The sequence below is a fragment of the Actinoplanes sp. KI2 genome, from assembly GCF_025630775.1.
Lineage (GTDB): Bacteria > Actinomycetota > Actinomycetes > Mycobacteriales > Micromonosporaceae > Actinoplanes.
Genome location: NZ_JAOSZE010000031.1, coordinates 1 through 56,328 on the forward strand (window position 1 = coordinate 1; position 56,328 = coordinate 56,328).

The 56,328-nt window shown below is 72.6% G+C and carries 52 protein-coding genes (1 of these 52 only partly in view); 34 read left to right on the forward strand and 18 right to left on the reverse strand.

Annotation, left to right across the window (positions count from 1 at the left end; genetic code table 11):
• The first annotated feature begins 5 nt into the window (after positions 1–5).
• Positions 6–416 (forward strand): arsenate reductase ArsC, encoded by a 411-nt coding sequence (locus tag ODJ79_RS29840; protein ID WP_263027045.1) that lies wholly within the window; start codon positions 6–8, stop codon positions 414–416.
• Here ODJ79_RS29840 and ODJ79_RS29845 read toward each other — a convergent pair.
• Positions 369–932 carry a hypothetical protein gene (locus tag ODJ79_RS29845; protein ID WP_263026940.1) on the reverse strand — a complete coding sequence of 188 codons (564 nt, stop codon included), beginning with the start codon at positions 930–932 and terminating at the stop codon, positions 369–371. The two genes, ODJ79_RS29840 and ODJ79_RS29845, sit on opposite strands and share 48 nt — an antisense overlap.
• Before the next feature lie 73 nt (positions 933–1,005).
• On the opposite strand from ODJ79_RS29845, the gene ODJ79_RS29850 reads away from it, so the two are divergent.
• From ODJ79_RS29850 to ODJ79_RS29885, 8 genes are all read left to right on the forward strand, one after another.
• Complete coding sequence (locus ODJ79_RS29850; RefSeq protein ID WP_263026941.1) at positions 1,006–1,350, forward strand: PadR family transcriptional regulator; 345 nt, start codon at positions 1,006–1,008, stop codon at positions 1,348–1,350.
• Entirely contained in the window at positions 1,332–1,904 is a 573-nt protein-coding gene (locus tag ODJ79_RS29855) for a hypothetical protein (RefSeq protein ID WP_263026942.1), read from the forward strand. Before ODJ79_RS29850 ends, ODJ79_RS29855 begins: the two co-directional genes overlap by 19 nt.
• Before the next feature lie 156 nt (positions 1,905–2,060).
• Positions 2,061–3,308, forward strand: coding sequence for a cytochrome P450 (locus tag ODJ79_RS29860; RefSeq protein WP_263026943.1), 1,248 nt, complete (start codon positions 2,061–2,063; stop codon positions 3,306–3,308).
• Between the two features lie 104 nt (positions 3,309–3,412).
• Positions 3,413–4,213, forward strand: coding sequence for an acetoacetate decarboxylase family protein (locus ODJ79_RS29865; RefSeq protein ID WP_263026944.1), 801 nt, complete (start codon positions 3,413–3,415; stop codon positions 4,211–4,213).
• Positions 4,210–5,667 carry an aldehyde dehydrogenase gene (locus tag ODJ79_RS29870; protein WP_263026945.1) on the forward strand — a complete coding sequence of 486 codons (1,458 nt, stop codon included), beginning with the start codon at positions 4,210–4,212 and terminating at the stop codon, positions 5,665–5,667. Before ODJ79_RS29865 ends, ODJ79_RS29870 begins: the two co-directional genes overlap by 4 nt.
• Positions 5,667–6,596: a catechol 1,2-dioxygenase gene (locus tag ODJ79_RS29875; RefSeq protein WP_263026946.1), complete on the forward strand. Its 930-nt coding sequence runs from the start codon at positions 5,667–5,669 to the stop codon at positions 6,594–6,596. Before ODJ79_RS29870 ends, ODJ79_RS29875 begins: the two co-directional genes overlap by 1 nt.
• Before the next feature lie 10 nt (positions 6,597–6,606).
• Positions 6,607–7,452: a fumarylacetoacetate hydrolase family protein gene (locus ODJ79_RS29880; RefSeq protein ID WP_263026947.1), complete on the forward strand. Its 846-nt coding sequence runs from the start codon at positions 6,607–6,609 to the stop codon at positions 7,450–7,452.
• Between the two features lie 26 nt (positions 7,453–7,478).
• Positions 7,479–8,165, forward strand: a complete 687-nt coding sequence (locus ODJ79_RS29885) for a gamma-glutamyl-gamma-aminobutyrate hydrolase family protein (protein ID WP_263026948.1) — start codon at positions 7,479–7,481, stop codon at positions 8,163–8,165.
• Here the strand turns inward: ODJ79_RS29885 and ODJ79_RS29890 are convergent.
• Positions 8,131–8,643 (reverse strand): MarR family winged helix-turn-helix transcriptional regulator, encoded by a 513-nt coding sequence (locus ODJ79_RS29890; protein ID WP_263026949.1) that lies wholly within the window; start codon positions 8,641–8,643, stop codon positions 8,131–8,133. The two genes, ODJ79_RS29885 and ODJ79_RS29890, sit on opposite strands and share 35 nt — an antisense overlap.
• A gap of 92 nt (positions 8,644–8,735) precedes the next feature.
• On the opposite strand from ODJ79_RS29890, the gene ODJ79_RS29895 reads away from it, so the two are divergent.
• The 4 genes from ODJ79_RS29895 (at position 8,736) to ODJ79_RS29910 (ending at position 12,725) form a co-directional block, all read left to right on the forward strand.
• On the forward strand, positions 8,736–10,088 hold the full coding sequence (locus ODJ79_RS29895) for a glutamine synthetase family protein (RefSeq protein ID WP_263026950.1): 1,353 nt from the start codon (positions 8,736–8,738) through the stop codon (positions 10,086–10,088).
• A complete protein-coding gene (locus ODJ79_RS29900) occupies positions 10,066–10,794 on the forward strand; it encodes a type 1 glutamine amidotransferase (protein ID WP_263026951.1) in 729 nt (242 codons plus the stop codon). Before ODJ79_RS29895 ends, ODJ79_RS29900 begins: the two co-directional genes overlap by 23 nt.
• 117 nt (positions 10,795–10,911) lie before the next feature.
• Entirely contained in the window at positions 10,912–11,901 is a 990-nt protein-coding gene (locus ODJ79_RS29905) for an ATP-binding cassette domain-containing protein (protein ID WP_263026952.1), read from the forward strand.
• Complete coding sequence (locus ODJ79_RS29910; protein WP_263026953.1) at positions 11,898–12,725, forward strand: ABC transporter permease; 828 nt, start codon at positions 11,898–11,900, stop codon at positions 12,723–12,725. Before ODJ79_RS29905 ends, ODJ79_RS29910 begins: the two co-directional genes overlap by 4 nt.
• Here the strand turns inward: ODJ79_RS29910 and ODJ79_RS29915 are convergent.
• On the reverse strand, positions 12,722–15,979 hold the full coding sequence (locus ODJ79_RS29915) for a BTAD domain-containing putative transcriptional regulator (protein WP_263026954.1): 3,258 nt from the start codon (positions 15,977–15,979) through the stop codon (positions 12,722–12,724). The two genes, ODJ79_RS29910 and ODJ79_RS29915, sit on opposite strands and share 4 nt — an antisense overlap.
• A gap of 338 nt (positions 15,980–16,317) precedes the next feature.
• Complete coding sequence (locus tag ODJ79_RS29920; RefSeq protein WP_263026955.1) at positions 16,318–18,069, reverse strand: alpha/beta hydrolase; 1,752 nt, start codon at positions 18,067–18,069, stop codon at positions 16,318–16,320.
• A 455-nt stretch (positions 18,070–18,524) separates the two neighbouring features.
• Between ODJ79_RS29920 and ODJ79_RS29925 the strand changes: the two genes are divergently transcribed.
• Entirely contained in the window at positions 18,525–20,585 is a 2,061-nt protein-coding gene (locus tag ODJ79_RS29925) for an alpha-galactosidase (protein WP_263026956.1), read from the forward strand.
• Between the two features lie 187 nt (positions 20,586–20,772).
• A complete protein-coding gene (locus tag ODJ79_RS29930) occupies positions 20,773–21,726 on the forward strand; it encodes an acetylxylan esterase (protein ID WP_263027046.1) in 954 nt (317 codons plus the stop codon).
• Positions 21,727–21,735: 9 nt separating this feature from the next.
• Here ODJ79_RS29930 and ODJ79_RS29935 read toward each other — a convergent pair whose 3' ends face one another.
• Positions 21,736–22,263, reverse strand: a complete 528-nt coding sequence (locus ODJ79_RS29935) for a hypothetical protein (protein WP_263026957.1) — start codon at positions 22,261–22,263, stop codon at positions 21,736–21,738.
• 106 nt (positions 22,264–22,369) lie between these two features.
• Here ODJ79_RS29935 and ODJ79_RS29940 point away from each other — a divergent pair, with 106 nt between their 5' ends.
• From ODJ79_RS29940 to ODJ79_RS29950, 3 genes are read left to right on the forward strand one after another with little or no spacing between them, the layout of a single operon-like run.
• Complete coding sequence (locus ODJ79_RS29940; RefSeq protein ID WP_263026958.1) at positions 22,370–22,693, forward strand: plasmid stabilization protein; 324 nt, start codon at positions 22,370–22,372, stop codon at positions 22,691–22,693.
• Between the two features lie 57 nt (positions 22,694–22,750).
• On the forward strand, positions 22,751–26,914 hold the full coding sequence (locus ODJ79_RS29945) for a SpoIIE family protein phosphatase (protein WP_263026959.1): 4,164 nt from the start codon (positions 22,751–22,753) through the stop codon (positions 26,912–26,914).
• Entirely contained in the window at positions 26,911–27,201 is a 291-nt protein-coding gene (locus tag ODJ79_RS29950; RefSeq protein WP_263026960.1) for an STAS domain-containing protein, read from the forward strand. Before ODJ79_RS29945 ends, ODJ79_RS29950 begins: the two co-directional genes overlap by 4 nt.
• Before the next feature lie 46 nt (positions 27,202–27,247).
• Here ODJ79_RS29950 and ODJ79_RS29955 read toward each other — a convergent pair whose 3' ends face one another.
• Positions 27,248–27,571 (reverse strand): hypothetical protein, encoded by a 324-nt coding sequence (locus ODJ79_RS29955; RefSeq protein ID WP_263026961.1) that lies wholly within the window; start codon positions 27,569–27,571, stop codon positions 27,248–27,250.
• Positions 27,572–27,695: 124 nt separating this feature from the next.
• Here ODJ79_RS29955 and ODJ79_RS29960 point away from each other — a divergent pair, with 124 nt between their 5' ends.
• The 3 genes from ODJ79_RS29960 (at position 27,696) to ODJ79_RS29970 (ending at position 29,760) form a co-directional block, all read left to right on the forward strand.
• Entirely contained in the window at positions 27,696–28,415 is a 720-nt protein-coding gene (locus ODJ79_RS29960) for an STAS domain-containing protein (RefSeq protein WP_263026962.1), read from the forward strand.
• Positions 28,412–29,329: an ATP-binding protein gene (locus tag ODJ79_RS29965; RefSeq protein ID WP_263026963.1), complete on the forward strand. Its 918-nt coding sequence runs from the start codon at positions 28,412–28,414 to the stop codon at positions 29,327–29,329. The genes ODJ79_RS29960 and ODJ79_RS29965 overlap by 4 nt, the downstream gene beginning before the upstream one ends.
• Positions 29,330–29,427: 98 nt before the next feature.
• Complete coding sequence (locus ODJ79_RS29970) at positions 29,428–29,760, forward strand: YnfA family protein (RefSeq protein WP_263026964.1); 333 nt, start codon at positions 29,428–29,430, stop codon at positions 29,758–29,760.
• Here the strand turns inward: ODJ79_RS29970 and ODJ79_RS29975 are convergent.
• The 3 genes from ODJ79_RS29975 to ODJ79_RS29985 form a co-directional block, all read right to left on the reverse strand.
• Positions 29,738–30,616: a TolB family protein gene (locus ODJ79_RS29975; protein ID WP_263026965.1), complete on the reverse strand. Its 879-nt coding sequence runs from the start codon at positions 30,614–30,616 to the stop codon at positions 29,738–29,740. The two genes, ODJ79_RS29970 and ODJ79_RS29975, sit on opposite strands and share 23 nt — an antisense overlap.
• Positions 30,616–31,641, reverse strand: coding sequence for an NADPH:quinone reductase (locus tag ODJ79_RS29980; RefSeq protein ID WP_263026966.1), 1,026 nt, complete (start codon positions 31,639–31,641; stop codon positions 30,616–30,618). Before ODJ79_RS29980 ends, ODJ79_RS29975 begins: the two co-directional genes overlap by 1 nt.
• Positions 31,642–31,718: 77 nt before the next feature.
• On the reverse strand, positions 31,719–31,958 hold the full coding sequence (locus ODJ79_RS29985; RefSeq protein ID WP_263026967.1) for a hypothetical protein: 240 nt from the start codon (positions 31,956–31,958) through the stop codon (positions 31,719–31,721).
• Positions 31,959–32,144: 186 nt separating this feature from the next.
• Between ODJ79_RS29985 and ODJ79_RS29990 the strand changes: the two genes are divergently transcribed.
• Positions 32,145–33,080, forward strand: a complete 936-nt coding sequence (locus ODJ79_RS29990; protein ID WP_263026968.1) for an ATP-binding cassette domain-containing protein — start codon at positions 32,145–32,147, stop codon at positions 33,078–33,080.
• A complete protein-coding gene (locus ODJ79_RS29995) occupies positions 33,077–33,838 on the forward strand; it encodes an ABC transporter permease (RefSeq protein ID WP_263026969.1) in 762 nt (253 codons plus the stop codon). The genes ODJ79_RS29990 and ODJ79_RS29995 overlap by 4 nt, the downstream gene beginning before the upstream one ends.
• 73 nt (positions 33,839–33,911) lie before the next feature.
• Here ODJ79_RS29995 and ODJ79_RS30000 read toward each other — a convergent pair whose 3' ends face one another.
• Positions 33,912–37,115 (reverse strand): BTAD domain-containing putative transcriptional regulator, encoded by a 3,204-nt coding sequence (locus ODJ79_RS30000; protein ID WP_263026970.1) that lies wholly within the window; start codon positions 37,113–37,115, stop codon positions 33,912–33,914.
• A gap of 62 nt (positions 37,116–37,177) precedes the next feature.
• Between ODJ79_RS30000 and ODJ79_RS30005 the strand changes: the two genes are divergently transcribed.
• Positions 37,178–38,569 (forward strand): amidase, encoded by a 1,392-nt coding sequence (locus ODJ79_RS30005; protein ID WP_263026971.1) that lies wholly within the window; start codon positions 37,178–37,180, stop codon positions 38,567–38,569.
• A gap of 5 nt (positions 38,570–38,574) precedes the next feature.
• Here ODJ79_RS30005 and ODJ79_RS30010 read toward each other — a convergent pair whose 3' ends face one another.
• The 3 genes from ODJ79_RS30010 to ODJ79_RS30020 are packed head-to-tail and all read right to left on the reverse strand — an operon-like array spanning position 38,575 to position 41,068.
• Positions 38,575–39,219 (reverse strand): 3-oxoacid CoA-transferase subunit B, encoded by a 645-nt coding sequence (locus ODJ79_RS30010; protein ID WP_263026972.1) that lies wholly within the window; start codon positions 39,217–39,219, stop codon positions 38,575–38,577.
• Positions 39,216–39,875: a 3-oxoacid CoA-transferase subunit A gene (locus ODJ79_RS30015; protein WP_263026973.1), complete on the reverse strand. Its 660-nt coding sequence runs from the start codon at positions 39,873–39,875 to the stop codon at positions 39,216–39,218. Before ODJ79_RS30015 ends, ODJ79_RS30010 begins: the two co-directional genes overlap by 4 nt.
• A complete protein-coding gene (locus ODJ79_RS30020; protein WP_263026974.1) occupies positions 39,872–41,068 on the reverse strand; it encodes a thiolase family protein in 1,197 nt (398 codons plus the stop codon). The genes ODJ79_RS30015 and ODJ79_RS30020 overlap by 4 nt, the downstream gene beginning before the upstream one ends.
• A gap of 70 nt (positions 41,069–41,138) precedes the next feature.
• Here ODJ79_RS30020 and ODJ79_RS30025 point away from each other — a divergent pair, with 70 nt between their 5' ends.
• From ODJ79_RS30025 to ODJ79_RS30035, 3 genes are read left to right on the forward strand one after another with little or no spacing between them, the layout of a single operon-like run.
• Complete coding sequence (locus ODJ79_RS30025; RefSeq protein ID WP_263026975.1) at positions 41,139–42,026, forward strand: LysR family transcriptional regulator; 888 nt, start codon at positions 41,139–41,141, stop codon at positions 42,024–42,026.
• Between the two features lie 55 nt (positions 42,027–42,081).
• Entirely contained in the window at positions 42,082–42,657 is a 576-nt protein-coding gene (locus tag ODJ79_RS30030; protein ID WP_263026976.1) for a DNA polymerase ligase N-terminal domain-containing protein, read from the forward strand.
• Positions 42,658–42,674: 17 nt separating this feature from the next.
• A complete protein-coding gene (locus ODJ79_RS30035; protein ID WP_263026977.1) occupies positions 42,675–43,583 on the forward strand; it encodes a Ku protein in 909 nt (302 codons plus the stop codon).
• A 39-nt stretch (positions 43,584–43,622) separates the two neighbouring features.
• Here ODJ79_RS30035 and ODJ79_RS30040 read toward each other — a convergent pair whose 3' ends face one another.
• Positions 43,623–43,925, reverse strand: a complete 303-nt coding sequence (locus ODJ79_RS30040; RefSeq protein WP_263026978.1) for a GlsB/YeaQ/YmgE family stress response membrane protein — start codon at positions 43,923–43,925, stop codon at positions 43,623–43,625.
• A 211-nt stretch (positions 43,926–44,136) separates the two neighbouring features.
• Here ODJ79_RS30040 and ODJ79_RS30045 point away from each other — a divergent pair, with 211 nt between their 5' ends.
• The 6 genes from ODJ79_RS30045 (at position 44,137) to ODJ79_RS30070 (ending at position 53,325) form a co-directional block, all read left to right on the forward strand.
• Positions 44,137–44,865, forward strand: coding sequence for a dienelactone hydrolase family protein (locus ODJ79_RS30045; RefSeq protein ID WP_263026979.1), 729 nt, complete (start codon positions 44,137–44,139; stop codon positions 44,863–44,865).
• Between the two features lie 184 nt (positions 44,866–45,049).
• The gene (locus tag ODJ79_RS30050) at positions 45,050–48,172 is read left to right on the forward strand and encodes a BTAD domain-containing putative transcriptional regulator (RefSeq protein WP_263026980.1); all 3,123 of its coding nucleotides are present in this window, start codon (positions 45,050–45,052) and stop codon (positions 48,170–48,172) included.
• Positions 48,173–48,197: 25 nt separating this feature from the next.
• Positions 48,198–49,586 carry an FAD-binding oxidoreductase gene (locus tag ODJ79_RS30055; RefSeq protein ID WP_263026981.1) on the forward strand — a complete coding sequence of 463 codons (1,389 nt, stop codon included), beginning with the start codon at positions 48,198–48,200 and terminating at the stop codon, positions 49,584–49,586.
• A 190-nt stretch (positions 49,587–49,776) separates the two neighbouring features.
• Positions 49,777–51,834: an acyltransferase family protein gene (locus ODJ79_RS30060; RefSeq protein ID WP_263026982.1), complete on the forward strand. Its 2,058-nt coding sequence runs from the start codon at positions 49,777–49,779 to the stop codon at positions 51,832–51,834.
• Positions 51,835–51,862: 28 nt separating this feature from the next.
• Entirely contained in the window at positions 51,863–52,027 is a 165-nt protein-coding gene (locus ODJ79_RS30065) for a hypothetical protein (RefSeq protein ID WP_263026983.1), read from the forward strand.
• 50 nt (positions 52,028–52,077) lie between these two features.
• Complete coding sequence (locus ODJ79_RS30070) at positions 52,078–53,325, forward strand: AI-2E family transporter (RefSeq protein WP_263026984.1); 1,248 nt, start codon at positions 52,078–52,080, stop codon at positions 53,323–53,325.
• 68 nt (positions 53,326–53,393) lie between these two features.
• On the opposite strand, the gene ODJ79_RS30075 is transcribed toward ODJ79_RS30070, so the two are convergent.
• Complete coding sequence (locus tag ODJ79_RS30075; RefSeq protein WP_263026985.1) at positions 53,394–54,101, reverse strand: GAF and ANTAR domain-containing protein; 708 nt, start codon at positions 54,099–54,101, stop codon at positions 53,394–53,396.
• A 167-nt stretch (positions 54,102–54,268) separates the two neighbouring features.
• On the reverse strand, positions 54,269–54,670 hold the full coding sequence (locus tag ODJ79_RS30080; protein ID WP_263026986.1) for an STAS domain-containing protein: 402 nt from the start codon (positions 54,668–54,670) through the stop codon (positions 54,269–54,271).
• Positions 54,671–54,799: 129 nt separating this feature from the next.
• Here ODJ79_RS30080 and ODJ79_RS30085 point away from each other — a divergent pair, with 129 nt between their 5' ends.
• The gene (locus ODJ79_RS30085; protein ID WP_263026987.1) at positions 54,800–55,531 is read left to right on the forward strand and encodes a GAF and ANTAR domain-containing protein; all 732 of its coding nucleotides are present in this window, start codon (positions 54,800–54,802) and stop codon (positions 55,529–55,531) included.
• 19 nt (positions 55,532–55,550) lie between these two features.
• On the opposite strand, the gene ODJ79_RS30090 is transcribed toward ODJ79_RS30085, so the two are convergent.
• Both ODJ79_RS30090 and ODJ79_RS30095 read right to left on the reverse strand, forming a co-directional pair.
• Complete coding sequence (locus tag ODJ79_RS30090) at positions 55,551–56,324, reverse strand: ABC transporter permease (protein WP_263026988.1); 774 nt, start codon at positions 56,322–56,324, stop codon at positions 55,551–55,553.
• Positions 56,321–56,328 carry the 3' end of an ATP-binding cassette domain-containing protein gene (locus ODJ79_RS30095; protein WP_263026989.1) on the reverse strand. The gene runs 1,000 nt beyond the window's last position, so only the last 8 of its 1,008 coding nucleotides appear in the window; its start codon lies off the right edge, out of view — the gene reads right to left on this strand; it ends in the stop codon at positions 56,321–56,323. Before ODJ79_RS30095 ends, ODJ79_RS30090 begins: the two co-directional genes overlap by 4 nt.

Consider the following 56,328-nt stretch of genomic DNA (forward strand, 5'->3'; position numbering starts at 1 on the left):
ATCCGATGAGTGATCGACCCAGCGTCCTGTTCGTCTGCGTGCACAACGCCGGCCGGTCCCAGATGGCCGCCGGCTGGCTGCGCCACCTGGCCGGCGACGCCGTCGAGGTCCGCTCGGCCGGCTCCGCACCCGCCGACCAGATCAACCCGGCGGCCGTCGAGGCGATGCGCGAGGTCGGCATCGACATCACCGGCCAGACCCCCAAGCTGCTCGAATACGAGACCGCACAGGGCTCCGACGTCATCATCACGATGGGCTGCGGCGACGCCTGCCCGGTCTTCCCCGGCAAACGCTACGAGGACTGGAAGCTCGACGACCCGGCCGGCCAGGGCATCGCGGCCGTCCGCCCGATCCGCGACGAGATCAGGTCACGAGTCGAGGCGCTCCTCGGCGATCTCCTGCCGGTCACCGACTGACCCACCGGCCATCGCCCCGTTCCGGCGCAGCGCCCGCCAGGTCAACGGCAGGGCCACGGCGGCGGGCAGCAGCCAGTAGGTCAGGTGCGGAAGCCGGTCCCACAGCGGCAGTTGCGGCCCGTTGTCGACATAGAACCCGGTGAACAGTGCCGCGTAGGAGCCGGCCATCGCGCCGCCGTGCCAGGCCATCCACCCGCCCCGGCCACGGCGGCGGGCCGACCGGCCGAACCAGGCCAGGCCGCACGCCACGCACGCGATCACGAACAGATGCCAGTCCTGCCGCCAGCGCAGGGCGGCCAGCACGCTCGCCGTCCCGAACACCGCGGAGATCGCGTACAGATACACCGTGCCGGCCCGCGGGTGGCGCCCGGGCCGCTTCGCCGCGGTCGCCGCGAGAGCGCCGGACACGACCGCCGCGCCACCGGCGAGCACATGCACCGCCAGGGCGGCGAAGAAGACCGGCCCGGCGTCCGGAATGTGGAGGCCGGCCACCTCGACGGCCAGTACCTGATCCATGCGAACCACGACCATGAGTAGGTTACCTACCTAACGCGCCGAGAGTAGCATACCTACGCATGGAGGGAAGCGGATGAAGGCCGAAGCTCAGGCACTCAAGGGCCATCTCGACGCGCTGCTGCTCGCCACCCTCGAGGATGGGCCGCGGCACGGCTACGCGATCAAGGAAGCGCTCCGCACCGGCAGCGGCGGCCGGTTCGACCTGCCCACCGGCACCGTCTACCCCGCGTTGCACCGGCTGGAATCGGCCGGGCTGATCAGCGGCTCCTGGTCGCAGGCCGACGGCCGGCGACGCCGCAGCTACCGCCTGACCCCGGCCGGGCAGCGCCGGCTGGCCGGTGACCGGGCCGGCTGGCGAGAGTTCTCGGCCACCGTCACGACCCTCCTGGAGGGTGCACCATGGCCGGCCACGACCTGATCGACGACTACCTCGCTCGCCTCGGCCGGCACCTGCCCGCCGACGCCATGGCCGAGCTGGCCGACGGGCTGGCCGAGACGTACGACCGGCAGGTGACCGCCGGCCTCGATGGCGAGAAGGCGGCCGCCGCGGCGATCGCCGAGTTCGGCGAACCCGAGGTGGTGCTGGCCGCGTTCGTGCGGCAGGCACCCGGCCGCCGCGCGGCGTTGGTCCTGCTGGGCTGCGGTCCCGTGGTCGGGGCGTGCTGGGCGACGTTGCTGATCAGCGAACGGGCGTGGACGTGGCCGGTGCCCGCCGGGCTGCGCCTCGCCTTCGGCCTGACCCTGGTCGCGGTGGTCGCCGCCCTCGGGTGTGCGGCGACGGCCCGCACCACCTACCGCCGAACCCGGGTGAGCGCCCCCGGCTGCCTCGTTCTGCTGCTCCTCGACGCCGGCCTGCTGGCCACCGCCGCCACGATGGCGCCGGGTCTGCACTGGCCCTTCGCCCTGGCCGCCGCGGCCAGCCTCACCCGGATGACGCTGACCGTCCGAGCCCTGCCGCGGCTGCTCGCCTGACCACGGCCCGACCGGCTGCGGGGCCGGCCGGGCCGCCCGGTCAGCCGTCACGAATGTTTGGATGCGAACCATGGGCCGCAGGTCCCCCTTGCGCCAGACCTTGGTTCCGCATATCGTTTGGGTCCGAACGACTCTCCGTGGGGGAGGTTCAGCGCGATGGATCTGGACGAGGTCGACCTCGCCGACTACGACCGCTTCCAGCGGAACGAGGCCTGGGAGCAGTTCGACACGCTGCGCCGGGAGGACCCGGTGCACTGGAATCCGGAGGCGGCACCGAACCGCGGATTCTGGGCTGTCACGAAATATCGGGACATCTGGGCGGTGGATCGGGACACCGAGACGTTCACCTCGGAGCAGTTCGTCAACCTCGAGGAGGTGGACGACGACCTGCGGGACATCCGCCGGTCCATCCTGGAGACCGACGGCCGCCGGCACCTCGTGCTCCGCCAGCTGATCACCCGCGAGTTCAGCCCGCGCAACCTGATGCGGAACTACGAGAGCTTCCTGCGCGAGCTCACCCGGCAGACGGTCGACGAGGCGCTGTCCGCGAACGAGTTCGACTTCGTCGAGAAGATCAGCGCCGACTTCCCGATCCAGGTCCTCGCCCGGCTGCTGGACGTGCCCCGCGAGGACACCGGCCGGCTGATCGCCTGGGGCAACGAGATGGTCGGCAACACCGACCCGGAATACATCGCCGTCCCGCTCGACTCGCCGGAGAGCGAGAAGTACAAGCACCTGCCGTTCCGCTCGCCGACCACGCAGGACGTCTTCGACTACGGCCGGGCCCTGCGCGACCGGCGGCGCGGCGGCGACGGCACCGACCTGATCAGCCAGCTCGCCAACAAGCTGCCCGCCGACGGCGTGCCGATGAGCGACAAGGACTTCGACAACTACTTCCTGCTGCTGGTGATCGCCGGCAACGAGACCACCCGGCACGCGATCAGCAACTCGATGCTCGCCCTGATCGAGCGGCCGGACCAGCTGCGGCTGCTGCAGCAGGACCCGTCGCTGATCGCCTCGGGCCTGGAGGAGCTGCTGCGCTGGGCCTCGCCGGTCTACCACTTCCGCCGCACGGCCACCCGGGACACGTCGCTGGGCGGGAAAACGATCAAGGCCGGTGACAAGGTCGTCATGTGGTTCGCCTCGGGCAACCGGGACGAGGACGTCTTCGAGGATCCCTACCGGCTCGACGTACGCCGGCCGAACGTGGACCACCTCACGTTCGGCAAGGGCAGCCCGCACCTGTGCATGGGCAACGCCCTGGCCCGCATGGAGGTCCGGCTGATGTTCGAGGAGCTGCTCCCCCGGCTGGCGAGCATCGAGCTGAACGGCGAGGTCGCCCGGGTGCGCTCCAACTTCGTCAACGGGATCAAGCGGTTCCCGGTCACGGTGCAACCGCGATGACCGCCGAGTTCGAGGCCGACCTGGTCGTGCACGAGGTCGCACCGGTGGCCGACGGCGTGGTCGCGCTGTCGCTGGCCGGCGACGACGCGCTCTGAGGAGGGCACTTGACGGGCTTCTTCTATCCGCGCACCGCGTCCGGCGTCGCCTCGCTGATCCCGAGCCCGCCCTGGCACTACTCGGGCGACCTGCTGACCGTCGAGTACCGGACCGACCCGGCCCGGGTCGCCGAGCTGCTGCCGGCGCCGTTGCAGCCGGCGCCGACCGATCCGGGCGCGGTCGCGCTGATCTGGGCCGACTGGCAGTCCTGCTCGTCGAGCCGGGCGGAGCTGCTCGACCCGGTGCGGTCCCAGTACAAGGAGGCGTTCGTGGTGGTGCGGTGCAGCTTCGCGGGGCAGGTCTACTCGCGCTGCGTCTACATCTGGGTGGACAAGGACTTCGCCATCGCCCGCGGCCTGCACCAGGGGTACCCGAAGAAGCTCGGCTCGATGTGGCAGACCCGGCCGCACCCGTTCGCCCAGGCGGCGCCGCAGATCGGGCCGGGCGGGACGTTCGGGGCCACCCTCGCCGCCGGCGACCGACGGCTGGCCGAGGCGATTCTGACCCTGCGCGAGCCCTCGGCGACCAACGGGTTCGTCAACGGGCATCCGATGGCGCACCACCGTTTCCTGCCGGGTATCGAGCGCGGCGCCCCGGACGCCTACGCCGAGCTGATCCGCTCCGGCGCGGCCTCGTTCGACGGTGGCCAGGCCTGGACGGGCGATGTCGAGCTGCGGTTGTTCGAGTCGCCCACGGAAGAGCTCGCCCGGCTCGAGGTGCACGAGGTCATCGGCGGGTATTACCGGCAGGTCGGGGTCGTCTGGGACGGTGGCAGCACGCTCGCGCGCCTGTCGAAGGAGGACGCATGATCGAGGTCGAGGGTGTCAAGATCGACACTCGGCACTGGATCGGCGGTGAGCGCGTCGCCTCCACCCGGAGTTTTCCGGACATTTCACCAATTGACGAGCGGCATCTCGGTGACCTCGACGCCGCCGGGGCCGCCGAAGTCGATCAGGCGGTGACCGCGGCCCGAGCGGCCTTCCCCGCCTGGGCCGCCCTGGGCCCCACCGGGCGCGGGGCGATCCTACGCCGGGTCGCCGACGGGATCGACGAGCGCCGGGAGGACCTGGCCCGGGTGGAGACCCGGGACAACGGGTCGCTGCTGCGCTCGCACCGCCGGGGCGTGATGCCGCGGGTCGCGATGAACTTCCGGTTCTTCGCCGACTACGCCGAAAAGCTCGCCCACCCCGGCATGGAGGTGCGCGGGCACCGGGAGCGGATCACCTACGACCCGGCCGGCGTCACCGCGATCATCACGCCGTGGAACGCCCCGCTGATGCTGGCCACCTGGCGGATCGGGCCGGCGCTCGCGGCCGGCAACACCGTGGTGCTCAAGCCGCCGGAGTGGGCGCCGCTGACCGCGTCGCTGCTCGCCGACATCGCGCACGAGGCCGGGCTGCCGGCCGGCGTCCTCAACGTCGTGCAGGGCACCGGCGCCGAGGCCGGGGCGCCGCTCACCCGGCACCCGGGGATCAACCGGTTGTCGTTCACCGGCTCGGTGCCGACCGCCGGGGTGATCGCCGCGGCCGCCGCACCGAACGTCGTGCCGCTCTCGTTCGAGCTGGGCGGCAAGTCGCCGCTGCTGATCTTCGCCGACGCCGACCTCGACCTCGCCGTCGACCTCGCCGTCGAGCAGTTCGACAACGCCGGCCAGGTCTGTCTGGGCGCGTTCCGGCTGCTCGTGCAGGAGCCGATCGCCGAGGAGTTCACCGCCCGGGTGGTCGAGCGGGCCCGCGCCCTGGTGCAGGGCGACCCGCGCGACGAGCGGACCGACGTCAGCGCGCTGATCAGCCGGCCGCATTTCGAGCGGGTGCGCGGCTTCGTCGACCGGGCCCTGGCCGACGGCGCGAGGGCGCTGCTCGGCGGCGGGCCGAACACCTCGCTGAACGGCCTCTACTACTCCCCCACGATCCTGGCCGACGCGAGGCCGGGCAGCGAGATCCTCACCGAGGAGGTCTTCGGGCCGGTGCTGACCGTCCAGACCTTCGCCGACGAGGACGAGGGCGTACGGATGGCCAACGAGACCCGCTTCGGGCTGGCCGCGACGCTGGTGACCGGCTCCGCGGAGAAAGCCGAACGGGTCAGTGAAAAGCTCAGCGCCGGCACCGTCTGGGTCAACTGCTTCTTCGTGCGGGACCTGGGCGCGCCATTCGGCGGCAACGGGAAGTCCGGCATCGGGCGCGAGGGCGGCACGTACTCCTTCGACTTCTACTGCGACGTCAAGAACACCGTGTTCAGCCCGGCCGGCTGGAGGGAGTCCTGATGGGCGAGGTCGCCGGGGCCGGCCTGATCGCCCACGTGCCCACCATCGTGCTGCCCGAACAGACCCGGCGCGAGCTCAACCACGGCCACGACTCGACCCTGGTCGCCGGCCTCCATCGGCTGCGCGCGGAGGTCTTCGACGTCCTCGACTACGACACCGTGGTGGTGCTCGACTCGCACTGGGCCACCACCGTCGAGTTCGTGGTCACCGCCCAGCAGCGGCGGGCCGGGCTGTTCACCTCGGAGGAGCTGCCGCGCGGGATGTGCCGCCGGCCGTACGACTTCCCGGGCGACCCTTCGCTGGCGCACCTGATCGCGTCGAAGGGTGCCGACCACAGCACCTGGATCACCGCGATCGACGACGACCACCTGCCGATCTTCTACGCCACCACGAACCTGTGGGAGTTTCTCGGCCAGGGGCTGCCGGACAAGCGGTGGATCTCGATCGGCGTGTGCCAGACCGCGGACACCGAGGACAACCTGCGGCTCGGCCGGGCGCTCGGCGACGCGATCGCCGAGTCGGACCGCAGGGTGCTGCTGATCGCGTCCGGGGCCATGTCGCACACGTTCTGGCCGCTGCGGAAGCTGCGCGACCACGAGGCGGCCGGCCCGGAGCACATCTTCACGCCCGAGGCGTACCGGGCGGACATGGAACGCCTCGAGTGGTTCGCCGCCGGCGACCACGCGCGCGTCCTGTCGGCCATGCCGGACTTCTACCGGCACAAGCCCGAGGCGCGGTTCGGCCACTACCTCATGATGATCGGCGCCCTGGGCGAGGGCGACTGCACCGCCCCGAGCCGGCAGTACGGCGAGTACGAGAACTCGGTCGGCACCGGCCAGGTCCACCTCTGGTTCGACCGTCCCGACGGCGGCTTCCCCCGCCCGCGCCGCACCGACCCGGACCCCGATTACCTGCGCCAGACCGTCTGAAAGGGACAACATGCGCGAGACCCGCCGGATCCTTCTGGACGGCAATGTCGTGGACGTCGAACGCCGCGGCGACGAGTTGATCGCTCACGACGGCCGCACCGTCAAGATCGATGACGCGGTACACCTGAGCCCGGTCGTCCCCTCGAAGATCATCTGTGTGCACCTCAACTACCGGTCGCGGGTCGCGGAGATGATGACCACGCTGCCGCCGGCACCCACCTACTTCCACAAGCCGGTGTCCGCGCTCAACGCGCACGACGCCGCGGTGGTACGCCCGGCCGGCTGCAAGTGGCTCAACTACGAGGGCGAGATCGGCATCGTGATCGGCCGGACCGCCCGCAACATCGCCCCGGCCGAGGCCGGCGACTACATCCGCGGCTACACCGTCGCCAACGACTACGGCCTGCACGACTTCCGGGACACCGACGCCGGTTCGATGCTGCGGGTCAAGGGTTCGGACACGCTCTGCCCGCTCGGCCCCGGCCTGGTCGAGGGCTGGGACTTCCGCGGCAAGAGGATCCGCACGCTGGTCAACGGCGCGGTACGGCAGGACGGCAGCACCGACGAGATGAACTGGGACATGCACTACCTGGTCGCCGACATCGCCCGGACCATCACCCTGCAGCCCGGCGACGTGCTGCTCTCCGGCACGCCGGCCATCTCCCGCACGGTCCACCCGGGCGACGTCGTCGAGGTGGAGGTCGAGGGCCTGGGCACGCTGCGCAACCACATCGTCGAGGGCCCGGCCGCCATCCGTACGGACGTGGGCGCGCAGCCGAGCGAGAGCGAGGAGGTGCTGTCCACCGCGCAGGGCGGCGACTGGGAGTTCCGGGGCGTCCGGGCGCCCCGCCGATGACCGCCCCGGCGTCCGGGCGGCCGCCGATGACCGCCCGGCGGCCGCTCATCGCGATCCCGGCGCGCTTCTCCGCGCACGCCTCGGCCCTGCGGTTCCGGGCCGAGGTCAACGCCCACAAGCTCGTCCGGGCCGTGTACGACGCGGGCGGCGAGCCGGTCACCGTCCATCCCCGGCTCCCGGCCGACGACGACGAGGTGCGCGAGCGGCTCCGGTTCGCCGGCGGCGTCCTGCTGCCCGGCGGCGGCGACCTGGCCGCGCACTGGGCCGGCCAGCAGCCGCACCCCGGCCAGTACGACGTCGACGAGGAGCAGGACGCGTTCGACCTGGCTGTGGCCCGGGTCGCGCTGGCCGGCCGGATCCCGCTGCTGGCGATCTGCCGCGGCCTGCAGGTGGTCAACGTGGCCCGCGGCGGCGACCTGATCCAGGACCTGCCGGCCGCGCACCGCATGGTGCACGTGGTCGGCGAGCTGACCGTCTCCTGCCACCACCATCAGGGCATCGGCCGGCCCGGCAAGGGGCTGCGGGCGACCGCGTACGCCGCGGACGGCACGATCGAGGCCCTCGCCCTGGACGACGCTCTCCCCCCTGACGAACGTGGCGGCTGGTTCCGCGGCGTGCAGTGGCATCCGGAGGACACCGCGGACACCGACCCGGCTCAGGCCGCGCTGTTCGAGGAGCTCATCCGGGCAGCCCGGTCTCCTCGATCGTGGTGACGATTGCGCGCAGGTGCTGCGTCATGGCCCGGGTGTCCGGCCCGGACAGCCCGCCGACGACCTTGGTCTCGATCGCGTTGAACTTGGGGTACAGCTCCTCCATCAACGCCCGGCCCTCGGGCGTCAGGTGCAGCTCGACCAGCCGCCGGTCGTCGGTGCGGCCGCGCCGCTCGAGCCAGCCGCGCGCCTGGAGGGTCTTGGCCACCCCGGTCAGCGTGGCCTTGGAGATCGCGGCGGCCTCGGCGGCGTGCCGGGTCTCCATCCCGTCGAAGATCCAGACCACCCACAGCACCACCCAGCCGGTCCAGGTCAGGTCGTACGGCCGGAGCAGCTCGTTCCAGATGTACGACCGGACCGCGTTGGCGGCGCGGTAGATGCTCGACACGGCGTGCGCCGCCTCGAAGTCGAGGCCGAGCGACTCCACGTGCTCGCGCATTGCGCGTTCGGTCTCGACGAGCCTTGGATGGTGGTCGGTCATGGGAGCGATCGTAGCTATTGACTTGGTCATTTGGGTCCGTACGATCGCCGGTGACGCCCGGCACAATCACCCCTTTTTGAGGAGTTGAGCCCATGCTCCACGTCGACGCGCACGCCATGGAGGCCGCGCAGGCGGAGCTCACCGAGCAGAACATCGACGTCGTACGGCTGGCGTACAGCGACCTGATCGGCGCGGAGCGCGGACGGGACCTGCTGGTACGCCACCTCGCCCGGACCGCCGGCGACGGCGTCGCGTTCTGCCGCTCGATCTACGGCACCTCCCCGATGGGCGACGTCGTGGACATCGACGGCGGCCTGTCCGCGGGCCTGCCGGACGTGCTGGCGGTGCCCGACCTGTCGACGATCCGGCCGGTGCCGTGGGAGCCCGGCGTCGCGCACGTGCTGGCCGACGTGTACAACCCGGACGGCTCACCCGCGCAGGAGAGCCCCCGCACCGTGCTGCGCCGGGTGATCGACCGGTTCGCCACCCTCGACATGCGACCGATGATCGGCCCCGAGCTCGAGTTCTACGTCATGGAGGAGGACCCGGCCGCGCCGAACGGCTGGCGGCGGTACGGCGAGGGCACCGGCAACGTGTACGTCGCCGGCCGCAAGGGCGACCCGGAGAACACCCTGCTCGCCGCGCTTCGCCAGCTGGAGAGGTTCGGCCTGGACGTGGTCGCCGCCAACCACGAGTTCGCGTCCGGCCAGTTCGAGATCAACCTGTGGCACTCGGACGCGCTGGACGCCGCCGACCGGGCGTTCCGGTTCAAGAACGCGATCCAGGAGCTGGCCCGCATCCAGGGCAGGATGGCCACCTTCATGGCCAAGCCGTTCAACGACGAGGGCGGCTCCGGCTTCCACCTCCACTTCTCCTGCTGGGGGCCGGACGGCGCGGCGCTCTTCGACGACCCGCAGGGCGAGGACGGGCTGTCCCAGATCGGCCGGTCGGCGATCGCCGGCGTGCTGGCGCACGCCCCGGCGATCACGGCGCTGCTCAACCCGACGATCAACTCGTACAAGCGGTTCGGGCCGGACACGCTCGCCCCCTGGCTGATCGACTGGGGTCTGGACAACCGCAGCGCGATGGTCCGCATCCCGCCCGAGCGCGGCCGGGCGGCCCGCCTCGAGCTGCGGCTGGGCGACGCGTCGGCGAACCCGTACCTGGCGATCGCGGCCCTGATGGCGGCCGCGTACCTGGGCATCCGCGACAAGCTGGAGCCGCCGGCCAAGCTGGAGGGCTACGGCTACGACGTCAGCAAGGCCGACCGGCTGCCCGGCGACCTGCCGGCCGCGATCGCCGCGCTGGAGGCCGACACCGAGCTGGCCGACCTGCTCGGGCCGCAGTTCATCGCGACCTTCCTGGCGTACAAGCGCAACGAGCTGGAACGCTTCGGCCAGTGGGTGACCGACTGGGAATTCCGTGAGTACTCATACCATCTCTGACACCGCTGAGCCCCGCGTTCTGGTAGTCCACCACGACCACGCCTCGCCGGCCGGGCCGGTCGCCGACCGGTTCGCGTCGCTCGGCTGGACGGTGGCCGACCATCTCGTGGTGCCGGCCGAGAGCTTCCACGCGCCGGGCGTCACCACCGCGTTCCCGGACTTCACCGGCTTCGACGCGGTGGTGGTGCTCGGCTCGCCCTGGTCGGCGTACGACCACGCGCTGATCGGCAGCTGGGTGCGGCCCGAGATCGAGCAGCTGCGCAAGGCCGACGCGGCCGGGGTGCCGGTGCTCGGCATCTGCTTCGGCGGCCAGCTGCTCGCGGCCGCGCACGGCGGCAGCGTGACCCGCTCGGCGACCCCGGAGATCGGCTGGGCCGAGGTCGACAGCGACGACGAGTCGCTGGTGCCGGCCGGTCCGTGGTTCCAGTGGCACTACGACCGCTGGCACCTGCCGCCCGGCGCGACCGAGCTGGCCCGCAACCCGGCCGCGTCGCAGGCGTTCGTGCTGCGCCGCAACCTGGCCCTGCAGTTCCATCCGGAAGTGACCGCCGCGTCCCTGGCAGGCTGGCTGGACAACGGCGGCGCGGCCGAGGCCGCGGGCCGGGGCATCGACGTGCAAGACCTCGTGACGCGCACCACACTGCTCGGCGCGGACGCCGGGCGGCGCGCGTTTTCCCTGGTAGACGGGTTCCTGCGGCACCTCTGATACGCCGCCAGGGCGCTGTCAGCGGCGTATCAGCGCCGTGTGCGCGCCCTGTCAGCGCCGCCCGGCAGTCTCCTTCCTCGAGGGCCGCACCCGGCCCGCGAGGGAGGACGACGGATCATGAGCGATCTCGTGGTGCGGGCGGAAGGGCTCCGCAAGCGATTCAAGACGACACAGGCGCTCGACGGGGTGGACCTGGCGATGCGCCGCGGCACCGTGCTCGGCGTGCTCGGCCCCAACGGCGCCGGCAAGACCACCGCCGTACGGGTGCTCGCCACCCTGCTGCGCCCGGACGCCGGCCACGCCGAGGTGGCCGGCATCGACGTGCTGAAGCAGCCGCAGCGGGTCCGCCGGCGGATCGGCCTCACCGGCCAGTACGCGAGCGTCGACGAGGACCTGACCGGCACGCAGAACCTGGTGCTGATCGGCCAGCTGCTCGACCTCACGAACTCCGATGCGAAGAAGCGCGCCGCCGAGCTGCTCGAGTGGTTCGACCTCGCCGACGCCGCCGGCCGCCCGGCCAAGACCTACTCCGGCGGCATGCGGCGCCGGCTCGACCTGGCCGCAAGCCTGGTCGGCCACCCCGAGGTGATCTTCCTGGACGAGCCGACCACCGGCCTCGACCCGGCCAAGCGCGAGGACATGTGGGGCGTCGTGCGCACCCAGGTCACCCAGGGCGCCAGCGTGCTGCTGACCACCCAGTACCTGGACGAGGCGGACGCGCTCGCCGACGAGATCGTAGTGATCAACAAGGGCCGGGTGATCGCCCACGACACCCCGGACGGGCTCAAGCGCCGCGTCGGCGGCCTGACCCTGCGGGTACGCCCGGCCGACCCGTCCCGGGTGCCGGACACCCTCGCCGTCCTCGACCGGGTCGCCGCCCCGGGCACGACCGCCTCGGCCGACGCCTCCGCCGGCGCCCGCCCCGGCGTCGTCCTGGTGCCGGTCACCGGCGACACCGCCCTCGACGAGGCGCTGCCGGCGCTGCGCCGGGCCGGCATCGAGGTCGTCGACCTCGGCCTGCAACTGCCCAGCCTCGACGAGGTGTTCCACGCCCTGACCGGCGACTCCGCCGAAGAGACCATGGCCAAGGAGGCTGAGCTCGTATGACCACACTTGACGTTCCCGTCCGCAACATCGTCGGCGACATCGACAAACCGCGCGGTGGCGCGCTGGCCGCGCTGGCCCGGCACAGCGTCGCGCTGGCCCGGCGAAGTCTGATCAAGACGATCCGCACGCCGGAGGCGCTGATCGACGTCACGCTCCAGCCGGTGATCTTCCTGCTGCTCTTCACCTACCTGCTCGGCGGCGCCATCTCCGGCGGCGACCGGCACGGCTACCTGCAGTTCCTGCTGCCCGGCATGCTCGCCCAGTCCCTCGCGATGGGCGGCATCGCGCTCGGCCAGAACCTCAACGCCGACATCGAGAAGGGCGTCTTCGACCGGTTCCGGTCGCTGCCGGTGGCCCGCTCGGCGCCGCTGGTCGGTGCGGTCTCCGCGGACATCGTCCGCTACCTCACGGTCTGCCTGGTGATGCTGGGCTTCGGCATGATCATGGGCTTCCGGGTGGAGACCGGCGTCCTGCCGGCGGTCGCCGCGGTGGCGCTGTCCATCGGCTTCGGCCTGTGCTTCTGCTGGATCTCGGTCTGGGTCGGCATGCTGGTGCGCACCTCGGGCGCCGTGCAGGGCGTGATGTTCCTGCTGGTCTTCCCGCTGTCGTTCGGCAGCAACGTGTTCGTGCAGACCGACACGCTGCCCGGCTGGCTGCAGGGCTTCGTGCACGTCAACCCGATCACCCCGCTGGTCGGCACGATCCGCGGCCTGCTGATCGGCGGCCCGGTCGCCGGTCACCTGTTCTGGACCCTGGTCTGGATGGCCGGCCTGCTGGTGGTCTTCGTGCCGCTGGCGCTGCGGGCCTACGCCCGGCGGGCCTAGCGATCCGGCCCAGGTAGCGCCTCCTGGCGCAGCCGGGCCGGGTCCACCCGGGCCGAGGCCGTCTTCGGTTCCAACATCCAACCTGTTTCGTACGCCTCGGCAAAACCGTCCTCGCCCAGCGCCTCCCGGCCGCGCTGGGCGAGTTCGCGTACGTGCGGGTCGGTCCGGTCGTGGGTGCCGCGCAGCCGGGACGCCGCGCCGAGCAGCAGCGCCGCCTCGCGGTGCCGGCCGCGCGCCTCGGCCAGCGCGGCGCCGGTCACGGCTGTCATCGACAGGATCGGCATGTCCCGGCTCTCCACCGCCGCCGCGTACGCCCGCTCCAGCGCCACCGCGGCACCGGCGTCGTCCCCGAGCTTGATGCAGAGCATCGCCCGGACGCCACCGATCAGCGCGGTGCCGTGGTCCCCGGCGAACGGCAGCCCGGCGGCCATCCCCGCCTCCGCCACCTCGACCAGCTCCCGGGCCCGGTCCAGATCGTCCAGCCGTAGCCACAGCCCGGCCTCGAGCGCGTCGACCAGGATGATCATCTCGGACGAGCCGGACCGCATCGCCCGGTCCCGGGTCCCGCCGATCATCTCGATCGCCGCCTCGGTCTCGCCGCGCCGCATGTACAGGTCGATCCAGCGCAGGTCGATGAAGATCTCGTCGCTGAGGCTGAGCGACCCGAACTCGCGGGCCATCGACCGGGCCCGGCTCAGGTCGGTCAGCGCGCCGTCCAGGTCGCCGTCGTACTGCCGCAGCTGGGCCCGCATCGGCAGCGACGTCGCCAGCCCCCAGCGGTCACCGACCCGGCCGAACGCGTCCAGCGCGCCCTCCACATCGACCCGCAACTGCCCGACGTCGCCGTTGTTCTCGGCGAACTGCGCCCGGAACATGCGGGCCAGGCCGCAGACCCACGGGTCCGGCCCGTCGATCAGCCGATCGATGATCGTCAGGGCGTCGTCGAACCTCTCCAGGAAGGCCAGCGTCATCGCGGCCAGCGCGGCGGCAAAGCCGGGCAGCTCCGGGTACCCGGTGAGCCGGTCGGCCAGCGCCCGCAGCTCGGCCTCGCGGGCCCTGTTCACCTCGTCCATCGCCGAGCCCCGGTAGCTGATCTGGTTGAGCAGCATGATCGCCTCGGCGCAGTCCCGGTCGATCGACGGCCCGCCGGGCAGGGCGAGGGCCTGCTCCAGCCAGTAGGCGGCCTCGGCGTGCCGCCCGAACATCTGCCAGTACCAGGCGAGGTTCAGCCCCAGGGCACCGGCGGCGTCGCCGTCGCCGGTCTCGATCAGGTGCCGCAGCGCCGCCAGCGCGTTGTCGTACTCGCTGCTCAGCGCGGCGATCGCGGCCAGCTGGTCCGGCCCGCGCAGCCGCGGGTCGAGCCGGGCGACCAGCTCGGCCAGGTAACCGGCCGCGAGATCCCGGGTGGTGCGCAGCGTGCCCTGTTCGGCGAGGCGCTCGATCCCGTACTCACGCAGGGTTTCCAGCATCCGATAGCGGCCGGCGTCCGCCGCCAGGTGCAACAGCGACTTGTCGACCAGGGCGGCCAGCAGCTCCGGCACCTCGGCCGCGGGCACCCGGGTGTCGGCGCAGATCGCGGTGGCCGAGGCCTCGGTGACGCCGCCGGGCAGGACGGAGACCCGTTCGGCCACCGTACGCTCGGGCTCGGTGAGCAGATCCCAGCTCCACGCGATGACCGCGCGCAGCGTGCGGTGCCGCGGATAGGCCGTCCGGCTGCCCGTGGTGAGCAGCCGGAACCGATCGGAGAGCCCGGCGGCGAGCTCGGCCAGCGACAGCGTGCGCAACCGGGCCGCGGCCAGCTCCAGCGCCAGCGGCATGCCGTCCAGGCCGCGCACGATCCGGACCACGTCGCCCAGCGTCTCCGGGTCGACGTCGAAGCCGGGCCGGACCGCGGCGGCCCGTTCGGTGAACAACCGGACCGATGCCGTACGCCGGGCCTCCGCCACGTCGTCCGCCGGCTCGGGCAAGGTCAGCGGCCCGAGCGGCACCAGCGCCTCGCCGTCGACCGCGAGGGGCTCCCGGCTGGTGGCCAGCACCCGCAGCTGCGAGCAGCGCGGCAGCAGCGCCGCGATCAGGTACGCGACCGCGTCGATCAGGTGCTCGCAGTTGTCCACCACGAGCAGGCTCTCCCGGCTGTTGAGCTCCTCGACGAGCACGTCGACGTCGTCGCCCTCGACCCAGATCTTGCCGGAGGTGTCGAACAGCGCCGCCCCGCGCAACCCGATCGCGGCCAGCACCGCACCGCTGACCTTGGCGGCCTCGGTGACCGCGGCGAGGTCGACCAGCCAGACGCCGTCGCGGAACTCGTGCCGGCGCCGCCGGGCCGCCTCCAGCGCGAGCCGGGTCTTGCCGGCCCCGCCCGGCCCGAGCACGGTGACCAGCCGGCCGGCGGCCAGCAGCGTGTCGATCCGGCCCAGGTCGTCGTCGCGGCCGACGAAGCTGGTGACCGGCGCGGGCAGATTGCTCCGGATCGGCCGGCTGATCGGCGCCGGCGAGTCGGCCGGCCCGGTGCTGGGCTCCGGCGTTCGCAGCATCCGCAGGTGCCGCTCGCGCAGCGCGACACCCGGGTCCACGCCGAGCCGGTCGGCGAGGGCCTCACGCACCCGCTCGAACAGCGCCAGGGCCTCGGCCTGCCGCCCCTGCGCGGCGAGCGCGTCCATCAGCAGGCCGGCCGCGCGCTCGTCCAACGGGTTCTCGGCGAGCAGCGCGGACAGCACGGTGGCGGCCGCGGCGGCCCGGCCCAGCGCGAGCTCGGCCTCGCCCAGGTCGGCCTCGGTGTCGGCGCGCTCCCGCGCGAGCCGGGTGGCGACGGCCGGCGCGACCGCGGCGATCAGGGCCGGCTCGCCGCCGGGGTGCCCGGCCCAGCAGTCCACCGCCTCGCGCAGCACCGCGATCGCGGCGCTCGGGTCGCCGGCCCGCAGCCGGTCGCGACCGTCGGCGGCGAGCCGCTCGAAGCGCAGCGCGTCCACGTCCCCGGCCGCCACGTCGAGCCGGTAGCCGCCGCCGTCGGTCTGGGTCACCGTGCCGGCCGCGCCGAGCATCCTGCGCAGCCGGGACACCAGCGACTGCAGGGCGTTGGCCGGGTCGGCGGGCCGCTCCTCCGGCCAGAGGGCGTCGACCAGGGCGCCCGCCTCGACCGGGCTGCCGCCGGCCAGCGCGAGCCGGGTCAGCAGGCCACGGGCGCGGGCACCGGGCACCGGCACGACCTCGTCGCCGCGAGTCACCTCGAAGGCGCCCAGCACCCGCACGCGCATCCGCGAACCCGTCTCCCCGTGCCCCACCACAGGGCGATCCTCTCGCGCCCGCCCTCACCCGCCCAACCCGGCCCGCCGCGCGGCGCTCTCAGTGTCGTCACAGCCCACTGCCGCTATGCCGTCCTAGGAACCTGGGCTGATGCCCGGAAAGGTGTTTGCGCCCCGACTTCGAGCGCGCTGACCCGACTCGAAACGCTGTCCTAGGAACCTGGGCCGGTGCCCTGCCCGGAGACGCGACGCGGCGCCCGTTGCCGGGCGCCGCGTGCTCATGACTGATCGGGGCTGACCGTTGCCGCCGCTCCCCGTCGAGGACGGCGTGGGTCACTTCCGATCGATTCCTATCGGGTGCCGTTCAGCGTGGAGGGCATCGGCGGGCCCGCCACCGGCGCCCTGTGGTCCTGCGCGGCCGTCGCCTGCCGCTTCGACGCGCTCAGCGCCGAGTCGGTCGGCAGCGGCTCGAGGAACGGCTGGTAGGCGCCCTGGCAGAGCGTCCCCTTGGCCGGCAGCGTGCCCTTGAGCAGGTAGTTGTCGATCGCGTTGGTGGCGCAGTCGGACGTGCCGTACGACGTGTGCCCCCAGTTCGTGTTCGACAGCAGACGGCTGTTCGGCAGCAGCTTCGAGGCCGAGACCGCGTCGTCGTAGTTGGTCGCCGGGTCCCACTGGGTGCCGACGATCAGCACCGGCGCCGCCGTCTTGCGGTTCCACGGCCCGGTGTACGCGTCCTCGTCCCGCACGGTCCAGGTGTTCCGCGCGCACGGCACGGTCGACCAGCCCCAGGCCCGGCCGAAGTACGGCGCCCGCTTGTCGGCCTTCACCATCAGCGCCGGCCACTGGCCCGCGTCCTGCGGGTGCAGCGCGTCGGTGCAGTCGACGCCCAGGAAGGTCTCGAAGCCGTTGTCGTACGGGAAGTCCCGAGCCGGCTTCTTGGCGCGGGCCTGCTTGATCCGCGCGATCAGACCGGTCTTCGCCTTGGCTCGTGCCGCCGCCTGGCTGGCGGGGTTGAGCAGGGTCCAGACGAACTGCGAGTCCTGGGTGACCCAGTCGCCGGCGCCCACGTCGTACAGGTCGCCGAGGATGCCGCCGACGAAGTCCGCGTAGGTGATCGTGTAGCTGCCGGACTCGTCGGTGACCACCAACGGCTTCTGGCGAAGCTTCTGAGCGATCGTGTCGAAGTTGGCCACCGGGTCGCCGGCCGCGAACGCGCAGTACTTCTCGCCCGCGGCATCGCACCGCTTCAGGATCTCCTGCAGCGCCCGGTACGCGCCGTCGGCCGAGCGCAACCGCTGGTCCTGCTCCTGGTTCGCGGTCGCCTTGGTGCCGACCCAGTGCGACGGGTCGAGCACGCCGTCCACCACGATCGCCCGGAACCGGTCCGGGAACATGTTGGCGTAGTACTGACCGATCGCGGTGCCGTAGCTGAAGCCGAGGTAGCTCAGCTTCTTGTCACCGACCGCGCGGCGCAGGACGTCCATGTCCCGAACCACCTCGGCGGTCGACATCGAGCCGGACAGCGGCTTGCCCGTGGACGAGCACGCCTTGCCCAGCTGCTTGGCCGCACCGACGTACTTCTGCTCCTCGGCCTTGCCCCACGGGAACGCGACGTTCATGTTGTTGAGCACCACGGTCTGGTCTTTGACCGTCTTGAAGCACTTCACGTTGGTGCTGCTCGCGACGCCGCGCGGGTCGAATCCGACGATGTCGAACCGGTCGAGCAGCGACGGGCTGAGGAAGTACTGCGCGAACATCGCGATCTGCGTGCCGGAGCCGCCCGGTCCGCCCGGGTTGAGGAACAGGCTGCCGATCTTGTGTTTCTGGTCCTTGGCCTTGACGCGCAGCAGCGCGATCTCGGTCTTGGGCCCCTTCGGGTTGTCGTAGTCGAGCGGGAGCCAAGTCGTCGTGCACTCGGCGGTGTCGTAGCACTTGTACCAGCCGAGCCTCGGCGTGGGTACGCTGTCGACCCGCTTACGCTCCTGAGCGGACGTCTGATCTGTCTTGGCGGCGGTGGCGGCCGCGGCCGGCGCCGCGGCCCCGGCCATGAGCACACTGGCGACCATTCCGGTCACCAGCACGGTTCTGCCGAGACGTGGCATGCACGATTCCCTTCCGTTGTTCGAGCGCGGCTTCGTCGCCGCGATCGGGATAGTAGGGAGTGAATGCCACACATGCGCATGGACCAATGTCGAAACAACCCGGTAATGTTTCCCATTGAGCAAAGGTGCGCACGATTTAGTGCCAGCAAAACCGAGCTAGTGTGCCGCAAAATAAAATTCTTTTCACGGACGTGTCGCCGTCCGCCATTTCGTCGACGATTTAACAACGCCGTCCGCGTGTTTCCAGAACGCAGGCGTTCCCATTCTTTGCCCAGTTATTTGCTGCGCGTCTCAACCGAGGCTGGGAACTCACGGCGGCGGCACCGCGGACCATTCCTCGAACGGGAGCGGACCGACGGCGAGCGGGCCGCCCGGTAGGGGGTAGCCAGCGACGAAACGCCGATCCAGCGCTCGGCAAGCACGACTTAGCCCGCGTGATCCGCTAGGAATTCGGTATGACCGTCACTTTTGCCACCGATCGCCGCCTTTGGCTGATAAACACCCCGACCTTCGGGTACGCCGCCCGGATCGACGCCGACCTGGGCGTCCGGCACGTGCACTGGGGCGCGCCGATCTCCCTGGTGACGGCCCGCGCCCTGGCCGAGGCGGCACCCGGCTCCGCGGGCGGCAGCTTCGAGCAGGGCCCCGGCGTGGCGGAACTGCCCGTCGAGGGCGGCGACCGGTTCGGGCCGGCCGGCCTGATCGTCCGCTTCGCGGACGGCGCCCGGGCGGTCGAGTGGGAGTACCGGGAGCACGAGATCGGCGAGGACGAGCTGGCGATCCGGCTCGCGGACCGGTTCTACCCGCTCGAGATCGTTCTGCACTATCGGGCCCGCGGCGGCGCCCTGGAGCGGTGGACATCGGTCACCAACACCGGCGCCGAGCCGATCACGGTGCTCCGCTGCGACTCCGCGGCCTGGACCGTGCCGCACCGGCCGGACTACCGGCTCAGCCACCTGGTCGGCGCCTGGAACAGCGAGTTCCGGCTCCGCCGGGAGCGGCTGCCGGTGGCCGAGACCGTGCTGACCAGCCGCCGCGGGATCACCAGCCACCACGCGAACCCGTGGCTGGCGGTCGACGACGGCACCGCCGGCGAGGAGCACGGCGAGGTGTGGTCCGCGGCGCTGGCCTGCAGCGGCTCCTGGCGGGTGACCGTGCACCGCGACCCCGGCGGCCACACCGGATGGACCGGCGGGACCGGGCACGAGGGCCTGGTGTCGCGTCTGGAGCCGGGCGGATCGCGAGAAACGCCGATCTTCGCCGGCGTGTACACCCCGGACGGCTTCGGGGCCGCAAGCCGCGCCTGGCACGACTACCTGCGCGCCGCGGTGCTGCCGTACCCCGGCGAGTCGCGGCCGGTCCTCTACAACTCCTGGGAGGCAACCGGCTTCGACGTCGACGAGAGCGGGCAGCTGGCGCTGGCGGCGAAGGCCCAGGAGCTGGGCGCCGAGCTGTTCGTGCTGGACGACGGCTGGTTCGGCGCCCGCACCAGCGACCGGGCCGGCCTCGGCGACTGGCACCCCGACCCGCGCCGGTTCCCGCGGGGACTCGCGCCGCTCGCCGACGAGGTCCGCCGCCTCGGCATGCGGTTCGGCCTCTGGGTCGAGCCGGAGATGGTCAACCCCGACAGCGACCTCTACCGTGAGCACCCCGACTGGGTCCTGCACGAGCCGCACCGCCGCCGCACCGAGATGCGCCATCAGCTCGTGCTCGACCTGGCCCGGCCGGAGGTCCGCGACCGGACACACGCCTGGCTCGACCAGCTGGTCGGCGAGCTGCGCCTCGACTACCTCAAGTGGGACTGCAACCGTCCGCTCACCGAGGCCCCGGACGACGCGTACGAGGGCCAGGCGCGGGCTGTCCACCAGATCATGGATCGGCTCCGCGCCGACCATCCCGGGCTGCGCATCGAGTCGTGCGCGGGCGGCGGCGGCCGGGCCGACCTCGGCATCCTGGCCCGCACCGACCAGGTGTGGACGTCCGACAACACGGATCCGGTCGACCGGATCGCCATCCAGCACGGCTTCGCCCAGCTGTTCCCGGCGCAGGTGATGAGCGCCTGGGTCACCGACAGCCCGAACGTCGCCACCGGCCGGGTCACCCCGCTGCGGTTCCGCTTCCACGTGGCCATGGCCGGGGTGCTGGGCCTCGGCGGCGACCTCACCGCGTGGACCCCCGAGGAGCTGGCCGAGGCGGCCCGCCTGGTCGCCCGTTACAAGATCATCCGACCGGTCGTGCAGCACGGCTCGGCGTACCGGCTGACCGGCGAGGGGGCGCTCACCGGCGTGCACTACGTGCGTGGCGACGACCACGTGGTCCTCGCCTGGTGCCCGGCCCGCCCCTTCGGGCATTCCCCCGGGCCGCTCCCGCTCACCGCGGTGGAGGCCGGCGCGGAGTACCGGAATCTCGACACCGGCGCCACCCATTCCGGGGAGGAGCTGCTCCGGCGCGGCCTGCCGCTCGACCTGCCGGCCGGCGACCACGCCAGCGCACTCGTCCGGCTCCGGCGGAGCTGACCCGGGGTGGCCCGGCGCGACCACGCCGGCGCGCTCGTCCGGCTCCGGCGGAGCTGACCCCGCCCGCGGCCGCCGGCGACCCCGGCGCGTCGCTGCCCTTCCGCACCGGCATCGAGGTCCATGATGGGCAGATCGTCCGACGACCCCCCCCCCCCACCGGCGTGCACAGGAATGCGAGGCCGTGCTGATGGCGCAATTCGACCTCTCCCCCGCCGAGCTCGCCTCCTATCGGCCGGCCGTACCGGAGCCCGCGGACTTCGACGACTTCTGGCGCAAGACCCTCGACGAGGCCGCCGGCCACGACCTGGCGGCCACCTTCGAGCCGTACGACGCGCTGATGCCCGGCGTCGAGATCTTCGACGTGCGCTTCACCGGCTTCGGCGGCCAGCGGGTGGCCGCCTGGTTCCTGGTACCCCGGCACACCACCGGTCCCCGGCCGGCCGTCGTTCAGTTCATCGGGTACGGCGGGGGCCGTGGCCGGCCGCACGAATGGCTGCTCTGGCCCGCCGCCGGCTACGCCGTGCTGGTGATGGACTCGCGCGGCCAGGGCGACGGCGACACCCCCGACCTGCCCGGCGTCGGCCCGCAGCACGTGGGCCTGATGACCCGCGGCGTCCTCGACCCGATGCAGTACTACTACCGGCGGCTGTTCACCGACGCGGTCCGCGCGGTCGACGCCGCCGCCGGCCGCCCCGAGGTGGACGCGTCCCGGATCGTGGTGGCCGGCGGGTCGCAGGGCGGCGGCATCGCCCAGGCCGTGGCCGGCCTGCGCCACGACATCGCCGGCGCGATCGTCGACGTGCCGTTCCTGACCTTCTTCCGGCGGGCCACCGAGATCTCCGACGCTTACCCGTACCGGGAACTCGCCGACCTCTGCGCCACCAACCGGGACAAGGTCGAACAGGTCTTCGAGACGCTCGGCTACTTCGACGGCGTCCACTTCGCCGCCCGCGGCCGGTGCCCGGCCCTCTACACCGTCGGCCTGATGGACGCGGTCTGCCCGCCCTCGACCGTGTACGCCGCGGTCAACCACCGCTCCGCCCCCACCGAGGTGCTGGTCTGGCCGTACAACGGGCACGAGGGCGGCGCCACCTTCCAGCCCCCGGAGAGCCTGCGCTGGCTGCGCCGGCTGTTCGGCTGACCGGTCGGCTCAGTATCCCGGCACGTGCCGCATCAACTGGCGCAGCTGCCGCTGGAAGGCTTCGGCGGTCCCCTCTGACGTCGTGCGTGGCGCGGGGAGATAGTAGCTACGCCCCGAGAACGTGCGCACCTTGACGAGGGTGACGCTGCCGTATCGGTGGAGCCACCACCGGCCGGCGCCCCAGTCGCCCCACGTCTTCGCCTCCAGGATGTCGATCTCCGCCCAGCGCAGCCGGCGGCCACGCCACAGCCTCGACGTCCGCAGCCCCACCGGGTCGATGTGCACCCACCCGTAGGCGACCCGCACGTGGTAGCCGGCGATGACCACCATCAGGGCTGCCCACCCCAGCGCCCAGGCCACGTCGGCTGGCGCGAACGGCGGGCGCAGGTTGATCGCCGCCGGCATCAGGGCGATCGCCACGCAGATGCCCGCCCGCTGGAAGTACGCCCGACGCTCCGGCCCCGCGAGGCTCAGGTGCGGCGACTCGGGATGCCGCCGGGACAACGTCCGGCCGCGGCCGCGGGCACGTCTCGCCATGAGCAGCACGCTACAACGGCCGGCAACCGCCGACGATCACCGAGTTTCGCCCCGACCAGGTCTGGGGATCTGTAGGGCGAAGGACGACCACAACCGGGAGGCGATCATGCCGGCAGGATCCAGCCCGAAGCGGGAACGGCAGTACGAGCACATCAAGGACAGCGTCAAGCAGCGCGGCGGCTCGACGAAGCGGGCCGAGGAGATCGCCGCGCGCACCGTGAACAAGGAGCGGGCGCGGGCCGGCGAGTCGAAGACCGCCAGCCGGTCGTCGATCAAGGACGTGTCGTCGGGGCACCGCGGCGGCAAGCGGTCGCACACCGGCGCGCAGGGCCGCACCAAGGAGCAGCTCTACAACGAGGCGAAGAAGCGCAACATCCAGGGCCGCTCGTCGATGAGCAAGGCCGAGCTCGAGCGCGCCCTGGCCCGCTGAGAATTCGCCCGTCCGAGTGGTGAGCAGCCCCGGCGACGACATCCTAAGCTGACATCGATGAGCGATCTGGGGTTTGCCGGCGGAGGTGACGTCGGCCGGGACCTCGAAGCCGTCGGGTGGGCGGCGACGCCGCTCGGGTCACCGGACGGCTGGCCGCAGAGCCTGCGCACCGCGGTGAGCATCCTGCTGGCGTCGCAGTTCCCGATGTGGATGGCGTGGGGGCCCGAGCTCACCTTCTTCTGCAACGCCGCATACCGGCGGGACACGCTGGGCGACAAGTACCCGTGGGCGCTGGGACGCCCGGCCGGCCAGGTGTGGGCGGAGATCTGGGGCGACATCGGCCCGCGGATCGAGACGGTGCTCTCCACCGGGCAGGCGACCTGGGACGAGGGTCTGCTGCTGTTCCTGGAAAGGTCCGGGTACCCCGAGGAGACGTACCACACCTTCTCGTACAGCCCGCTGCGCGACGACGACGGCGAGCTGGTCGGCATGCTCTGCGTGGTCAGCGAGGACACCGACCGGGTGATCGGCGAGCGGCGGATGGCGACGCTGCGCGACCTCGGCTCCGATCCCGGTTCGGTCCGCTCCGAACAGCAGATGCTCGCCTTCGCCGGGGTGCAGCTGGGGCGCAACCCACACGACCTGCCGTTCACGCTGACCTACCTGTTCGACGACGGCGCCACCCGGCTGGCCGGAGCGACCGGCATCCCGGCCGGGCATCCGGCGGCCGACCCGCGGGTCTGGCCGGGCGAGACGCCGGCGCTGGTCGAGCTGACCGGGGAGCCGTTCGGCGACCTTCCGGCCGGCGCCTGGCCGGAGCCGCCGACCCAGGCGCTGCTGGTCCCGCTGGCGCAACCGGGCGGCGTCCCGTACGGCTTCATGGTCGTGGGTCTGAATCGCTACCGCACCCTGGACGACGGCTATCGCGGGTTCATCGAGCTGGCCGCGCGGCATGTCGCGGCCGGCATCGCCAGCGCCCGCGGCTACGAGGCGCAGCAGCGGCGGGCCGAGGAACTGGCCGAGCTGGACCGGGCGAAGACCGCGTTCTTCGCCAACATCAGTCACGAGTTCCGCACCCCGCTGACCCTGATCATGGGGCCGGTGGACGAGTTGCGGTCCCGGTGGGCGCCGGCCGACGATCGCGTACGCGCGGAGCTGGACCTGATCCACCGCAACGGCCTGCGCCTGGGCAAGCTGGTCAACACGCTGCTGGACTTCTCGCGGATCGAGGCCGGCCGGATGCAGGCGCGGTTCGAGCCCGTCGACCTGGCCGCCGCCACGGCCGAGTTGGCCAGCGTGTTCCGGTCCGCGGTCGAGCGGGCCGGGCTCACCTTCGAGGTGCGGTGCCCGGCGCTGGCCGAGCCGGTGTACCTGGACCGCGGCATGTGGGAGAAGGTGGTCCTCAACCTGCTGAGCAACGCGCTGAAGTTCACCTTCACCGGCGGCGTGCGGGTGGCGGTGCGGGCCGGCGGCGACCGGGCGGTGGTCACCGTGGCGGACACCGGCGCCGGCATCCCCGAGGCGGAGATGCCGCGGCTGTTCGAGCGCTTCCATCGGGTCGAGACCACCCGGTCCCGCTCGAACGAGGGCAGCGGCATCGGCCTGGCCCTGGTGAAGGAGCTGGTCGAGCTGCACGGCGGCACGATCACGGCGGCGAGCACGGTCGGCGCCGGCACCACCTTCGAGATCCGGCTGCCGTTCGGCTCGGCGCACCTGCCGGTCGACGCGCTGGTCTCCCCCGGCGGGCCGGCCACGGTCCCGGCCGCCGCCGAAGCCGCCGCCGAACCGTACGTCGTCTCGGGCGCCGCCGAACCGTACGTCGTCTCGGGCGCCGCCGAACCGTACGTCGTCTCGGGCGCCGCCGAACCGTACGTCGTCTCGGGCGCCGCCGAACCGTACGTGCAGGAAGCTTTGCGGTGGACGGGCACCGAGGACGAGGCCCCGGTGGCGGACGCGGCGAAGGTGCGGGTGCTGGTCGCCGACGACAACGCCGACATGCGCGACTACCTCACCCGGCTGCTGGGCTCGGCCGGCCACCACGTGCGGACGGTGGCCGACGGGCAGGCCGCGCTGGACGCCGCCCGCTCGTACCGGCCGGATCTGATCGTCAGCGACGTGATGATGCCCGGCCTGGACGGGCTCCAGCTGGTCGCGGCGCTGCGCGCGGACCCGCTGACGGCGAGCACCCCGGTGCTGCTGCTCTCCGCCCGGGCCGGCCAGGAGGCCTCGATCGAGGGCCTGGAGGCGGGCGCCGACGACTACCTGGTCAAGCCCTTCTCCTCGGCGGAGCTGCTGGCCCGCGTACGGGGCAATGTGGCGCTCGCCCGCCTGCGCAACCATCACCTGCGCTGGCGCACCGCGCTGGTCGACTCGCTGCAGGAGGCGTTCTTCGTCTGCGACGACCAGGGCGCCATCATCGAGATCAACTCGACGTTCACCGACATCCTCGGGTACGGCCCCGAGGGCCTGCCCTACCAGCCGATCCACCCGTGGTGGCCGGACCGGGCCACCGACCCGGACGGCTACCGCCAGGTGTCCGACGCGTTCGCGATGCTGCTGAAGCAGCCGCGCGGCACGTACACCATCCCGGTCACCCACCGCGACGGGCACCGGCTCTGGGCAGCGGCCGCGTTCAGCCAGGTCACCGACCCGGAGACCGGCCGGCGGGTGATCGTCGGCACGTTCCGCGACGTGACCGCGGACCACTACGTCGTGCAGCGCGACGGAGCGCTCGCCACGCTGAGCGTCCGGCTGTCGCAGGCGGAGACCCTGGCCGGGGCGCTGCGCGGCGCGCTCACCGCGCTCGCCGAGCTGTGGCAGGCCACCCGGGTGTACGCCGCGATCTTCGACGGTGCCGACCGGCCGGCCGTCATCGCCACCGATCCCGAGGTGAGCTGGGACGGCCTGCCCGAGCCGCGCCGCGCGGCGATCCGCGCACTGCGGGACGGCGCGCCGCTGACCCCGCGGGCCGAGCGGACCGGCGGCGCCGGGGTCGCGCTCGAGCACCCGAGCGGGACGCTGGTGCTCTGGATCGAGCCGGGCGCGAACCGGCCGTTCACCGAGCAGGACCAGACGCTGCTCGGGCTGCTGGCCGGCTACCTCGGGCAGGGGCTGCACCGGGTGCACCAGAACGACCAGCAGCGGGAGACCGCCCTCGCCCTGCAACGGGCCATCCTCGGCCCGGCGCAGCTCCCGCCGGGTTTCGCCGTCCGCTATGAGCCCGCCACCCGCCCGCTGAAGGTCGGCGGCGACTGGTACGACACGGTCACCCTGGCCGGCGGGCGGATCGGCATCGTGGTCGGCGACTGCGTCGGGCACGGCCTGCAGGCGGCCACCGTGATGGGCCAGCTGCGCAGCGCCTGCCGGGCGCTGCTGCTGCAGAACACCGACCCGGCGCAGACCCTGACCGCGCTCGACCGGTTCGCCGCCCAGCTGCCCGGCGCCATGTGCGCCACGGTCTTCTGCGGCGTCCTCGACCCGGCCACCGGCGACCTGGCCTATTCGAGCGCCGGCCATCCCCCGGCCGTGGTCAGCGGCCCGGACGGCGCGACCACCCTGCTCGACCAGGGAAGATCACGACCCTTGGGGGTACGCTCGGTCACCGACCGGCCGGAGGCGAAGTACACCATGCCGGCCCGGGCCACCCTGCTGCTCTACACCGACGGGCTGGTCGAGCGCCGGCGCCGGCCGCTGAGCGCCGGGATCGACCAGGTGACGGCCGCCGTCCGGGCGGGCCGCTCGGCCGCCCTGGAAGACCTCGCCGGCGACGTGATGGCCGGCATGTCCCCGCCCGGCGGCTTCGACGACGACGTGGCGCTGCTGCTCTACCGGCACCCCGGCCCGCTGGAGGTGGACTTCCCGGCCGCGTCCACCTCGCTGGCGGCGGTCCGCTCGTCGCTGCGCGGCTGGCTGGCCCGCTGCGGCATCGACCCCGAGACGGCGCAGAACGTGCTGGTCGCGGCCGGCGAGGCGTGCGCGAACGCGATCGAGCACGGGCACCGCCACGGCCCGCCGGGCCGGATCCGGCTGCACGCCGCGGCGAACGCCGAGGAGATCCGGCTGACCATCGCCGACAGTGGCCGGTGGAAGACCCCGCAGCCGGACGCCAACCCGCACCGCGGCCGCGGCTTCCTGCTGATGCGGGCCCTGATGACCGACGTGACCGTGACGACCGGCCCCGGCGGCACCGTCGTCGGCCTGCAGGCGAGGATTCCCGGATGAGCACAGCGCTGACGCTCACCACCGGCACCCGGCCGGACGGCACGGTGGTCCTCGCCGCGGTAGGTGAGATCGACATGAGCAACGCCGAGAACTTCTCGGCCGCGCTGGCCGGGACCGGCGACGGCGCGTTGGTGGTCGACCTGACCGGCGTGGAGTACATCGACAGCGCGGGCCTGGCGGCCATCTTCCCGTACCTGGAACGGGTCCACCTGGTCGCGACGCCGCTGCTCGCACCGGTCCTGACCATCGCCGGCCTGGACGACCTGACGACGGTCGAGGAGCGCTGAGATCTACCTCCGGCCGGTCTGCCGGTGGCCGGCCTTCCGGACGGCCTCAGGCGACCCGTGGCGTACGAACCGCCGGAAGTGCTGCCCTGCTCACGTCGCCGGTCTGCTCCGGGGATGGCGTCGCCGGCTGACGGGTGGCCGCCTCCGCCTGCGCGTTCGCCGGGCTGTCGAGGTCGCCGGCCGACCGCTCGACCTGTGACAACAACGCGACGAGTCGGGCCACGTCGCCGGTGGCGAGCTGGAAGGTGCCTCGGCACACCGTGTCCGCCCACAGCGACACCACCACCACGCCGGGGCCTTCGTGGTAGCTGACCCGCATCCTTCGATCGCCGCCACGCATGTCGGTGAAGAGATCACCCACAGCGGGCATCGGAAAGACCTCGCCCATCGCCGCAGTCTCCCGAATCGACGACTTCAAGTAAAGAAGAGTTCCCATCCGGTTCGGCTCGTGTGGCGGATGGCGCAGCGGACGGCAATGCAAGACGATGAGGCATGTGGCACCGCTCACATACGAACAGCAGCAGATCGGTGACAGGCTGTTGGTGCGACTGTCCGGCGAACTGTCGCTGGCGAGCGCTCCGGCGGTTCGAGCGGCGCTGCTGAAGGCCCTGGTGGAGCAGCCGGGCGCGGTGGTGGTCGACCTGACCGAGGTGCGCGTCCGCCAGCCGTCCGCGATGGCGGTGTTCACCGCGATCGGCCGGCAGGCCGCGATGTGGCCCGGCACCCCGCTGCTGCTGTGCGCCCGCGACGAGCAGACCACCCGAGCGCTCGCCATGAACCGGAGTCTGCAGGTGTTCGCCACGGTCGAACAGGCCCTGTCCGTACCGGCCCGGCGCCGGACGGCGCTGATCTCCGACACGCTGCTGCCGGTGGCCGAGGCCGAGGCCCGGGCCCGGGAGCTGGCCGCCGACGCGTGTGACCGCTGGCGGCTGCCGCATCTGGTCGGCCCGGCCTGCCTGATCGCGGGTGAGCTGGCCGCGAACGCCGCCGTGCACGCCGGCACGCTGGCGGCGATCCGGCTGTCGGTCGGGCCCCGCTATCTGCTGATCAGTGTCCAGGACGGATCCACCGACAAGCCACGCCCGGGCGAGGCACCGGACACCGGGCGTGGTCTGTTGCTGGTGGCCGCGACCGCACACCGGTGGGGCTGCCACCTGCGCGACGACGGCAAGGTCGTGTGGGCCAGCCTCCGCATCCGGGACGCGCGGCCATGAGGCGTGACCAACCACCGTTCCTGCTGTACGACTCCGGCGCCCGGGCTCGCGAGCAGGCGGTCACCGTCCACGCCGACCTCGACACCGACCGGACCGGGATCACCGTCCGCGGCGACTTCGACACCGCCCTGATCGAGATCACCGTTCGCGGCCGCTGGACCGACGCGCTGCAGACCACCACGGCCGCGGTGCTGCGCGACTGCCTGGTCAGCCGGCCCGCCGGCATCCTCGCCGACCTGCGCGGGCTGGCCGACGCCACCGGCGCCGGCGCCGCCCTGTGGAGCGCCGCCCGCCTCTGGGGCACGCAGGCAGCGAACCCCGTGCCGCTGGTGGCGTGCCTGCCCGCCACGGCGCCGCTGGCCACGATCCTCGGCCGCCGCGACGCCCGCTGGGGCCTGCCCGTCCATCCGTCGCCCACGCAGGCTCGAGCCGCCCTGACCGCCGTCGCGGAGCGCCCCGACCGGGTGACCCTGCACCTCGACCCCGAGCTCGACACGCTGTCGCCGGTCACCCGAGCGGTCGCCGAGGCCTGCGCCGCCTGGGGAGTGCCGTCCCTGACCCGCCTGGCCACCGCGGTGCTGACCGAACTGGTCGCGAACGCCCTCGAACACGCCGAGACCCGGGTCGGCGTCGCCATCGGCCGCCAGTCCCACGGCCTGCACCTGACCGTGCACGACCGCAGCCCCCGATTCCCGCACCTGACCGTGGGCCCCGCCCGCGACCCCGGCGACCCGGACGGCCGCGGCCGCGGGCTCCGCGTGGTCCATACGACCACCACCGCCTGGGGCGCCCTCCCCACCCGCGACGGCAAAATCGTCTGGGCCATCCTCACCGCCCCCGACCCCCGCCCGACCCGCCGCACCCGGCCGGGCCAAACCCCCAACCGAACCCGCTCCATCGACTGGCACGACTGACCCGGCTCTCGGCGCGTTCAGCGGCGGCCGCCGCGTCCGGCCCTTGGTCATCACCGGCGCGGCGGCGCCCGCGAGACGGAGATATGGTGCGATCAGGTATGACGATCTTCCGGTCTCTGCTGCTGTTCGTGGTCGCCGCCGTGGCGGAGATCGGGGGCGCGTGGCTGATCTGGCAGGGCGTGCGGGAGCACCGCGGCCTCCTGTGGGTCGGCGCCGGCGTCGCCGCGCTCGGGGCGTACGGCTTCGTCGCCACGCTTCAGCCGGACGCGAACTTCGGCCGGATCCTGGCCGCTTACGGTGGCGTCTTCGTGGCCGGCTCGCTTGGCTGGGCGATGGCCGTCGACAGGTATCACCCCGACCGCTACGACGTGATCGGTGCGCTCATCTGCCTGGCCGGGGTCGGCGTCATCATGTACGCGCCTCGGCCGTGACCGGATAGTCCACGTACGCGAACGAACCCGAGTCCGGCGACCAGCTGTTCACGTTGATGGTCCCCTGTCCCCCGGGCAGCGACACCACCGTGCGCGGCGAGTCCCACCGGTCGGCGGAGACGAGCCGCAACTCGACCGGCAGGTCGGCCGGGTGCCCCTGGGTGCCGGGCGGGTAGCTGAGGTAGACCACCAGCGAGCCGTCCGGCGAGAAGTGCGGGAACCAGTTCACCCGCTCGTCGGACGTCAACCGCTCGAGACCGGTCCCGTCCGGCCGGATCCGAGCGATCTGCGCATGACCGAACCGCTCGGTGTTGAAGAAGATCCAGTCCCCGGCGGGCGTGTACTCCGGGCCGTCGTCGATGCCGCCGGGCGGCGTGAGGCGGGCGTCGCCCGTGCCGTCCGCCCCGATCGTCCAGAGGCTCGCCGTGCTCCAGTCCTTCTCCTCGACCCCCACGTACGCGAGGGTCCGGCCGTCCGGGCTCACCCCGTGCAGGAAGTGCATCTTGCGCTCGTCAGAGGTGATCCGGCGGACCGGGCCGCCGGCCGGCGAGCCCGCGTGCAGCTGCCCGTCCCCGGCGGAGAGGTAGACCGTCTCGTGGCCGGGCGCGAGCACGTGGTCGTTGTTCAGCTCGGGGACGCCGCGCAGCGGGATCGGCCGGGGCGCCGCCGACCCGTCGGCCGGCACGCTCCACAACAGACCGTTGCCGTTCAGGATCAGGTCGCCGCTCGCGGTCCAGTTCGGCGCCTCGTAGAGCACGGTCGAGCTGGCGTGCACCAGATGCGACACACCGGTGCTGATCTCGTACGTGTGAATCCGGCAGACCTGGCCGGCGGCGAGCCGTCGGGCGTACCCCATCAGGCGGTCCCGCCGACGTCGATCAGCACCTTGCCGACGGCGCCGTTCTCCACGGCGCGGTGCGCGTCGGCGGTGCGTCCGATCGGGAAGCGGGTCAGCGGCAGCCCGTGCTCCGCGCCGACCGGCAGCGCGCCGTCGGCGACGGCGGCGGCCACGTCCTCGGCGCCCGCGGCGAGCGCCTCCGACCCGACCGTGTAGAGCACCAGGAACTGGAAGCGGGTGTTCAGCGTCATGTTCTGCCGCACGTCCAGCTCGACGCGTTTGGCGCCGTCGTTGGCGTACGTGGAGATGGTCCCCCTGGTGCGCAGCACCGCCAGGTCGAGGGCGAGGTTCGCACCCAGCGCCACCTCGGCGATCAGGTCCACGCCGTCCGGCGCGATCTTGCGGATCTCCGCGGCCGGGTCGTCCTCGCGGTAGTTGAGCACGTGGTGGGCGCCGGCGGCGGTGGCCAGCCGGGCTTTCTCCGGGCCGCTGATCGTGGTGAGGACGGTGGCGCCGGCCCAGCGGGCGAGCTGGATCGCCGCGTGCCCGACCGCTCCGGCCCCGCCGGCGACGAGCACCACCTTGCCGTCGAGCGCACCGGGATGCAGCCGGCGGGGCCCGTCCTCGGCGACGGTGAGCGTGCGGTGCGCGGTGAGCGCGGGCACGCCGAGCGCGGCGCCGAGGTCGAAGCTCGCGTCATCGGGGAGCGGCACCGCCCGGTCGGCGGGCACCACGACCGCCTCGGCGACCGTGCCGACCTGCCGCCCGGCGCCGGCCAGGAACAGCCACACCCGCTCGCCGATCCGGCCCCGGTCCTCGCCGGGACCGACCGCGTCGATCACGCCGGCGCCGTCCAGGCCCGGGGTGACCTCGGCGTACAGCTTCGGGTTGGTGGCGCCGGAGCGGGTCTTCCAGTCGGTCGGGTTCACGCCGGACACGGCGACCCGCACCCGCACCTCGCCGGGACCGGGCTCGGCCGGTTCCCGGTCGTGAAGTTCGAGCACCTCGGGCCCACCGTTGTCGCGGTAGATGACGGCCTTCATCCAGCCTCCTCATGCGACAGTGCCAACCTGTCGCAGAGTAGTACGGATGTCCGCGTCCCGCCGGGAAAGGCGACGCCTCAATGCTGGCCGGCGGTTCGCAGCCGGGCGGCTTTCACGGTCGTGCGCCGCGGCCCGACGATCCGGCCGTCGGGGCACACCTCGACCCCCTGCACGTCGTACCAGGTCTCGCCGTCCCGCGTCCGTGGCCGGGACCAGTCGACGCTCTCGACGATCATCAGCAGCGCTCCGGCGCCGAAGAGATAGTCGTTCTCGTCGAATGTCCACACCCGCCGTTCCGCTTCATCCCGTACCGCCATCACCCCAGCATCCTCCAGAACATGCGTCGGCACACGCGTCTGCACGTGCATTCGCTCCCCCGTTGGTGGGTTTCTATCCGGAACGGCACCGATCCTTATCCGTACGTCCGAGGCCGGCATCGATGACAGGGGCCGTGACAGAGCCGTGTCAGAGCGGTGACAGGGCGGCCCTCGATCGTTCTTGGCATGAGTTCAGCGATTGAGGTTTCGCAGCTGCGCAAGGCCTTCGGGGAGCGGACGGTCCTCGACGGCATCGATCTGGAGGTGCCCACGGGCACGATCTTCTCCCTGCTCGGGCCGAACGGCGCGGGCAAGACCACCACGGTGAACGTGCTGACCACACTGATCAAGGCGGACGCCGGCTCGGTGCGGATCGCCGGTCACGACGCCGCCACCGAGGCGAAGGCGGTGCGCGCCGCGATCGGCGTCACCGGCCAGTTCGCGGCGGTCGACGACCTGCTGACCGGGCAGGAGAACCTTCAGCTGATGGCCGACCTGCACCGGGTCGGGCCGGGCGCCGGCCGGCTGATCGGCGACCTGCTGGAGCGGTTCGACCTGGCCGAGTCGGCGGGCAAGCTCACCTCGACGTACTCCGGCGGCATGCGGCGCAAGCTGGACCTGGCGATGACCCTGGTCGGCGACCCGCGGATCATCTTCCTCGACGAGCCGACGACCGGGCTGGACCCGCGCAGCCGCCGCACCATGTGGGGCATCGTCCGGGACCTCGTGGCCGGCGGGGTCACCGTCTTCCTGACCACCCAATACCTCGACGAGGCCGACCAGCTGGCCGACCGGATCGCCGTGCTCGACCAGGGCCGGTTGGTCGCGCAGGGCACCCCGGCCGAGCTCAAGCGGCAGATCCCGGGCAGCCACGTACGGCTGCGGTTCGCCGACCTGAGCACGCTGGACGCGGCGGCCCGGGTGCTGGCCGGCGCCACCCGCGACGACGAGGCGCTCACCCTGCAGGTGGCCGGCGACGGCGGCACCAAGTCGCTGCGCTCGCTGCTGGACCGCCTCGCCGAGTACTCGCTCGACGCCGAGGAGCTCTCCGTGCACACGCCGGACCTCGACGACGTCTTCCTCGCCCTCACCGGACACGACACGGAGGTCTCCGCCAAATGAGCACCGTCGCATCCCCCCTCGGCGACTCGGCGATCATGCTGCGCCGCAACTTCAAGCACACCCTCCGGAACCCGACCGCGGTGTTCAACGCGGTGCTCTTCCCGGTCGTCATCATGCTGATGTTCGTATATCTGCTGGGTGACGCGTTCAGCGTCGGTGTCAAATACGTCGACTACGCGACGCCCGGCATGATCGTGCTGGCCATCTGCTACGGGCTCGGGTCCACCGCGACCGCGGTGAACTCGGACATGACCAAGGGCATCATCAACCGGTTCAAGGTCATGGACGTCTCCCGGGGCGCGGTGCTGACCGGCCACGTGATCGCCAGCCTGCTCAACAACGTGATCGCGGTCGCCGCCATCGTGGGCACCGCGTTCGCGCTGGGCTTCCGCCCCTCGGCGAGCCTGGCCGGCTGGCTCGGCGTGCTCGGCATGGTGGTGCTGGTCGGCTTCTCGATCGGCTGGTTCACCGTGGCGCTGGGCCTGGCGGCCAAGAGCGTGGAGACGGCGGGCCTGGCCACCGTGCCACTGATCATGCTGCCGTTCCTGAGCACCGCGATCGTGCCGGCCGACAAGATGGGTCCGGGCGCCAAGCAGTTCGCCGAGTACCAGCCGTTCACGCCGATCATCGAGACCTTCCGCGGCCTGCTGACCGGCACGCTGCACGCCGGCGACGCGATCGCCGCGATCGCCTGGTGCGCCGGGATCGGCGTGGTCGGCTACCTCTGGGCGGTGTCCACCTTCAAGAAGCGAGCGTGACCGGTCGTCACCGTCAAGAAGCGAGCGTGACCGGTCGCCACCGTCAAGAAGCGAGCGTGACCGGTCGCCACCGTCAAGATGCGAGCGTGACCTCGGCCAGCTGAGCCCAGCCGGTCTCCGCCCCTTCAGCGATCGCCTCGGCGTGCTTCTCGCCGAGGCGATCGCGCGTTTCCCGATCGATGCGGTCCTCGTCCGGAAGAGCAAAATCCTTGAGCCCGCGTACGCCGGCGGCCGCCCCGATCAGCCGGGCCGCCTGCGCGTACTCGCCGTCCCGCAGGGCCAGGTCCGCCACCCCGACCAGGGCCTGCGCGATGACCGGCGCGTGGCCGGCCTCGGTCGCCGCCCGGAACGCCGCGGCGCGGTGCCGGCGTGACTCGCCGAGGTCCGCGGTGAGGTAGCCGAGCAGGTCCTCCAGCATGGCGCGGACGTTCGCCCGGGTGGCGTCCTCACCCAGCCAGGCGGTGGCGGCGGCGACCTGCCGCCGGGCCTCGGCGATGTCGCCCTGCCACCGGGCGAGCTCCGCCTTGGCCAGGGCCAGCTCGGCCCGCGAGGCCGGCCAGGCGACCCGCTCGGCGTACCGCTGGGCCTCGGCCATCGCGGCCGCGCCGGCCGGCTCGTCGCCGGCGAGCCAGTACAGCTGGGCCTGGCGCGACCGGATCGGCACCACGTCCTCGATCGCGCCGACCTCGATGACCACGGCGTACGCCTCGTCGAAGCGCGCACAGGCGGCGGCGAGCTCACCCCGGGCGGCGAGCCGGCCGGCCAGCTCGGTCAGCGCGAACGAGATGCCCCACCGCTCGCCGAGGGCGCGGAACTCGGCCAGCGCACCCTCCAGATAGGCGTCCGCCTCGCCGCCGCCCTGGCCGGTCATCACCCGCATCTTGCCCATCTGCAGCCGGGCGAGCGCGCGGGCCCACGGGTCCTCGTCGGTGAGCAGCGGCTCGTACGCGACCAGCATCGCCTCCGGCGTGCGCAGCATCCGTTCCAGCGCGCCGACGAACCGCACCGCCGGGTGGCCGCCCTCGATCCGCCGGCTGAGCTCGTACGCCCGGTGGATCCATTCCTGCGCCCGGTACTGGTCGGCGTGCCCGGAGGTGAGGAACATCGTCGCGAAGGCGTACACCACGGCCCGGGTCTCGTCGCCGACCTCGCCGGGCACCGCGGTGGCCGCCATGATCAGCTCGTTGCCCTCGGCCTTGTGCCCGGCGAGCCACCAGTACCAGCCGGCCGCGGCCGCGAGGCGCATCGCCGGGCCGGCCTCGCCGGCCGCGAGGGCACCGCGCATCGCGGCGGCGAGGTTGTCGTGCTCGCCCTCCAGCACGGCGAGCCACTCCATCTGCTCGGCCCGGCGCAGGTGCGGCTCGGCGGTCTCGGCCAGCTCGGTGAAGTACGCCAGGTGGGCCCGGCGGGCGAGCTCGGTCTCCCCGGCCTCGGCGAGGCGCTGCTGGGCGTACTCCTTGACGGTCCCCAGCATCCGGTATCGCGGCGCCCCCTCGCCCACGGTGACCACCAGGGACTTCTCGGTCAGCGCGGTGAGCAGCTCGAGCACCTGCCACGACTCGACCTCGCCGCCGGAGGAGCCGGAGGACCCTGAGGAGCCGGCGGACCCTGAGGAGCCGGAGGAGCCGGAGGAGCCGGAGGAGTCGGAGGAGCCGGAGGAGTCGGAGGAGCCGGCGCAGACCCGCTCTGCCGCCTCCAGGCTCGCGCCGCCGGAGAAGATCGAGAGCCGGCACAGCACGGTCCGCTCGGCGTCGGTGATCAGCCCCCAGCTCCAGTCGATCACCGCGCGCAGCGTGCGGTGCCGGGGCAGCGCGGTCCGGCTGCCGCCGGTGAGCAGGCGGAACCGATCGTCCAGCCGATGCGCCAGCTGGTCCGGCGACATCGTGCGCAGCCGGGCGGCGGCCAGCTCGATGGCGAGCGGAATCCCGTCCAGCGCGCGGCAGATGCGGGCCATGACGGCCAGGGTCGCCGCGTCCAGGGCGAGATCCGGGCGTACGGCCGAGGCCCGGTCGATCAGCAGCCGGACGGCCGGCGCAGACTCGATCTTGACAGGGTCGGCGTCCACATCGGGCAGCGCCAGCGGGACCACCGCCCAGAGCGCCTCGCCGGTGATGCCGAGCGGCTCCCGGCTGGTGGCCAGGATCCGCAGCCGCCGGCACTCGCCGAGCACCCGATGCGCGAAGGCGGCCGCCGCCTCGATGACGTGCTCGCAGTTGTCCAGGATCAGCAGCGCGTCCCGATCGCGCAGCGCGGCGACCACCCGGTCGATCGGTTCGCCCTCCGGCGCCTCGCCGAGCAGCGAGTCGCGCAGCCGCAGCGCGCCCAGCGTCGCCTGCGCCACGTCGCTGTCCGGCCCGATCGGGGCCAGCTCCACCAGCCATGCCCCGTCCGGAAAATCGCCGAGCACGGTACGCCCGGTCTCGGTGGCCAGCCGGGTCTTGCCGGTGCCGCCCGGCCCGGTCAGCGTGGTGAGGCGGTGCCCGGCGATCAGCTCGCGGACCGCGTCGACGTCCCCGCCCTTGCCCACGTAGCTGGTCAGCTCGGCCCGCAGGTTGGTGGCCCGCTCCGGCTCGAGCGGGCCGCCCTCGCCCCGCAGCAGCGCCACGTGCAGGGCGGACAGCTCCGGCGAGGGGTCGACGCCGAGCGCGTCGGCGAGGGCCTCCCGAGTGCGCTCGTACGCCAGCAGCGCCTCCGAGGTGCGCCCGCTCGCGGCCAGCGCCCGCATCAGGGCGGCGGTCAGCCGTTCGCGCAGCGGGTGGGCGGCGACCAGCGCGGTCAACTCGGTGACCAGCGCCGCCCCGCGGCCCTGCCGGGCCTCCGCGTCGAACCACTGCTCCTGGGCGGTCAGCCGCAGCTCCTCGAGCCGAGTGACCGCCGCGTCGAAGGCGCCGCTGTCGGCGAGCCCGACGTCCTGCATGGCCGGCCCGCGCCACAGTCCGAGCGCCTCACCGGGCCGGCCGGCGGCGACCAGGCGCTCGAACCGTGCGGCGTCGACCGCGTCCGCCGGGACCCTCAGCCGGTAGCCGTCGGTGTGCCCCTCGACCGAGCCCTCCGGCAGCACCTTGCGCAGCCGGGACACCAGGCGGTGCAGCGCGTTCGCGGCGTCGGCGGGCGGCTGCTCGCCCCAGATCCAGTCGACCAGGGTCGCCTTGCCCACCACCCGGCCGGGCTCGAGCGCGAGCGCGACCAGCAGCGCGCGCAGCCGCGCGCCGGGCACATCGGCGAGGCCGCCGTCGTCCGTACGTACCTCGAACGAGCCGAGAATCCCGATCTGCACGCGCAGATTTTGCCACGCGCGAGCGAACCCTCTCGTGTCCGAGCGTCTGGCAGCATCGAGACATGGAGATCATCGACTGGACCGCGGCCGAGCTCTCCGCCGCCATCCGCGACCGGGTCGTCAGCTGCGTCGAGGTGATGACCGCCTATCTCGACCGGATCGAGGAGGTGAACCCGGCGGTCACCGCGATCGTCGCCCTGCGTCCCCGGTCCGAGCTGCTGGCCGAGGCCGCGGCGAAGGACCGGCCGGGCGCGTATCAGGGCTGGATGCACGGCTTCCCGCACGCGGTGAAGGACCTCGCCGACGTACGCGGCATCCCGACCACCTTCGGCCTGCTCCCGCCCGGCCTGGCCGGGCCCGCGGCGGCCGACTCGCTGTTCGTCGAGCGGATCCGGGCGGCCGGAGCGATCTTCATCGGCAAGACCAACGCGCCGCAGCTCGGGCTCGGATCGCAGACCTACAACGACGTGTACGGCACGACCCGCAACGCCTACGACCACTCCAGGACGGCCGGCGGGAGCAGCGGCGGAGCGGCGGTCGCGGTGGCGCTGCGCATGGTGCCGGTGGCCGACGGCAGCGACTTCATGGGCTCGCTGCGCAATCCGCCGGGCTGGAACAACGTGTACGGGCTGCGTCCGTCGCCCGGGCGGGTGCCGTCCGAGGGCGGGGACCTGTTCGTCGCCCAGGCCGGGGTGGAGGGGCCCATTGCCCGTACCCCCGAAGATCTGGCCTTGTTGTTCGAGACGATGGCCGGGTACGACGACCGGTTCCCGCTCTCGCTGCACGGCGATCCGCCGCGACGCACCGGCCGCAAACGGGTCGCGTGGTTCGGCGATCTCGGCGGCTACCTGCCGATGGAGCCCGAGGTCCTCGAGGTCACCCGGGCGGCGCTGGCGACCTTCGAGGCGCTGGGCATGACCGTGGACACCCTCGACGAGCTGCCCGCGTACGGCGATTTCACCGGCAACGACAGCCTCTGGCCGGCCTGGCTGACGCTGCGGCACTGGCTCGCCGGGTCGGCGGTCAAGGCGGCGTTCGACGTGCCCGCGCTGCGCCCGTTGCTGAAACCCGAGGCCATTTTCGAGTACGAGGGACTGCACCGGCTGACCGCCTCCGACGTCCTGGCGGGGTCGTCGCTGCGCAGCGATCTGTACCGGGGGGTGCGGGAGCTGTTCCGGACGTACGACTATCTGGTCCTGCCGTCGGCCCAGGTGATGCCGTTCGACGCGGCGGTGCACTGGCCGGCCCGGATCGGCGACGCCGAGATGTCGTCGTACCACCGGTGGATGGAGGTCACCACGATCGGCACCTTGCTCAACGCGCCGGTGCTGGCCGTGCCGGCCGGGTTCGGCCCGTCCGGCCTGCCGATCGGGTTGCAGGTCATCGGCCGCAACCACGACGACCGGGCCCTGCTGGAACTGGCCCGGTCGTGGCACGACCAGCGAGGCGGCTGACCCCTTCAGCGCGCCGGCGCGGCCTCGACGAGCGGCACCGGCAGCCGCTCGGCGAGCTCGCCGAACGAGATGCCGAACGTCTCCCGCACCACCACCCCGTCGGGTGTGATCAGAAATGTCGCGTGGTCGGTGTAGACGCGGTCGACGCAGCCGACGCCGGTGAGCGGAGATGAGCACTTCTCGACGAGCTTGGCCGAGCCGTCCTTCGCGAACAACGTCATCATCACGAAAACGCTCTTCGCGCCGATCGCGAGGTCCATCGCGCCGCCGACCGCCGGGATCGCGTCCGGCTCGCCGGTGTGCCAGTTGGCCAGGTCGCCGCCGACCGAGACCTGGAACGCGCCGAGCACGCACACGTCGAGGTGGCCGCCGCGCATCATCGCGAACGAGTCGGCGTGGTGGAAGTAGGCCGACCCGGGCAGCTCGGTGACCGGAATCTTCCCGGCGTTCATCAGGTCGGGATCGATCTGCTCGCCGGTGGCGGCCGGGCCCATGTTGAGCATGCCGTTCTCGGTGTGCAGCACCACGCCCGAGTCGGCCGGCAGGTGGTCGGCGACCAGCGTGGGCAGACCGATCCCGAGATTCACGTACGCACCCTGCGGGATGTCCTTCGCGATCAGAGCCGCCATCCGATGCTTGTCCAGACTCATATGGCCACCACCCGGTCCACATAGATGCTTGGTGTCACGATCGCTTCGGGATCGAGGCGGCCGGTCTCGACCACCTCGCTCACCTGCGCGATCACCAGCGTCGCCGCGGTCGCCATCACCGGACCGAAGTTGCGGGCGGTCTTGCGGTACACCAGGTTGCCCATCCGATCAGCAACGTGCGCGCCGATCAGCGCGACGTCCCCTTTGATCGGATACTCCAGCACGTAGGTGCGGCCGTCGATCTCGCGCACCTCCTTGCCCTCGGCGAGCGGCGTGCCCACGCCGGTCGGGCAGAAGAACGCGCCGATCCCCGCTCCGGCCGCGCGCATCCGCTCGGCGAGGTTGCCCTGCGGCACCAGGTCCAGCTCGATCTTCCCGGCCCGGTACAGCCCGTCGAACACCCAGGAGTCCGCCTGCCGCGGAAACGAGCAGACCATCTTGCGTACGCGTCCCGCGGCCAGCAGAGCGGCGAGGCCGGTGTCGCCGTTCCCGGCGTTGTTGGAGACCACGGTGAGGTCGGTGGCGCCCTGCTCGATCAGCGCGGCCACGAGGTGGACCGGCATGCCGGCCATCCCGAAGCCACCGACCAGGACCGTCGAGCCGTCCTCGATCCCGGCGACCGCCTCGAGCGCGCTCTGGTAAACGGTCGCGCTCACGCTGTTACGTTTTCCAGCACGACGGCGAGGGCCTGACCGACGCCGATGCAGATCGCCGCGACGCCCCAGCGCTCGCCCGAGGTGCGCAGCCGGTGGGCGAGCGTGCCGAGGATCCGGCCACCGGACGCGCCGAGCGGATGGCCGATCGCGATCGCTCCGCCCTTCGCGTTCACGATGTCCGGGCCGCTCATGCCCTCGGCGAGCCAGGCGTCGACGCAGGCGATCGACTGGACCGCGAACGCCTCGTTCAGCTCCACCGCGGCCACCTCCGGCCACCCGATCCCGGCCCGGCGCAGAGCCCGGCCGGCCGCCTCGACCGGGGCGTAGCCGAACATCGGCGGCTCGACCGCGGCGACCCCGCGGCCGGCCACCCGGGCGAGCGGCGCGGTGCCGATCAGGCCGGCCGCCGACTCGGAGCCGAGCAGGACGGCCGACGCGCCGTCGTTGAGCGGGGACGCGTTGCCCGCCGTGATCGTGCCGTCCGGCCGGAACGACGGCTTCAGCCGGGCCAGCTTCTGCGCCGAGGACCCCGGGCGGATGCCCTCGTCGCGGGACAGGTCGACGCCCTCGACCGGTACCACGAGGTCGTCGTAGAAGCCGGCCGTCCAGGCCTCGTCGGCCAGGTTGTGCGACCGCGCGGCGAACTCGTCCTGGCGTACGCGGGAGATGTTGAACTTGTCGCCGAGCAGCTCGTTCGCCTCGCCCAGCGAGACCGTCCACTCCTTCGGCATGTTCTCGTTGACCAGGCGCCAGCCCAGCGTGGTCGACACCGCGGTCACGTTGCCGGCCGGGAAGGCGCGCGACGGCTTCGGCAGCACCCACGGCGCCCTGGTCATCGACTCGACCCCGCCGGCCACCACGACGTCGGCGTCGCCGGACTCGATCGTGCGCGAGGCCATCATCGCCGCGTCCAGCGACGAGCCGCAGAGCCGGTTGACCGTGGTCGCCGGCACCTCCACCGGCAGGCCGGCGAGCAGCACCGCCATCCGGCCGACGTTGCGGTTGTCCTCGCCGGCCTGGTTGGCGCAGCCCCACACCACGTCGCCGATCGCGGCCGGGTCGAGGCCGGGCGCCTGGCCCAGCACGCCGCGCAGGGCGGTCGCGGCCAGGTCGTCCGGGCGGACCTCGGCGAGGGCGCCGGCGAACCGGCCGAACGGCGTGCGGGCGGCGGCGTACAGGAAGGCGTCGTTCACGATTCCACCCTACGTTTGCCCGACCGATTGGCTCCAATACTGAATTACCTGTGATTGATAATGTCGCGTTATGGAACTCCGCCACCTGCGCGCCTTCGCCGCCCTCGCCGCCGAGGGGCATTTCGGGCGGGCCGCCGAGCGGCTGCACATCGCCCAGCCTGCCCTCTCCCAACAGGTCAAGCAGCTGGAACGCGAGCTCGGCGTGGGCCTGGTCAGCCGCACCACCCGGCGGGTCGAGCTGACCGAGGCCGGGCGCCGCTTCGCCGAGCACTGCCACGCCGTGCTCGGCTCGGTCGACCGGGCGGCGACCGACATGGCCCAGGTCGCGTCGGGGCTGGCCGGGCGGGTCTCGGTCGGCTTCATCGGCACCGCCACGTACGACCTGCTGCCGCTGGCCGCCCGCGAGGTGCGCGACGCGCTGCCCGGCGTGCGGCTCGACCTGCACGGCGAGCTGCTCAGCCCGGCCCTGCTCGACGGGCTGGTCGACGGCTCGTACGACCTGGTGGTGCTGCGCCCCGACGGCCTCGACCGGCCGTCGGCCGACCTGCGCGTGCTGCGCACCGAGCGGCTGGTCGCGGTGCTGCCCGACCACCATCGCCTGGCCGGACGGTCCCGGATCGACCTCGCCGAGCTGGCCGGCGAGCCGTTCGTCATGCACTTCTCCGGCCACCGGTCCTCCATGCACGAGCGGGTGCTGGCCGCGTGCGCCGCCGCCGGGTTCCGGCCACCCTCGATCACCGAGGTGGGCGAGACGGCGACGCTGGTCGTCTTCGTCGCGGCCGGGCTGGGCGTGGCCCTGGTGCCGTCGCCGGTGCGCAGCCTGGCCCTGGCCGGCGTCGCGTACGTCGAGCTCGCCGAGCCGGCCACGATCGACCTGGCCCTGGCCACCCGCACCGGCGAGACGTCGCCGGCCGTCCACCGCGTCGCGGCCATCGTCACCGACCTGGCGACCCGGTGAGCCCTCCGGTGCAGCGGGCGTGGTAGTCGTCCCGAGGAACGGGTATACCGGCGTCATGGCGTCCGACCAGCTCAGCCACTACCGCGACAAGCGCGACTTCACGCGTACGCCGGAACCGGCCGGACAGTTCGTGGTCCAGCGCCACCGTGCCCGGCGGCTGCACTACGACTTCCGCCTGGAGGTCGACGGCGTGCTCGCCAGCTGGGCGGTGCCGAAGGGGCCGACGCTCGACCCCAAGGTGCGCCGCGCCGCCTTCCACGTCGAGGACCACCCGCTCGACTACGCCGGCTTCGAGGGCGTGATCCCGGCCGGGCAGTACGGCGGCGGCGACGTGATCGTCTGGGACAACGGCGTCTGGGAGCCGGCCTCGCCGGGTGACCCGGCCGCCGCCCTCACCGCCGGCGAGCTCCACTTCGACCTGTACGGAACGAAGTTGCGCGGACGCTTCGTCCTGGTCCGGACCCGGGCGGGCGCGGACGGCAAACAGGAGTGGCTGCTGCTGCACAAGCGGGACGAGTTCGCGGTGCCCGGCTGGAACCCGGAGGAGCATCCGCGATCGGTTCTGAGCGGACGCACCAACGACGAGGTGAAGGCCACCAACCTTGACCAGGATCCACAGCCGCTTTCCTGACCCGAAGGAGGACCTCCATGGCACGGCCGATCTGGACCGGGGCGATCACGTTCGGCCTGGTCTCCGTCCCGGTCGCGATGTACTCGGCGACCCACGAGCACGAGGTGTCGTTCCACCAGTTCGAGAAGAACACCTCCGATCGCATCCGATACCGCCGGGTCAACGAGCGGACCGGCAAGGAGGTCGACTACGACGACATCGTCAAGGGCGCGGACGTGGGCGGCGGCGAGTACGTCCTGCTCGACCAGGAGGAGCTCGACGCGGTGGCGCCGGGCCGTTCGCGGAGCCTCGCGATCGATCGGTTCGTCGACCTGGACGACATCGATCCGATCTACTACCAGAAGACCTACTTCCTCGGCCCGGCCGGCGAGGACACGGCCAGGGTGTACGGGCTGCTGCGGGACGCGATGACCGACGCGAACCGGGCGGCGATCGGCACGCTGGTGATGCGCGGCAAGGAGTATCTGGCGGCGATCCGGCCGGACGGCGACCTGCTGGTGCTGCAGACGATGTTCTTCGCCGACGAGGTGCGCGACCCGAAGGAGGAGATCGACGGGCTGCCGCGCAAGGGCACCGCCAAGAAGAACGAGCTGAGCATGGCCCAGCAGCTGATCGACTCGATGGCCGGCGCGTGGCGCCCGAAGGACTTCCGGGACACCTACACCGACCGGGTCAACGACCTGATCGAGCAGAAGAAGGCGGGCAAGCAGATCACCGCCGCCGAGCCGGCGCCCGAGCCGACGAACGTCACCGATCTGTTCGAGGTGCTCAAGCGCAGCGTGGAGAACGCGCAGAAGCGCCGCTCGTCGTCCGCACCGAGGAAAACGCCGCCCAAGAAGACATCCGCGAAGAAGACAGCCGCGAAGAAAGCGCCGGCGAAAAAGGCAGCCGCAAAGAAGGCGCCGGCCAGGAAGAAGGCCTCCTGAGCGACGGCGGCCGGCCGGGCAGGCGGCCAGGAGACGACGTCATCGGTCGCGGTCGGTCGAGAACGCCTTTGCCAGCATGGCGGCGATCGCGATCCCGACCACCGCGATCCCGAGCTGCACCGCCAGCACCTCCCAGTCGTATCGGTGATGCCACACCGTGACCAGTCGCCCGCTCCGCAGGTCCCATCGGTCGGCCGCCCAGGTCCCGGCCACCGCCGCCCCCATTCCGATCAGGACGGTCAGGATGATCCCGATCCCCTGCCGTCCGGGCAGCAGAATCCTGGCCACCACCCCGATGACCGCCCCGAACGCAATGGCGGCCACGTAATCCTGAGCGCCCACCGCAACCTCCTGGCCTTCCGACGTCACCGCCACCGATTCCCGGACGAGCGGCACCACCAAACGTGACGCGATCCGGCGATGATAGATTGACGTCGCATTGTCGTGACGCGACCGGGGAGGTGAGACCGATCAACGCAGTGACCGGTCGGGGCTCCCTCGCGCGTACCGCCTAGGGAGTGCCCGCAGACGGCAACCCGAAAGGCTTCGCGCCATGCTTTTCCTCGCCGAGACGTCCACCGACGGCGTCCGCGAACAGCTCTTCAGCACCCATGACATCCCCGCTGTGCTGTGGTCGCCGGACGGCGCCCGCGGCGCCCGGCCACTCGTCCTGCTCAGCCACGGCGGCGGCCGGCACAAGAAGGACCCGGAGATGGTCGAGCTCGGCCGTCGCCTGGCGCTCGACCACGGCTACGCCGTGGTGGTCCCCGACGTGCCCGCGCACGGCGATCGGCCCCCGGTCGAGGAGTACCAGCGACTCGCCGATCGGAACCAGTCTCGGGTCGCCGCGGGCGAGGACCTGGGCCCGCTGATCGCCGCGTTCCAGGCCCTGGTCGCGCGGCAGACCGTGCCGGAGTGGCGCGCGGTGCTGGACGCGGTCCAGCAGCTCCCGCACGTCGGCGCCGGGCCGGTCGGCTACTGGGGCGTGTCGCTGGGCTGCGGGCTCGGCGTCCCGTTCGTCGCCGCCGAGCCCAGGGTGCGGGCGGCCGTGCTGGGCCTGGGCGGCGCCTCGGCCAACGCGGATCTCGCCGCCCGGATCACCGCCCCGGTGCAGTTCGTCCTGCAATGGGACGACGAACGGGTGCCCCGGGCGCACGGCCTGGCCCTTTACGACGCGATCGGCTCGGCGGAGAAGACGCTGCATGCCAACCCGGGCGGGCACGAGATGCCGCCGGCCGAGGTGGACAGCGCCGTGCGGTTCCTGGCCCGGCATCTGGGCTGATCCCACCGATCGGCTCCCGGCCGGGCTGACCCCGCCGTGCCCGGCTCCGGGCTGAGCTGGGCGGCCCGGCCCATGCCGGCTGGGCCGGGCCGGTCCTGGCCGGTCCTGGCCGGGCTGAGCCGGGCCGGCCGACTGACGGGCAACTGACGGACCGGTCCGGCGGTCCGCCGATACGCTGGGCCGCGTGCGCATCCGCCTGCTCGGCGGCTTCGGCGTGGACCGGGACGACGGGGCGCCCGTCCCGGCCCGCGAGTGGCGCCTGCGCAAGGCTCGTACGCTGGTGAAACTCCTCGCCCTCGCGCCCGGCCAGCAGATCCACCGGGACGTGCTGCTGGAGCTGCTGTGGCCGGACCGCGATCCCGCGTCGGCGGCCAACAACCTGCACCAGGCCCTGCATGTGGCCCGCCGGGTGCTGGCCGGCGACGGCCCGCCGGGCGACCTGCTCACGCTGCGGGACGACGTGCTCACGCTCGGCCCGGTCGAGGTCGACGTGCTCGAGTTCGAGCGACTGGCGCACGACGGCCGGTCCGCGGCCGCCGTGGCCGCCTACACCGGCGACCTGCTGCCCGAGGACCGTTTCGAGGACTGGGCGGCCGAGCGGCGTGAGCAGTTGCGATCGCTTTTCTGCGCGGCCCTGGTCGACCTCGACGACCCGGCGGCGGCCGACCGGGCGCTGGCGATCGATCCGCGGCACGAGGGCGCCGTCCGGGTCGTCATGCGCCACCTCGCCGCCGACGGCCGCCGATCGGAGGCGCTCGCCCGGTACGAGCGGCTCCGCGACGACCTGCTCGCCGACTTCGGCACCGATCCCGACCCGGAAACCCGCCGGCTCTACCGCAAGTTGCTGACCGACGAGCCACCCGCCCCGGGCAACAACCTCGGTTCGCCGCTGACCAGTTTCGTCGGCCGGGAGCGGGAGATCGCCGACGTGCATCGCCTGCTCGTCCGTGGCGGCCTGCTCACGCTCACCGGGGTCGGCGGCGCCGGCAAGACGCGCCTCGCCGAGGAGGCCGCCCGCCGGCTGCTCGGCGCCTACCCGGACGGGGTCTGGTTCGCCGACCTGACCCGGGTCACCGACCCGCACCTGGTGGCCGACACGGTCGCCGCCGCGCTCGGCCTCGACCCGGCGGCGGGCTCCGACCCGTTGCGTACGCTGGTCGGCCGCCTCGCCACCGGCACCCTGCTGCTGCTCCTGGACAACTGCGAGCACCTGCTCACCGCCTGCGCCGAGCTGGCCGTCGCGGTCCGCCGCGCCTGTCCGGGCGTGACCCTGCTGGCCACCAGCCGGGAGCCGCTGCACGTCCCCGGCGAGGTCACTTTCCGGGTCCCGTCGCTGGAGGTGCCGGCCGGCGACGACGAACTGGCCGAGCTGTCCTCGGTGCGGCTGTTCGTGGACCGGGCGCGCGACGTACGCCCCGGCTTCGCTCTCGACGACGCCAACGCGCCCGCGATCGCCGACATCTGCCGCCGGCTCGACGGCATCCCGCTCGCGCTGGAGCTGGCCGCGGCCCGGATGTCCCATCTGGAGCCGGCCGAGGTCGCCGAGCGGCTGACCGGCGCGCTCTCCCTGCTCGGCCGCCGCGGCGAGGTCACCCGGCACGCCACGCTGCGGGCCGCGCTGGAGTGGAGTCACGCCCTGCTCGATCGGGACGAGCAGATCCTGCTGCGCCGCCTGGCGGTCTTCGCCGGGAGCTTCTCGCTGGACGCGGCCGAGCAGGTCTGCGCCGGGCGCTCCGCGCTGGACGCCGCCGAGCAGATCGGCCCCGGGAGCTCCGCGCTGGACGCGCCCGAGCAGGTCGGCGCCCGCGACGAGGTTCCCGTTCTCGACTGCCTGGGGCGGATCGTGGACAAGTCGCTCGTGCAGATCGAGCCGGCTGGCGACCGCTCCCGCTACCGGCTGCTCGAGACGATCCGGCAGCTGGCCCGGGAGCGGCTGGTCGCGGCCGGCGAGGCGGCGGCGTTCGAGGCCGCGCACAGCCGGTACTTCGCCCGGCTGGCCGCCGCGAGCGACCCGGACAACGCCCCCGGCATGGTCGTCGAGCGCCCGCAGCTGCTCGACATCGATCACAACAACCTGCGCGCCGCGCTGACCTGGTCGCTGCGGCACAACCCGGCGCAGGCGCTGCAGCTGGCGGTCAGCCTGTGGCGCTACTGGCTGGCCCGCGGCCACTTCGTCGAGGGCGCGGGCTGGCTGGAACGTGCGCTGGAGGCGGCGTCCGCCCCGTCGCCGGAGCGATCGCGGGCGTTCTTCGCGCTCGCCGTGCTGCTGGGTCGCCGCGGCATCGGAAACCGGCTGCCGGAGCTGGGCGACGCCGGCGTGGCCGACGCCGAGCGATCGGGCACGGCCGTCGACGTGGCGCGGGCCTGGCTCATGCGCGGCATGCTGATCCTCGGCGTGGCCGAGGTGGACGAGGCCGAGCGGATCGCGTTGACCGCGCCGACCCCGGACGGGCCGCTCACCGCCACCGCCCGCTGGCTGGCGGCGCTGGCCGCGCTGCTCCGCGAGGACCACGGCCTCGCCCGCGAGCGGTTCGCCGACTGCCTGCGGGAGCTCGACCGGCTCGACGCCGCGGTGGAGCCGTTCCTGCCGGCCGTGACCATGTGTTTGCCGCTCGCCCCGATCGGCGACACCACGGTTCCGGTCTTCGAGGAGTCCTGGCTGCTCGGGCGCCGGGTCGGCGCCGTGCAGGGGCACGCGTACGCGCTCTCGGCCGCCGGCTATGCCCACCGGCTGGCCGGGGACCTGTCCGCCGCCCGGGACACGGTCGAGCACGCCGCCGAGGCCTTCGCCCGGATCGACGACACCGCGGGCCTGGCCCACGCCCTCAACCACCTGGGCTGCGTCGAGCGGGACGCCCGGGCGTTCGACGCCGCCGACAAGCACCTGCGCGAGGCGCTGCGGCTGCGGGAGCAGCTCGGCGACCGGCGCGCCGAGAACCTGACCCTGGCCAACCTCGGCCTGCTCACCGCGGCAGCCGGCGACGCCGCCGAGGGCCGCCGGTACGCCCGGATCGCCCTCGACCGGGGCCGCGCGGTCGACGACGGGCCGGGGGTCGGCGGCGCGCTGCTCAACCTCGCGGTGATCGAGCTGTACGGCGGCGACCGGCAGCGTGCCCGGGTGCTCACCGAGCGAGCGGTCGAGGTGTTCGAGCCGCAGGGATTCCTCCGGCTCGAGGCCTGGGTACGGCTGCTCGCCGCGGAGCTCGGCGCACCACCCGAGCACCTGCGCATCGCGCTCGCGCTGTTCCGGCGCCTGGGCTGCCGGCTCGGCACACCGCGTGCTGAGGCGTTGCTAAGCCGCGGCTAAGAGCGCGTTCCTAGCGTCGGCCGGTATGAACACCTTTGGCGAAGCCACGCTCGGCGAGCTGGCGCAAGCCCTGCGGGGCGATCTGATCCGCCCGGACGACCCGGGCTACGACGAGGCGCGATCGATCTGGAACGGCGCCCACGACCGGCGGCCGGCCCTGATCGTCCGCTGCCACGGGGTGGCGGACGTGCTCAAGGCGGTCGAGTTCGCGCGCAGTGAAGGGCTGCCGCTCGCGGTCCGCGGCGGCGGCCACAGCATTCCCGGCTTCTCGACCGTGGACGGCGGCCTCGTGCTCGACCTGTCCCCGATGAACGGCATCCGGGTCGATCCCGGCCGCGGCACGGTCACCGCCCAGGGCGGCTGTCTGTGGCGCGACGTGGACGCCGAGACGCAGGCGTTCGGCCTGGCCACCACCGGCGGCATCATCTCGTCCACCGGCATCGGCGGCTTCACGCTCGGCGGCGGCATCGGCTGGCTGGTCCGGCGCTGCGGCCTGACCTGCGACAACCTGATCGCGGCCGACATCGTGACCGCGGACGGTCAATATCTGCACACGAGCGAGCGGGAACGGCCGGAACTGCTGTGGGCGCTGCGCGGCGGTGGCGGCAACTTCGGCGTGGTCACCTCGCTCGAGCTGCGGCTGCACGAGGTCGGCCCGACCATCTTCGGCGGGCTGGTCTTCTACCCCGGCGAGCATGCCGAGCAGGTTCTGCGCGGGTTCCGCGCGGCCACCGCGAAGGCGCCGGACGAGCTGACCGCACTGGTCAACATGACCACCGCTCCGCCCGCGCCGTTCCTGCCCGAACAGGTGCACGGCAAGCCGATCGTGGCGGTCGGCGCGCTGTGGTCGGGCCACCCCGAGGACGGCGACGCGCAGACCCGGCCGTTCCGGGAGCTCGCGCCGGTCGTGACCGACCTCTTCGGACCCATGCCGTACACGGCGCTGCAGGGCCTGCTCGACCCGCTCTACCCGCGCGGCATGTGGAACTACTTCCGCTCGGCGTTCTTCGACGACCTCGACGACGCGGCCGGCCGCATCATCGGGGAGTTCCACCGCATCCCCAACCCGATCACCGAGATTCACATCCACCACCTCGGCGGGGCGATGGGCCGCGTCCCCGACGACGCGTCCGCGTTCGGCACCCGCGATCGGGAGTTCATCCTGAATGTGGTGGCGCGCTCGGCCGATGCCGACGGCTACCCGGCGGCGGTCGCCTGGGCCCGCGGAGCGACCGACGTGCTCGGGGCGGATGCCGCGACCTATGTGAACTTCACCGGCGAGGGCAGTGCGGAGCGGGTGCGCGCCGCGTACCCGAAGGCCACCTACGAGCGTCTGGTGACCGTCAAGGACGAGTACGACCCGACGAACCTGTTCCGGCTCAACCAGAACATCCCACCCTCGAAGTCCGCCTGACGAAGCACCGCCTAGGGCCGGGTCCGAGGCCGACATCGCGCGTAAGTGTCGCTATCTGCGAGACAACCCGATTGACCGATTCCGAGGTCGGCGGTGAAGTAGTGGGGAAGTAGTCACGAACCCTGAACTGCCCACCGCTCGGGCGGAAACCCGGTTTACCTCCGCCCGAATCGGGTACGCTGCCGCCGTAATGTCGGATTTGACCAAGTCCCGGCCCGGCTTCGGCTACAGCCCGGCCCTCGACGGCATCCGGGCTTTCGCCGTCGCCGCCGTCGTGCTGTTCCACGCCGGGGTCGGCGGTGTGGCCGGCGGGTTCCTCGGCGTGGACACCTTCTTCGTCCTCTCCGGCTTCCTGATCACATCCCTGCTCCTGGCCGACCGATCAAAAATCACCACCTTTTGGGTACGGCGAGCCCGCCGCCTGCTGCCCGCCCTGCTGGCGATGCTGCTCGCCACCGTGGTCGCCGGGCGGTTCCTGCTGGCCGGCGACCCGGACGCGACCGGCCTGCTGCGCACCGACGCGTTCGCCGCCCTCGGGTACGTCGCGAACTGGCGGATGATCTTCCGGGGCACCGGTTACGCCGCGGCCACCGCGACCGCCTCACCGCTGCAGCACACCTGGTCGCTCGGTATCGAGGAGCAGTTCTACCTGCTCTGGCCGCTGCTGGTGGTGGGCCTGCTGACCTGGCTCGCGGCCCGGCGGGCCCGGGCGGCGCTGCTGTTCCTCTGCGTGGCCGGCGCCGTGCTGTCGCAAGTGCTCTGCGCCGTCCTGTACCGCCCCGAGGCGATCGGCCGCGATTACTACGGCACCGACACCCGGGCGCAGGCCCTGCTGATCGGCGCCGCCCTCGCCGTGCTCACCGGCCGTACCCTGCCGCGGCCCGGCCACCCGGCCGAGTCCACCACCCGGCCCCGCTCCCTGCCGCGGCTCCGCCTCCCGGCTGCGCTCGTCGAACGGCCCCTGCGGCTCGGCCTCCCGGCCGCGCTCGCCGCCGCGCTCACCTTCTGGCTGTGGCACGCCGCGAACGACCAGGCCGCCTGGCTGTACCACGGCGGGCTGACCGTCGCCGCGCTGGCCACCGCCGTCATAGTCGCGCATGTGATCGCCGAGCCGCACGCGCCGATCGCCCGGACGCTGAGCGTGCCGCCGCTGGTCGGGCTCGGGCGCATCTCGTACGGCGTCTATCTCTGGCATTGGCCGTTGTTCTGCTTCGTCACCGCCGACCGCACCGGGCTGTCCCGCTGGCCGCTGCTGGCCGTGCGGCTCGGCGGCACCCTCGCGGTCGCGATCGCCAGCTACTACGTCATCGAGCAGCCCATCCGCCGCGGCACGCTCGGCCGGCGCCTCCCCCGGCTGGTGCCCACCGCGGTCACCGCGGCCGCCCTGGCCGCGATGGTCGCCGTCATCGCCGTCATCGCCGTCACCACCGAGCCGCCGCCACCGGCCACCACCCTCGCCGCCGCGCCGCCGGTGGTCATCGCGCCGCACCTGGCACGACGGCCGGCCATGGCCGGCCGGCCGGGCGTACCGCCGGCGGTACGCCCCGGGCGGATCACGTCACCGCACGAGCCCCGGGTCACCTTCCTCGGCGACTCGGTCGCCTGGGTGATCGGCAGCTATCTGCCCGCCCACCCGGGCCTGTGGACCAGCGTCCGCGCCATCCAGGGCTGCGGCATCGCCACGCTGCCGGACATCCTCGAGACGGGCACGCCGCACACCAACTACCCCGGCTGCACGTCGTGGCCCAGGCGCTGGCAGCGCGGCATCGACCAGGACCGGCCCGATGTGGCCGTCCTCGAGCTCAATCGCTGGGAACTGATGGACCGCCGCTACCAGGGCCACTACCAGCACGTCGGCGAGCCCGGCTACGACGCGTACCTGACCCGGCAACTCGACACCGCGATCGACATCGCCGGCTCCCGGGGCGCCGCGGTGGTCCTGCTGACCGCCGCGTACACGCATCGCGCCGAGCAGCCGGACGGCAGCCTCTACCCCGAGGACCAGCCGCAACGCGTCGACGCGTGGAACAACCTGATCCGCGCGGCCGCCGCCCGGCGCCCCGGCGAGGTGTCGGTTCTCGACATCGACCCGCTGGTCTGCCCGGGTGGCAAGTTCACCTGGCGGATCGACGGCATGCGGGTCCGCAGCGACGGCCTGCACTACACCCCGGAGGCCGTCCAGCGGATCATCGCGCCGTGGCTGCTGCCGAAACTGGCGCAGATCGCGGAGAGCGAACCGACCGGATAGCCACGGCGATCCCGGGCAAGCGGCAGCCATGACCGTAACGGCGGACAAGCGGGAAAAGACCTGGCCACCGTGGTCGGCGCGTGGCTCGCCGACGGTCTACTTCGGGGTGCTCGGCGCGATCGCGATCGTGATCGGCCTGCTGCTCTGGCTGATCAGCAAGCCGTTGCAGCGCCTCATGAGCGGCTTTCGCTGATCGCGATGCTCTGACGTTTGCCGAGGTCACTGGCCGGGTAGCCGAACGGTATGACGGTAACGGACAACGGCCGGGTGGCCCGCCGTACGCTCATTGTCCTGGGTTTGATCCTGGCCACCGCCCTCGTGGTGCTGCTCGCCTACGAGACCCGCCGCGTCCTGACCTGGATCGTGGTCGCCGCGTTCATCGCGGTGGCGCTCGGCCCCGCCGTCGACTGGGTGACCCGTCGCGCGGCCTTCCGCAGACGCTGGCTGGCGACCCTGCTCGTCTTCCTGGTCACCTTCGCGCTGCTCGGCGGCCTGGTCACGCTGTTCGTGGCGCCGCTGGCCCGCGAGGGCGGCCAGGCGATCGCGAACCTGCCACACATCGTCGAGGACGCGAAGAACGGGCGCGGTCCGGCCGGCCACCTGATCGCCAGGTTCCACCTTCTGCAGTACGCCCAGAGCAATGCGGGCCGGATCAAGGAGTACGCGGCGGGGCTGGGCGCTCCCACCCTGATGTTCCTGCGATCGGTGGCGACCGGGATCGCCGGGACGGTGACCATCATCGTGCTCTCCTACCTGATGGTCCTGGAGGCACCGAAGGTCACCGACGGTTTCCTGGCGCTGTTCTCCCCGGAGCACGGTGAGCGCATCCGCCGGGTCGGTCACGACTGTGCCAAGACCATCACCGGCTACATCACCGGCAACCTGCTGATCAGCGTCGTGTGCGGCGGGCTCACCTATCTGACCCTGCTGCTCCTGCACGTCCCGTACGCCGGTCTGATCGCGCTGTTCGTCGGCGTGGCCGACCTGATCCCGCTGGTCGGCGCGACGCTCGGCGCGGTGGTCGCGACGATCGCCGGGTTCGTGCAGTCCACCACCGCGGGCCTCGTGATCATCGTGTTCTTCGTGGTCTACCAGCAGCTGGAGAACCACCTGCTGCAACCGATCGTGTTCGCTCGCACCGTGAAGCTGAACCCGCTGACCGTCCTGATCGCGATCCTGATCGCGGTGGAGCTGGCCGGCATCCTGGGCGCGCTGCTGGCCATTCCGATCGCCGGCATCCTGCAGATCATCGTCCGGGACGTCTGGGACACCCATCGCGGACGGCCCAAGGACGAGCCCACGGTCGGCGAGGACCGGACCCCGGCGGATGCCGACGACACCGGCCGCCCGCTCCCGGCGCCGGGCACCGACGACGCCGACCGGCCCGCCCCGGCACCGGACACCGACGACGCCGACCGGCCCGCCCCGGCACCGGACACCGACCGGCCCGCCCCGGCACCGGGCACCGACGGTGCTGCTCACGCGCGGTGAGTGCCGACGCGGGCGCGAGGGCATCGGTCGCGTTCGCAACGATCACTGACTCGGCATGGGGTCGCCCGTCACGGCCCGCGCTGCACGTCGGCGACCAGCTCGGCGGCGACGTCGCGCAGCTTGCGGTTGGACGACTGCGACACCTTGGCGAGCACCGCGAACGCCTCGTCCGGCCCGCACCGCCGGCGGCCCATGATGATGCCCTTGGCCTGCTCGATCACCGCCCGGCTCGCCATCGCCGCCTGCATGTGCTGGGCGAGCGTGGCCGTGGCGTCGTACCGGTGGGCGTTGACCATCGCGACCGCGGCGTAACCGACGAAGGTCTGCGCGAGCGCGACGGTCGCCTCGTCGAACGCCTCCGGCGCCCGGCCGTAGACGTTGAGCGCACCGGTGACGTCGTCGAGGACCGGCAGCCCCACCGACAGCACGCTGCCCATGCCGGCCGCGGCGGCCCGCGCCGCCCAGCCGGACCATCGGCCGTCCGTGGCGGCGTCCGGCACCGATACGGTCGCCTGCCGCGCGGCGGCCTCGAGACACGGGCCGGCGTCCTGCTCGTACTGCCATTCGTCGAGCAGCAACGCGGTCTCGCCGGCGTACGCCGCAGTGTAGGGTCGCCGGTCCCGCACCAGGGTGACGGACACCTCGGCCGCTCCCGGCAGGCCACGCCGGGCCAACTCGGCGATCCGGCTCAGGACCCCGTTGAGATCCGTCTCGCCCAGCTTGATCTGTCCCAGTTCGGTCAGCGCGGAGAGGGCCTCGATCGACTCGTGCGCCATGAAAGTGTAGAAACCTCTGCAGCGGAACACGGCCGCCGGTGGCGGCTCGTGAGTGGTCAACCGTGATGCTCCTCGGGGTGCGAACCCCGGATCGGCGCCGCTGCTTGACGCTCGAAACCGGCGCGTGACGCGCCGATCGCAGGTGAAAACATAACAGGCGGCTCGCGCTACTGCTCCACCGCCAGCACCTCGAGCATCCCGGTCACCCGGAGCACCCGCTCGGCGAGCCCCGCGATCCCGGTGAGCAGCACGGTCCGGCCGCTCTCCCCCGCCGCCAGGTGTGCCCTGGCCAGCGCCTCGACGGCCGCGGAGCCGAAATACGAGGTGAGCCGGAAATCGCAGCAGACCACCGGCCGGTGTGCCAGCGCGTCGAGGATCACCGCGCCCACCACCGCCGCGGTGTCCCGATCGATGTCGCCCTCGACGACCACCCGAGCGCGCTCCGCCGACTCGGTGCACCAGGACACCCGGAGCAGCATGACGCCATCGGAATCGGTCACGGTCACGGCGTCCGACAGCTCATCGTCGCGATCGCCGGAGGATTGGTACGCATACCGCTCGGCAACCATGGGCACACGCCTCCCGTCCGGAGAAATCGACGGGCGCACTGTTTGACCCGCTATCACGGTAGCCGTGAACCGGCCGAGCGCAACACGAGTCACCCCGGCCGGGGACGATTCCGGGACAGGACGAGGCTCATGACATCGGATCCGCCGCTCGACCCCACCGCCGCCTTCCGCGAACTGGGCCGCATCCGCCTCGGCGACACCGACCTGGCCGGCGTCCTCGATCAGGTGACTCACCTTGCGGCCCGCTCGATTCCCGGAGCCGCCGAGGCCTCGGTGACTCTGATCCGCCGAGGGGCCGCCGAGACCGCCGCGCACAGCGGCCCGTCCGCCCTGGCCATCGACAAATGGCAATACGAGCTCGGATACGGACCGTGCCTGGACGCCGCGGCCGGGTACACCACGATCCACGTACCCGACGTATCGGCCGAGAAACGCTGGCCCGGCTGGGCACCGATGGCGCGGGACGCGGGCATCGGCAGCACTCTCTCGGTCGGCCTTCCGATCCAGGAACAGGTGACCGGCGCCTTGAACGTCTACGCGAGCAGCCCCGACGCGTTCGACGAGGACGCGGTCGGCCTGGCCGAGACGTTCGCCGGATACGCCGCGGTCTGCCTGGCCAACGCGCACCTCTACGAGACCACGACGGCCTTCGTCGGGCACCTGGAGAAGGCGATGGCCGGCCGCGCGGTGATCGAGCAGGCCAAGGGCATCATCATGGGACAACGGCAGTGCACCGCCGAGGAGGCCTTCGCGGCTCTCGCGAAGGCCTCCCAGGACTCCCACCGCAAGCTGCGCGAGGTGGCGACCGATCTGGTCATGGCCGCGGCGGCGGGCCATCGAGGCAAGCAAAACCATTCCTGAGTACGCGTGCCCCGCTCGCCTAGAGCGACCGCTGATGAGCGCGGTAGGCCCGCGCCGCCAGCCACCCCATCAGCAGGGCCAGCGCCGCCAGCAGCCCGACCCGCCCGAACACCAGTCCCCAGTCGGGATCCGCCCGCAACGCCTCCCGGCTGGCCATCGCAGCCCAGTCGACGGGGTTGTACCGCGCCACCCGGGCCACCCACGCCGGCATCAGCGCCGGCGCGATCATGATCGAGGACAGGAACGCCAGCGGCAGCACCAGGAACTGCGACACCGCGATCAGCGCCTCCTGCTGGTGCACCACCAGCGCGACCGCGTTGGACAGCCCCGCGAACACCATGGCGATCAGGACCGCGCACAACAGCACGACCAGCACCCCGAGGTATCCACCGGGATACCGGGCACCGGCCACCAGCCCGGTGGCGAACATGATGAGCGACTGAACGATCGTGATCAGGGCCTGGTGGGTCAGCCCCGCGACGACCAGAGCCGGCCGTCTGATCGGTGAGGTGAGCGTCCGGTCCATCACCCCGCGCTCCATGTCCTGCACGATCGCGGTGCCGCTCCACCCGGCGCTCATCATCGCCGTCATCACCACCACGCCGGGGGTGAGGTAGGCGAGATAGTTCCCGCCGAACCCGGGCAGCTCCGCGATCCGGTGGAACAGCTGACCGAACAGCAGCAGCCACACCATCGGCTGCACCAGCGTGAACAGCAGGTACGCGGGCTGCCGGGACAGCGTGCGCAGGGACCGCCCGGTCAGCAGCCGGGCATGAGTAAAGGCCAGAGTCACGCCG

Coding starts and splice junctions, on each gene's coding strand:
- ODJ79_RS29840 (WP_263027045.1), top strand. CDS start 6: ATGAGTGATCGACCCAGCGTCCTGTTCGTCTGCGTGCACAACGCCGGC.
- ODJ79_RS29845 (WP_263026940.1), bottom strand. CDS start 932: ATGGATCAGGTACTGGCCGTCGAGGTGGCCGGCCTCCACATTCCGGAC.
- ODJ79_RS29850 (WP_263026941.1), top strand. CDS start 1,006: ATGAAGGCCGAAGCTCAGGCACTCAAGGGCCATCTCGACGCGCTGCTG.
- ODJ79_RS29855 (WP_263026942.1), top strand. CDS start 1,332: ATGGCCGGCCACGACCTGATCGACGACTACCTCGCTCGCCTCGGCCGG.
- ODJ79_RS29860 (WP_263026943.1), top strand. CDS start 2,061: ATGGATCTGGACGAGGTCGACCTCGCCGACTACGACCGCTTCCAGCGG.
- ODJ79_RS29870 (WP_263026945.1), top strand. CDS start 4,210: ATGATCGAGGTCGAGGGTGTCAAGATCGACACTCGGCACTGGATCGGC.
- ODJ79_RS29875 (WP_263026946.1), top strand. CDS start 5,667: ATGGGCGAGGTCGCCGGGGCCGGCCTGATCGCCCACGTGCCCACCATC.
- ODJ79_RS29880 (WP_263026947.1), top strand. CDS start 6,607: ATGCGCGAGACCCGCCGGATCCTTCTGGACGGCAATGTCGTGGACGTC.
- ODJ79_RS29885 (WP_263026948.1), top strand. CDS start 7,479: ATGACCGCCCGGCGGCCGCTCATCGCGATCCCGGCGCGCTTCTCCGCG.
- ODJ79_RS29890 (WP_263026949.1), bottom strand. CDS start 8,643: ATGACCGACCACCATCCAAGGCTCGTCGAGACCGAACGCGCAATGCGC.
- ODJ79_RS29895 (WP_263026950.1), top strand. CDS start 8,736: ATGCTCCACGTCGACGCGCACGCCATGGAGGCCGCGCAGGCGGAGCTC.
- ODJ79_RS29905 (WP_263026952.1), top strand. CDS start 10,912: ATGAGCGATCTCGTGGTGCGGGCGGAAGGGCTCCGCAAGCGATTCAAG.
- ODJ79_RS29910 (WP_263026953.1), top strand. CDS start 11,898: ATGACCACACTTGACGTTCCCGTCCGCAACATCGTCGGCGACATCGAC.
- ODJ79_RS29915 (WP_263026954.1), bottom strand. CDS start 15,979: ATGCGCGTGCGGGTGCTGGGCGCCTTCGAGGTGACTCGCGGCGACGAG.
- ODJ79_RS29920 (WP_263026955.1), bottom strand. CDS start 18,069: ATGCCACGTCTCGGCAGAACCGTGCTGGTGACCGGAATGGTCGCCAGT.
- ODJ79_RS29925 (WP_263026956.1), top strand. CDS start 18,525: ATGACCGTCACTTTTGCCACCGATCGCCGCCTTTGGCTGATAAACACC.
- ODJ79_RS29930 (WP_263027046.1), top strand. CDS start 20,773: ATGGCGCAATTCGACCTCTCCCCCGCCGAGCTCGCCTCCTATCGGCCG.
- ODJ79_RS29935 (WP_263026957.1), bottom strand. CDS start 22,263: ATGGCGAGACGTGCCCGCGGCCGCGGCCGGACGTTGTCCCGGCGGCAT.
- ODJ79_RS29940 (WP_263026958.1), top strand. CDS start 22,370: ATGCCGGCAGGATCCAGCCCGAAGCGGGAACGGCAGTACGAGCACATC.
- ODJ79_RS29945 (WP_263026959.1), top strand. CDS start 22,751: ATGAGCGATCTGGGGTTTGCCGGCGGAGGTGACGTCGGCCGGGACCTC.
- ODJ79_RS29950 (WP_263026960.1), top strand. CDS start 26,911: ATGAGCACAGCGCTGACGCTCACCACCGGCACCCGGCCGGACGGCACG.
- ODJ79_RS29955 (WP_263026961.1), bottom strand. CDS start 27,571: ATGCCCGCTGTGGGTGATCTCTTCACCGACATGCGTGGCGGCGATCGA.
- ODJ79_RS29965 (WP_263026963.1), top strand. CDS start 28,412: ATGAGGCGTGACCAACCACCGTTCCTGCTGTACGACTCCGGCGCCCGG.
- ODJ79_RS29970 (WP_263026964.1), top strand. CDS start 29,428: ATGACGATCTTCCGGTCTCTGCTGCTGTTCGTGGTCGCCGCCGTGGCG.
- ODJ79_RS29975 (WP_263026965.1), bottom strand. CDS start 30,616: ATGGGGTACGCCCGACGGCTCGCCGCCGGCCAGGTCTGCCGGATTCAC.
- ODJ79_RS29980 (WP_263026966.1), bottom strand. CDS start 31,641: ATGAAGGCCGTCATCTACCGCGACAACGGTGGGCCCGAGGTGCTCGAA.
- ODJ79_RS29985 (WP_263026967.1), bottom strand. CDS start 31,958: ATGGCGGTACGGGATGAAGCGGAACGGCGGGTGTGGACATTCGACGAG.
- ODJ79_RS29990 (WP_263026968.1), top strand. CDS start 32,145: ATGAGTTCAGCGATTGAGGTTTCGCAGCTGCGCAAGGCCTTCGGGGAG.
- ODJ79_RS29995 (WP_263026969.1), top strand. CDS start 33,077: ATGAGCACCGTCGCATCCCCCCTCGGCGACTCGGCGATCATGCTGCGC.
- ODJ79_RS30005 (WP_263026971.1), top strand. CDS start 37,178: ATGGAGATCATCGACTGGACCGCGGCCGAGCTCTCCGCCGCCATCCGC.
- ODJ79_RS30010 (WP_263026972.1), bottom strand. CDS start 39,219: ATGAGTCTGGACAAGCATCGGATGGCGGCTCTGATCGCGAAGGACATC.
- ODJ79_RS30025 (WP_263026975.1), top strand. CDS start 41,139: ATGGAACTCCGCCACCTGCGCGCCTTCGCCGCCCTCGCCGCCGAGGGG.
- ODJ79_RS30030 (WP_263026976.1), top strand. CDS start 42,082: ATGGCGTCCGACCAGCTCAGCCACTACCGCGACAAGCGCGACTTCACG.
- ODJ79_RS30035 (WP_263026977.1), top strand. CDS start 42,675: ATGGCACGGCCGATCTGGACCGGGGCGATCACGTTCGGCCTGGTCTCC.
- ODJ79_RS30045 (WP_263026979.1), top strand. CDS start 44,137: ATGCTTTTCCTCGCCGAGACGTCCACCGACGGCGTCCGCGAACAGCTC.
- ODJ79_RS30055 (WP_263026981.1), top strand. CDS start 48,198: ATGAACACCTTTGGCGAAGCCACGCTCGGCGAGCTGGCGCAAGCCCTG.
- ODJ79_RS30060 (WP_263026982.1), top strand. CDS start 49,777: ATGTCGGATTTGACCAAGTCCCGGCCCGGCTTCGGCTACAGCCCGGCC.
- ODJ79_RS30065 (WP_263026983.1), top strand. CDS start 51,863: ATGACCGTAACGGCGGACAAGCGGGAAAAGACCTGGCCACCGTGGTCG.
- ODJ79_RS30070 (WP_263026984.1), top strand. CDS start 52,078: ATGACGGTAACGGACAACGGCCGGGTGGCCCGCCGTACGCTCATTGTC.
- ODJ79_RS30075 (WP_263026985.1), bottom strand. CDS start 54,101: ATGGCGCACGAGTCGATCGAGGCCCTCTCCGCGCTGACCGAACTGGGA.
- ODJ79_RS30080 (WP_263026986.1), bottom strand. CDS start 54,670: ATGGTTGCCGAGCGGTATGCGTACCAATCCTCCGGCGATCGCGACGAT.
- ODJ79_RS30085 (WP_263026987.1), top strand. CDS start 54,800: ATGACATCGGATCCGCCGCTCGACCCCACCGCCGCCTTCCGCGAACTG.